Source organism: Ramlibacter sp., assembly GCF_041916345.1.
Lineage (GTDB): Bacteria > Pseudomonadota > Gammaproteobacteria > Burkholderiales > Burkholderiaceae_C > Ramlibacter.
The window spans coordinates 1-47,076 of record NZ_JAYRZR010000026.1 but is presented as its reverse complement, the minus strand read 5'-3'; the positions used below and the strand labels follow the sequence as shown (position 1 = coordinate 47,076).

The following is a 47,076-nucleotide window of genomic DNA, read 5'->3' as shown; positions in this document are numbered from 1 at the left end:
GGGCCCCCACCCCTCCCCCTCGTTTTGGCGCGGCCCCCCCCGGCCGGGGTGGGGTTGCGCTGCCGCTCCACCCCAGCCTACGAAAACCAGCCCTTACTTCCGCCGCTGGTCCACCACGCGCCGCGCCTTGCCCATGCTGCGCTCGATGCCGCCCTCGGGCCGCAATTCGATGCGCGCCGAGGTGCCGATATAGGCCTTGATCGCGTGGCCCAGGGCCGCGGCGGCCTCGCGCGCGGGGGCGCCGCCGGCCTCCACGCCGTGCGCCACCTCCACCGCCACCGTCAGCTCGTCGAGCGGGCCCTCGCGGGTGAGGATGCACTGGTAGTGCGGCGCCAGCGCCGGCTGCTTGAGGATCAGCTCCTCGATCTGCGTGGGGAACACGTTCACGCCGCGCACGATCATCATGTCGTCGCTGCGGCCGGTGATCTTCTCCATGCGGCGCATGGTGCGCGCCGTGCCCGGCAGCAGACGCGTGAGGTCTCGCGTGCGGTAGCGGATGATCGGCAGCGCCTCCTTGGTGAGGCTGGTGAACACCAGTTCGCCCAGCTCGCCGTCCGGCACCGGCTCGCCCGTCTCGGGGTTCACGATCTCGGGGTAGAAGTGGTCCTCCCAGATCGTGGGGCCGTCCTTGGTCTCCACGCACTCGTTGGCGACGCCCGGGCCCATCACCTCCGACAGGCCGTAGATGTCCACCGCCTGCATGTCCATGCGCTGCTCGATGGCCGCGCGCATGTCGTTCGTCCACGGCTCGGCGCCGAACACACCCAGACGCAGGCTGCTCTTGCGCGGGTCCATGCCCTGGCGCTCGAACTCGTCGGCGATGGCCAGCATGTAGCTGGGCGTGACCATGATGATGTCGGGCCGGAAGTCGGTGATCAGCTGCACCTGGCGCTCGGTCTGGCCGCCGCCGAAGGGCACCACGGTCAGGCCCAGGCGCTCGGCGCCGTAGTGCGCGCCCAGGCCGCCGGTGAAGAGGCCGTAGCCGTAGCTCACGTGCACCATGTCGCCGGGCCGCGCGCCGCTGGCGCGCAGGCTGCGCGCCATCACGTGCGCCCAGGTCTCGATGTCGTTGCGGGTGTAGCCCACCACGGTGGGCTTGCCCGTGGTGCCGCTGGAGGCGTGGATGCGCACGCACTGCTCGCGCGGCACCGCGAACAGGCCGAACGGGTAGTTGTCACGCAGGTCGGCCTTGCTGGTGAAGGGGAACTTGCGCAGGTCCGCCAGCGAGTGCAGGTCATCCGGATGCACGTTCGCCTGATGGAACTTGCGGCGGTACACGGGCGAGTTGGCGTACGCGTGCTGCAGCGTGGCCTTCAGCCGCTTGAACTGCAGCGCGCGCAGCTCGTCGATGCTCGCCTTCTCGATCGGCTCCAGCGGGAATGCGGCGGCGATGCTCATGAGGCCTCCGGCTCGACGATGTGACCCTGGATCTGCGCGCTCTTGCCGCGGAACATCGCGATCACCTCGCCCTTCTGGTTGGTGACCTTCATGTCGTAGATCCCGTGGCGGCCCTGCAGCACCTGCTCGACGCCCTCGCAGGTGAGCACGTCGCCCAGGTGCGCGGGCTTGAGGAACTCGATGCTGCAACCCGCCGCCACCGCCACCTTGTTGTGGCTGTTGCAGGCGAAGGCGAAGGTGGAGTCCGCCAGGGTGAAGATCAGGCCGCCGTGGCAGATCTTGTGGCCGTTCAGCATCGGCTCGCGCACGGTCATGCGCAGACGGGCGCGGCCGGGTTCGCAGGCCAGCAGCTCCATCTGCAGGAAGTCCTTGCTGGCAGCGTCGACGGCGAACATCGCCTCGCCGACGCGGCGGGCGAGATCAGGCGTGGTGGTCATCGACATCGCGCTCACTCCCCGGTGAACTGCGCGGGCCGCTTCTCGCGGAAGGCCATCACGCCCTCGATGTAGTCGTGGGTGCGACCCAGCGCGCTCTGCGTGTCGCGCTCGCGGTCCAGCTGCGCGTCGAGGTCGCAGGATGCGGCGGCGCGCAGCAGCTTGCGCGTGGCCACCAGGGCGGTGGTGGGCATCACCGCCAGCCGCTCGGCGACCGCCAGCGCAGCGGCCACGCAATCGGTGCCTTCGGGCGCCACGTCCCAGATCATCCCCCAGGCCTTGGCATCGGCGGCGCTCAGCTTGTCGCCCAGCATCGCACAGCCCATGGCGCGCGCCAGGCCGAGCTTGTGCACCAGGAACCAGGAGCCGCCCGCATCGGGCACCAGGCCGATCTTGCTGAAAGCCTGGATGAAGGAGGCGTTGTGGGCGGCCACGGCCAGATCGCACGTCATGGCGAGCGAGGCGCCGGCGCCGGCGGCCACGCCATTGACGGCGGCGATGGTGGGCACGCGCAGATCCATCAGGCGTCGCACCGTTGGGTTGAAGGCCTGCTCGATCACCGGGCCGGGGTCGGCGCGCTGCACCAGATCCGGCCCGGGCGCGAAGTCGAACTCCGCCAGGTCGGCGCCAGCGCAGAAGCCGCGGCCAGCGCCGGTGATGACGGCCGCGCGGATGGCCTTGTCGGCGGCGATGCGGTCCAGCGCGGCGCCCAGGTCACGGTGCATCTGGCGGGTGAAGCTGTTCAGGGCCTGCGGCCGGTTCAGCGTGATCAGCGCGACGGCGCCGCGCGCTTCGTACAGGACGGTGGGTTCACTCAAGGCTCTTCTCCGGAGAGGGCTGGCATTGACCGACCGAGCGGTCGGCGAATCAATCGGCGAATCTACCATCGCGCCCGGCACGGGGCGGTGCTTGTTTTCCCTTGGTTATAGTTGGCCGCGACACAAGGAGTCCCCATGGCCAGCTACGAATGCATCGAAGTCCGCGTGGAGGCGGGCAAGGTGGGCGTGATCACGCTCAACCGTCCCAAGCAGCTCAACGCGCTGAACGACCAGCTGATGAACGAACTCGGCGCGCAGCTGCGCGCCTTCGACGACGACGAGGCCATCGGCTGCATCATCGTCACCGGCAGCGAGAAGGCCTTCGCGGCCGGCGCCGACATCGCCGCGATGGCCAAGTACGGCTTCGCCGACGTGTATGGCCGCGACTTCATCACCCGCAACTGGGAGACCATCCGCAGCATCCGCAAGCCGGTGATCGCGGCGGTGGCCGGCTTCGCGCTGGGCGGCGGCTGCGAGCTGGCCATGATGTGCGACTTCATCATCGCCGCCGAGAACGCGAAGTTCGGCCAGCCCGAGATCAAGATCGGCATCATCCCCGGCGCCGGCGGCACGCAGCGCCTGCCGCGCGCGGTAGGCAAGTCCAAGGCCATGGACATGGTGCTCACCGCCCGCATGATGGAGGCCGCCGAGGCCGAGCGCGCCGGGCTGGTGAGCCGCGTGGTGCCGACCGACAAGCTGATGGGCGAGACGCTCGCGGTGGCGATCACCATCGCCGACATGCCGCGCCTGGCCGTCTATGCCGCCAAGGAATCGGTCAACCGCGCGTTCGAGAGCGGCCTGTCCGACGGCGTGATGTTCGAGCGCCGCATCTTCCACAGCCTGTACGCCACCGCCGACCAGAAGGAAGGCATGGACGCGTTCCTGAACAAGCGCAAGCCCGAGTTCCGGAATCAGTGACGGGCCGGTTGCCGGCGGGTCAGCGTCCGCCGGGCAGCCGCTGCACCTCATCGCGCAAGGCCTGCGCGACCGCCGGCGCGGCCTGCAGGCGCTGCACCTCGCCCGCGCCTGGCCGCCACAGCCAAGCATCGCCCGTCCACTCCAGCACGCCCAGCTGGGTGCTGCCTTGCATCAGCGTGAGCCGCACCGCGCCTTCGGTTGAGGGTTGGCGCGGCACGCTCGCGGCCGGACTCGCCAGCACCGCCTCCACCGCCGCCTGCAAAGCGGGCTGGGCGGCCCGGCTGAAGCGGCCCTCGCGACCTTCGACCGTGAGATCGGTCCAGCCGGCAGCGGGCCCTGGGCGCGCATCTCGCGGAGCGGCCAGGCGCGCGGCCGGCGCGGGCACCGCAACCGCCCCGGCGCCCTGCGCGGTCTTGGCTGCACGCTCGGCGGCCTGCGGCGCGGCCGGCGCGGCGCGGGCCTGGTCTTCGTTCCGGTCGGCGAGCGGAGCCGCCGGTGGCGGTGGCGCAGCGGCGGGCGCACGGGCCTCGGGTGGTGCTGGTGCTGGTGCTGGTGCTGGTGCTGGTGCTGGTGCTGGTGCTGGTGCTGGTGCTGGTGCGGCGGCTTCGGCTGCTGAGGGTGCCGCAGGTGCAGGCGACTGCGCTGGCACGGGCGCTGGCGCCGCGAGCCGTGTGGCAGGCGCAGCAGGTGCCTGCGCCACGGCGGCCCGTGGCGCAGACGGCTCGGCTGGCGCCGGCACGGTGGTCACCGTCGCCGGCACCACCGGCGGCGGCGACGCCTTGCGCAGCGGCGCGACCTCCGGGGCGCGGCCAGGTGGAATGGGGGTGTCGTGCAGCCCCGGCACCTCTTCGCGCTGCCACAGCACAGTGACCAGAGTGGCAAGGGCCACCGTGGCGAGCGCGGCGCTCCAGGGCACGCCGCCCCCGGAGGAAGGCCGCCACCGTCGCCACCACGGCACCCCGGCCGACTGCGCGGCGGCACGGATGGCCTCGCGCGTGCGGGGCAGCGGGCGCAGATCCGCGTCCGGCGCGGCATCCAGCGCGCGGCGCAGGCGCGCATCACGCAGCTCGGTCATCCCAGCCCCTGGATCGGCGCCAGGTAGGCGCCCATGCAGTCCCGAAGCTTGCGCAAGGCATAGCGCAGCCGGCTCTTGACGGTCTCGAACGGCAGGGCGAGGCGATGCGCCATGTCCTCCACGCTCGCGCCGTCTTCATGGTGCAGCAGGAAGGCAGCGCGCTGTGCATCGGGCAAGGCCTCCAGGCAGTGGAGCAGCTGCGCACCGGCTGCGCGCCAGAACGCTTCGTCCTCGCTGGACGGCGCGATGGCACCCACCTGGGCGGCCAGCCAGTCGAGCGGCGCGCCGTCATCCTCACCCGCCTCGTCCACCGGCACCACCTCGCGGCCCGACACACGCAGCCGATCCATCGCCGCGTTGTGCGCGATGGTGAAGGCCCAGGTGCGCCACGCCGCCCCCTGCGGGCGGAAGCTGGCGCGCGCGACCACGATGCGCAGCCAGACATCCTGGAACACCTCGTCGGCCTGCGCCGCGAGGGCTGCGCCCAGCAGGCGGCGGACGAAGCGGAACAGCCCGGCCTCATGGCGGGCATAGAGCACGTCGAAGGCGGCTGCGTCGCCGCCGGCATAGGCCTGCATCAGGTCCTCGTCGGCCAGTTCGTGCAGCGCGCGGGGCATGGGCGGATTGTCACATCACGTTGTACGGGCGAAAGCGCGGATCGGGGTTAGACACCAGTGCCCAGGCCAACCCCGCCACGGCCCCTGCCCCGTATCAACGGCATGTCCCACCTGATCCGGAGCGAGCGATGACCCCCCTGGCCCCTGCCCACCGTCCCCTTGAAACCAGGAACGGCCCGCGCCACCACGGCCGGCCCAGCCGCCCCCGCATGGTCGTGGCCCTGCTGGCGGCGCAGATGCTGCTGACGGCCTGCAGCGCCACGGCCCACACGCCACTGGACTGGCCCGAGCCGCAGCCGGAGCCGCCGCCCCTGCCCTGGCAGTCCTCGACGGGTCCCCAGATACGGGCCGTGCCGAACTTCCAGGCGCCGGCGGCCACCCACTGCGCGCGGCCGGTCACTCCGCGTGAGGTGCCGGGGATGACACAGGCCGCCCAGCAGCCGCCGTGGTCGCCGTGGCCGCGCCGGCATGAGGAACTGGCCAAGAGTGCCGCGGGACGCGATGCGAGCGACACCGCGACGACCGAGTCCCGCGTGGAAGCGCCCGCGGCCGTCGCATCCCCTGGCGTACGCGCGCTGGCGGTACCGGCGCCCGCTGCGGCCGCGCGCGCGCCTGCGGCACCAGCCCCTGCGCCAGCCCCCGCACCGGCACCGGCGGCGCGCCCCGCCGCGCAGTCGGCCCCACCCGCCGAGGCACTCTCGCGGTACGACGCTGCACCCTGGCAACGCCCGGCGCCCGCATCACTCCCCGTGACCGCCGGCGTGGTGGACGACAACGCCGACTTCAACGCCTACCTCGCCTTCCGTGACCGCCAGCAGGTGAAGCACCGCCCGCGTGACGTGCGCGAGCGCTACCTGCTGGAGGTGAAGGATGCACGGGGCCGCGGCGTGATCGACGCCGAGGTGGCCGTGCAGGCGCCCAGCGGCCACACCCTGTGGGCGCGTACCGACGGCGCCGGTCGCGCCTGGCTGCATCCCGATGCATTCGACCCCACGCGCGCGGCGCACTACCAGGTGAGCGCCCGCAAGGACGGCCGCATCACCACCGGCTGGCTGCGGCGCGGCCAGAAGAGCGCGGTGGAACTGCGGCTGGCCACCGCGCCGGCGCGAGCCCGCGCCCAGCTGGACCTGGTGTTCCTGATCGACGCCACGGGCTCCATGGCCGACGAGATCGACAAGCTCAAGGCCACGCTGCGCACCATCACCGCAGAGGTGGCGGCCCTGCCCAGCCAGCCGGACATCTGCCTGGGCCTGGTGGCCTACCGCGACCAGGGCGATGCCTTCCTTCTGCGCAGCCACGACTTCACGAACGACGTGCAGGGCTTCCTGCAGCAGGCGCTGGGCCAGCTGCGCGCGGCCGGCGGCGGCGATTACCCCGAGGCGATGAACGAGGCTCTGCACGAGACGGTGCACAAGCTGAACTGGCGCGGCAGCGGCACCACGCGCATGGTGATCCTGCTGGCCGACGCGCCGCCGCACCTGGACTACGGCGCGCCGCACTACGACGACGACATGCTGGCCGCGCTGGGCAAGGGCATCCAGGTGTTCGGCGTGGGCGCCAGCGGCCTGGACCGGCAGGGCGAGGTGATCCAGCGCCAGATCGCCCAGTTCACCGGCGGCAAGTTCGTCTTCCTCACCTATGCCGACGCGCGCCGCCCCGGTGCCGCGCCCGGGCGGGAGACGAGCCACGACGTGCAGAACTACTCCGTGGACACCCTGGACCGCCTGATCGTGCGCCTGGTCACCGAGGAGCTGGGCAAGCGCGGCAGCTAGTTGGCTATAATCGCGGGCTCAGGCGCTTTAGCTCAGCCGGTTAGAGCGACGGAATCATAATCCGCAGGTCCGGGGTTCGAATCCCTGAAGCGCCACCAGACACCGTCTTGAAGAAGCCCGCTGCCCTTGAGGTCGCGGGCTTTTTTCATGGGGCACTCGCGGGACAAGGCACGCGCACCGTGACCATCGTTGGGGAGCCGATCCTCGTAGGCTGGCGGTGACCGAAGGGAACCCCAGCGATGGCTGTCGCGCACTCACCGCTGGGGTTGCGCTGCGCTCCACCCCAGCCTACGAAAACGACGCGGGCGGCGTCGGCGCCCCATCCCCCCAGGCCGGGATCCGGAACGCCTGCACCAGGAAATCGATGAGCGCGCGCACCCGGGGCTGCAGGTGCCGGCGGCTGGGGTAGACCGCGTAGATGCCCAGCTCGAGTGATCGGTAGGCGGGCAACACCTCCACCAGGGCGCCCGAGCGCAGGTGGCTGCCCACCAGGAACGTGGGCTGCAGCACGATGCCCTGGTGCGCCAGCGCGGCGGCGCAGCAGGTGTCGCCGCTGTTGGTGCGCATGACCGGTGTCACCTTCACGCTCACCGGGCCTTCGGGGCCATCGAAGCTCCACGTATCGCCGCTGGCCAGCAGCGTGTAGCTGAACACGGCGTGCCGGGCGATGTCGCCCGGGTGGGCCGGCGTGCCGTGCCGGCGCAGGTAGTCAGGCGAGGCGCACAGCACCAGCCGCGTACGACCGATCTGGCGGCTGACCAGGCTGGAAGCCGGCAGCCGCGCGATGCGCACGGCCAGGTCGTAACCCTCGTCGACCAGGTCGACGATGCGGTCCGCCAGTGTCACTTCCAGCCGCACCTTGGGGTGCTGCTGCAGGAACGCCGGCCACAAGGCCGCCAGATGCAGCAGGCCGAAGCTGACCGGCACGTTCAGTCGCAGCAGGCCCACAGCCTCGTCGGCGCCGGCGGTCACCTCGGTCTCTGCCTCGGCCACGCCGGCCAGCAGTTCCTTGCAGCGGGCGTGGAAGACCTCGCCCTCGGCGGTGAGGGAGAGGCGGCGTGTCGTGCGATGCAGCAGCCGCACGCCCAGCCGCGCCTCCAGCTCGCCCACCAGCCGCGACACGGCCGTCTTGGAGACCTGCAGGGTGTCAGCGGCGCGCACGAAGCTGCCGGCATCCACCACGGCGGCAAAAGCCTGCATCTCGTCGAATCGGTTCATGCCTCATTGTCCTGATTTCAGGAACAAATAAACACCCGACCATCAATTTATCTTTCCATCCGGGACTTTTAAAGTCTCCCCATCGCAGCCGAGGTGCTGCATCACCCAGGAGATTCCCAATGAAAGTCACTGTCATCGGCGCCGGCAACATGGGCGCGGCCTTTGTCCAGCAACTCACGCGCGTCGGCCATCAGGTCCGCGTCACGGCGCGCGACGCTGCCAAGGCCGCCCAGGTCGCTGCCGCCAACCCGGGCGCCCAGGCGGTGCCCGCCGCAGGCGCCGCCCAAGGCGGCGATGTCGTCGTGCTGGCCACGGGTTATGGCGACGCCGTGTCCGCGTTGCAGGGCGCGGGCGTCACGGCCGGCCAGGTGGTGATCGACATCACCAACCCGCTGACCGCCGACTACATGGGCCTGACCATCGGCCATGCCACTTCGGCCGCGGAGGAGATTGCCAAGGCCGTGCCGGGTGCCGAGGTGGTCAAGGCTTTCAACACCATTTTCGCCCCGGTGCTGGCGGGCGGCGGTGACTTCGGCCAGGGGCACCAGGTGGAGGTGTTCGTCGCCAGCGACAGCGAGCGAGCGAAGCAGACCGCGCGGGCGCTGGCCGAAAGCATCGGCTTCGCGGTGGTCGACGCAGGCCCCCTGAAGAACGCGCGCTACCTGGAGCCGGTGGCCGGCCTGAACATCTACCTGGGCTATGGCGCCGGCCTGGGCACCGGCATTGCCCCGACCTGGATCCGCAAGGCCTGAACGGACACCCCATCGATTGGAGATCACCATGAACAACACCCTGACCCACCGCCTGCTTTCCACCACCGACGGCGCCAGCGCGCTGGCCCTGCGCGTGCCGGTAGGCCTGATCTTTGTCGCGCACGGCGCGCACAAGCTGTTCGGCTGGTTCGGCGGCTACGGCCTGGAAGGCACCGGGCAATTCTTCGGCTCGATCGGGCTGAGTCCCGGCTACGTGATGGCCCTCCTGGCGGGCGCGGCCGAGTTCTTTGGCGGCCTGGCGCTGGTATTCGGCCTGCTGGTTCGGCCCGCTGCCGCGGCACTGGCCTTCGCGATGCTGGTGGCCGTGTTCGCGGTGCACTGGAGCAAGGGCTTCTTTGCCGCCCAGGGGGGCTACGAGTACGCGCTGGCACTCTTCGCCGCATCGGTGTCGCTGCTGTTCAGCGGTGGCGGCCGCCTCTCAGCCGACGCCGCGCTGGCGGCGCGCGCCGACGGGGGCCAGTGATGGCCCGCCTGCCCAGCCTGTTCGTCTCGCACGGCGCGCCCACCTTCGCGCTCGACCCCGGGCGGGCCGGGCCGGCGCTTACCGCCCTGGGCCAGGCGCTGCCGCGACCCGAAGCGGTGCTGGTGGTGTCACCGCACTGGATGACACCAGGCCTGCGCGTGGGTCTCGCGGCGCAGCCGCAGACCGTGCACGACTTCGGCGGCTTCGATCCGGCGCTGTACCGCATCGAGTACCCGGCGCCTGGGCATCCCGCGCTGGCGCGCAAGACCCTGGAGACGCTCGCTGCCTTCGGGCCCGCGCTGCCGGATGACCATCGGGGTCTGGACCACGGTGCCTGGGTGCCCCTGCTGCACCTGTACCCGCAGGCCGACGTACCCGTGTACCAGGTGTCGCTGCCCGTGCGCCTGGACGGCGAACGGGCCTGGGCATTCGGCCAGGCACTGGCGCCACTGGCTGACGAGGGGGTGCTGATCCTCGGCTCCGGCAGCCTCACGCACAACCTGGGCGACTTCCGTGGCGGCCACGGCGCAGACCTCGCGTACGTCAACGTGTTCGCCGATTGGGTGCGTGAGGCCGTCGTTGCCGGCGATGGCGCACGCCTGCGGCGGACACTCGATGACGCACCCCATGCTGCGCGCGCGCACCCGACGCCAGAGCACTTCTGGCCCCTGCTGGTGGCCGCCGGCGCCGCGCAGCCCGGCCAGCCCTGGCGCGTGATCGATGGCGGCATCGCACACGGCATGCTGGCGATGGATGCCATCGTGTTCGGCCACGCCTGAGCAGGCGTCCGGCACGACGCACGCACTCAGGGCATCACGCCCATCTTGCCTTGCAGCTTCGCGAGCTTGCGGTCACCGGCGTTCAAGGCGGCCAGTTTCGCCACCTGCGCACGCGCCTCGTCCGCGCGGCCGGCGCGCCAGTACGCCAGCGCCAGGGCCTGGTGCAACTCGGCGAATCCGGTCGCCAGCGACTGCGCACGTTCCAGCGCGGCCACGGCCCCACGCGCGTCGCCTTGGTCCAGCGACCTCAGTCCCTCGGCCAGCCAGTGATAGGGATCGTTGTGGCGGCGCGCGGCGAGCCAGGCCGCCAGCTCGCCTGCCTCCTGCGCGCGGCCCTGCTCCAGCAGCAACCCGTGCAGGCTGCGCAGCGGCACCTCGGGCCAGTCTGACAGCGCGGCGGCGCGGCGCAGCAGTGACGCCGCGTCCGCCTGCAGGCCGGCCTGCCGATACAGCTGCGCCAGGTTGGCGTGGGCGCCGGCATAGGCGGGGTCGGCGCGGATCGCCGCCTTCAGGTTGGCGTAGGCCCTTGCGGCATCGCCCTGCGACAGGTGATGCACGCCGAGGTTGCTGTGGAAGCGCGCCAGCGCGGCGCGCGGGCCAATCACACGCCGCGCGGCCTGCGGACCGGAACCTGCCTCGAAGTCGATGGTCACATCCACCGGGTACAGCACGTGATCCACCTGGCTGCTGTGGGTGACCCTGACGCGCACATTCACGTGCCGCGCCACGAAGTCCAGCCGGCCCCGGCGGTCGAGCACGGGCGGCACCTCCACCTCCTGCAGCACCGCATCCAGGCCCAGCTCGCGCGCGGCCGCATGGGTGAGCAGCGCGAGCGACAGGCAGTCGCCGCGCCGCAGGCGCCACGTCTCCGCCGGCGCGGTCGACGGACCATCGGCATAGCGGAAGCCCTGCCGGTCCGCACCGAAGATGACTTCCAGCACGCGGTCGAGGCGCTTGCGCGCGCCCTGGGGAACCGGGCTTGCCAGCAGGCGTGCACGCAGGTCAGCCGGCAGGTCGAACAGGTCCGGCGGCGCTTCCGCCGGCGGCGCCCCGGCGAAGCGCGCGTCATGCCACGTCACCCCCGGCGGCGCTGTGATGGCCATGGGCGGCGGCGCGGTGGCGCAGGCCGCCAGCATCGCGGCCGCGGTGGCGAGCAGCGTCGTGCGCGCGAAGCGGGCGACAGGCCAGATCATCGGCGAAGCGGCCATGGGCGCCTCCTGCGGTGGGACAGGAGCCCATGCTAGGCCGGACGGCCGCCGATGCCTAGAGGGCGCCAGGCGAGGCGCGCGACGTTGGCCGCGGCACCCCCGCCGATACAATCCCGCCACTCCCACTCAGCCTCTGGCTCTACACCATGAACCGCTGGATCTCGCGGGCCCTGTGCGGCCTGGCGCTCTTCGCCTTCAGCACCCTCGGCCTGGCCCAGGGCATCGTGCGCGAAGCCCCGAAGGACGTGAAGCCGGCCGTCATCGCCGTCAGCGCCACGCCGCCGATCATCACGGTCGACGGCAAGGAAGACCGCTTCTCCCCTGGCGTGCGCATCCGTGACCTGAACAACATGCTGGTGCTCACCGGCAACCTGGCCGGCAAGACCGTCTACACCGTCTACAAGCGCGACGCCGCCGGCCTGGTGCATGAGGTGTGGCTGCTCACCGCCGAGGAGTACGCCAAGGTTGGCGGCATCAACACGGCCACGCCCGAAGGCCTGAAGAGCTTCCTGGATCTGCTGGCGCTGATCTGGAGCGCGCGCACGCTGGGTGTGAAATGAGCACGCCCGCCAGCGGCAAGCCCAAGGTCTACATCAAGACCTTCGGCTGCCAGATGAACGAGTACGACTCCGACAAGATGGCCGACGTGATGCGCGCGGCCGAGGGCTACGAGCCCACGCAGGACGTGGAGCAGGCCGACCTGATCCTCTTCAACACCTGCTCGGTGCGCGAGAAGGCGCAGGAGAAGGTGTTCTCCGATCTGGGCCGGGTGAAGCACCTCAAGAAGAAGGGCGTGCTGATCGGCGTGGGCGGCTGCGTGGCCAGCCAGGAGGGCGCGGCCATCATCGAGCGCGCACCGTACGTGGACGTGGTGTTCGGCCCGCAGACCCTGCACCGCCTGCCCGAGCTGCTGGCCGCGCGCCAGCGCCAGGCCGCGCCGCAGGTGGACATCAGCTTCCCCGAGATCGAGAAGTTCGACCACCTGCCGCCCGCGCGCGTGGAGGGCGCCAGCGCCTTCGTCTCCATCATGGAAGGCTGCTCCAAGTACTGCAGCTACTGCGTGGTGCCCTACACCCGCGGAGAGGAAGTCTCGCGCCCCTTCGACGACGTGCTGACCGAGATCGCCGGCCTGGCCGACCAGGGCGTGAAGGAAGTGACGCTGCTCGGCCAGAACGTGAACGCCTACCGCGGCAAGATGGGCGACACGAGCGAGATCGCCGATTTCGCGCTGCTGATCGAGTACGTGGCCGAGATCCCCGGCATCGAGCGCATCCGCTACACCACCAGCCACCCGAACGAGTTCACGCAGCGGCTGATCGATGTGTATGCCAAGGTGCCGCAGCTCGTGAGCCACCTGCACCTGCCGGTGCAGCACGGCAGCGACCGCATCCTGATGGCCATGAAGCGCGGCTACACCGCGATGGAATACAAGAGCACCATCCGCAAGCTGCGGGCGGTGCGGCCCGGCCTGTCGCTCTCCTCCGACTTCATTGTCGGCTTCCCCGGCGAGACGGAAGACGACTTCGCGAAGCTGATGAAGCTGATCGACGACGTGGGCTACGACGCCAGCTTCTCCTTCATCTTCAGCCCCCGCCCCGGCACGCCCGCGGCCAACCTGCCCGACGACACGCCACACGCGGTGAAGCTGCAGCGTTTGCAACAGGTGCAGTCGGCGCTGGAAGCCAACATCCGCCGCATCAGCGCCAGCCGCGTGGGCACGGTGCAGCGCATCCTGGTCGAAGGCCCCTCGCGCAAGGACAAGACCGAGCTGATGGGCCGTACCGAGTGCAACCGCATCGTCAACTTCGCCGGGCCGCAGCGCCTGGTGGGGCAGATGGTGGACGTGACGATCACCGAGGCGCTGCCGCATTCGCTGCGGGGGGCGGTGGTGGTGCGGGAAGAAGCGACGGCCTGAGCGGCCGTGCGAGCGCTGGGGCTGCGCCCCAGCCTGCGCCCCGTACTCGCTACCCGACCGCCCGCCACCCAACCAAGCCTCCTTTAACCCCGTCCGCCCCCCAGCGCCGTATCAGCGTCATCCCCACTCCCGGAGGTGACCCCCGATGCGACGATTCCTGCTCCCCTTCGCCACCGCGCTCGCGTTGGCAGCGCCCGGCGCCCAGGCGTTCTGCGGCTTCTACGCCGGCAAGGCTGACGCCAGCCTGTTCAACGAGGCCAGCCAGGTGGTGGTGGCGCGTGATGGCCAGCGCACCACGCTCTCCCTGCTCAATGACTACAAGGGCCCGCTGAACGAGTTCGCGCTGGTGGTGCCCACGCCCACGGTCATCCGCCAGGGGCAGGTGCGCATCGCGGAGAAGGCGACCTTCGAGCGGCTCGATGGCTACTCGGCGCCCCGGCTGGCGGAGTACCACGACAGCGATCCGTGCCGGCTCGACTGGCGCTGGGGCTGGCAGCCTCCCCCGCCCATGGCCGCCATGTCCCGCGCCGCGCCGGCGGCGGCCCGTCCACGATCCGCCCGTGACGAGGCCCTGGGCGTGCGCGTGGAGGCGCAGTACACGCTGGAGGAATACGACATCGTCAGCCTCTCGGCCGAGCAGTCCGACGGCCTGGAGACCTGGTTGCGCGAGAACGGCTACCGCATCCCGGCCGGCGCCAGCGCCGCCCTGCGCCCGTACATCCAGCAGGGCATGAAGTTCTTCGTGGCCAAGGTCAACCTGCAGGCCCAGGCGCAGACCGGCTACACCATGCTGCGGCCGCTGCAGTTCAGCTTCCAGAGCGAGAAGTTCATGCTGCCGATGCGGCTGGGCATGCTGAACGCGCCACCGGGGAAGCCGCAGGACCTGATCGTCTACCTGCTCACGCGCGAGGGCCGGGTGGAGTCATCCAACTACCGCACGGTGCCGCTGCCGGCCAACATGAACCTGCCCTCCTTCGTGAAGCCGCGCTTCGCGGAGTTCTACCGGGCGATGTTCGACGAGCAGGCGCGCCAGGCCGAGCACCGCGTGGTGTTCACCGAGTACTTCTGGGACATGGCTTGGTGCGACCCGTGCGCGGCCCAGCCGCTCACCGCCGAAGAGTTGCACAAGGCCGGTGCCACCTGGGCGGCAGGCGTGTCGCAGGCGCAGCCCGTGGTGCTGACGCGGCTGCACGTGCGCTACACGCCCGAGACGTTTCCGGAAGACCTGATGTTCACGCAGACGCGCGACCGGCAGAACTGGCAGGCCCGCTACGTCATCCAGAACCCGCACCAGGGCAGCGTGGCGCAGTGTGACGCGAAGCTGGCGCAGGCCGACTGCGAGGCGATGTGCAAGCCGCGCGTGGAGACCGTGCTGCGCTACCAGGGGTCACCCTGGGCACGCAACCAGCCCGACCTGCCCCGCAGCACGGACCCGCAGGTGCTGACCCGTGACTGCGCTGCGGCCTGCCAGGCGGCCAAGCGCGATGGCGTGGCCCGCGCCGCGCGCTACTACGAGCGCGACCTGCCCGCACGCATCGCCGCCGAGAAGCAGACCCTGGCCCGCCTCACCGGCTGGAGCCTGGCGCAGATCGATGCGATGCCCGACGCGCGGAAGTTCACCGAAGCAGCCGCGCGCGTGCAGGCGCCGTGGTGGCGCCGTCTGTTCGTGACGGAGACGCCATGAGTCCAGCGAGCACCGTCGTCACCTCTGCGGCCGGTCTCCGCCTGCCCGCGCTGGCGGGCCGGCTGGACGCCCGCTGGTTCCAGATCCTCTTCCTCGCGAGCTTCCTGTTGCTGGGCGCCGTGGCGCGCGACTTCGCGCTCACGCCGCTGCAGGTGCTGCTGACGTTTGCGGCGGCGCTCGGCACCCAGGCGGCCTGGCAGTGGGCGCTGCGGCTGCCCACGCGCGGCGGCTGGGCGGGCTACCTCAGTGCCATCGTGTCCTCGTTCGGCATCAGCATCCTGGTGCGCGCGGACTCGTGGTGGGTGCATCCCCTGCTTGCCGCGCTGGCGATGAGCAGCAAGTACGTGCTGCGCGCGGGACCCGAGGGCTGCCGGAGCCATGTCCTCAACCCCGCCAACCTCGCCGCGTTCGCCGCCTGGGCCTGGCTGCCGGGCGCCTGGCTCAGCCCGGGGCAGTGGGGATCGAGCAGCCTGGCGGCGCTGTGGTTCCTGGCGCTGGGCGGCCTGGTCACGCGGCGCATCGGCCGCTGGGATGTGAGCCTCGCGTTCCTGGGCGCCTGGGCCGCGCTGCTGGCGGGTCGGCTGGTCTGGCTCGGTTACGCGTGGGACCCTGGCGCGGCGATGTGGCTGCAGCAGATCGGCAATGGCGCGGTGCTGCTGTTCGCCTTCTTCATGATCTCCGACCCCATGACGACGCCGCAGGACCGCGCAGCGCGGATCGGCTATGCCATCGGCGTGGCCGTGGCGGCCTTCGTGTGGCAGTGGGTGCTGTACCGCCCGCACGGGCTGATCGTGGTGCTGTTCTGGGCCAGCTGGCTGGTGCCGCTGATCAACCGCTGGCGGCCGCGGGCGCGGTTCGCGTGGTGAGCCGCTAGAAGGGCATGCCCGGCATGCCGCCCTTGCCGCCCTTGCCCGCCAGCCGCTTCATCATCTTCATCATCCCGCCGCCCTTCATCTTCTTCATCATGGTCTGCATCTGCTCGAACTCGTTGAGCAGGCGGTTGACCTCCTGGACGTGCACGCCGGCGCCGGCAGCGATGCGGCGCTTGCGGGTGGCCTTGATCAGCTCGGGCTTGCGGCGCTCCAGCGGCGTCATGCTGCAGATGATGCCTTCCTTGCGGCGGATGTCGCGCTCGGCCTTCTGCATGTCCACCTGGCCGGCCTTGGCCTGCACCTGGGCGGGCATCTTCTCCATCAGCGTGGACAGGCCGCCCATCTGCTTCATCTGCTGGACCTGCGCCAGGAAGTCGTTCAGGTCGAAGCCGGCGCCGCTCTTGACCTTGGCGGCCAGCTTCTGCGCGGCCTCCACGTCCACCCCGGCCTGCACCTGCTCCACCAGGGCCACGATGTCGCCCATGCCCAGCACGCGGCCGGCGTGACGCTCGGCGTCGAAGACCTCCAGGCCGTCAATCTTCTCGGAGACGCCCGCGAACTTGATTGGCGCGCCGGTGATCTGCCGCACCGACAACGCCGCGCCGCCGCGTGAATCGCCATCCAGCTTGGTGAGCACGATGCCGGTGAGGGGCAGCGCCTCGGCGAAGGCCTTGGCCGTGTTCACCGCGTCCTGGCCCTGCATGGCGTCGACCACGAACAGCGTCTCCACCGGGTTCAATGCGGCATGCAGCTGCTTGATCTCGGCCATCAGCGCCTCGTCGATCGCCAGGCGGCCGGCGGTGTCCACCAGCAGCACGTCGAAGTACTGCTTCTTCGCGAAGTCGACCGCGGCGCGCGCGATGTCCACCGGCTTCTGGTCGGGCGTGCTCGGGAACCACTCGGCCCCGGCCTGCTTCGTGACGGTCTTGAGCTGTTCGATGGCGGCCGGCCGGTACACGTCGCCCGACACGGTCAGCACCTTCTTCTTGCGCTTCTCGATCAGGTGGCGGGCCAGCTTGGCGGTGGTGGTGGTCTTGCCCGCGCCCTGCAGGCCGGCCATGAGGATCACCGCCGGCGGCTGCGTGGCCAGGTTCAGGTCGGCCACGCCCTCGCCCATGGTGGCCACCAGCTCGCGGTGCACGATGCCCACCAGCGCCTGGCCGGGGTTCAGCGAGCCCACCACCTCCTGGCCGAGCGCCTTGGTCTTGACGCGGGCGATGAAGTCGCGCACCACGGGCAGCGCAACGTCGGCCTCCAGCAGGGCCATGCGCACCTCGCGCAGCATCTCCTGCACGTTGTCTTCGGTGATGCGCGCCTGGCCGCGCATCTGCTTGACCAGGCGTGACAGCTTGTCGGAAAGGGCGGAGGCCATGGGGTACCCGGGGGGAGGCGGAGGGATGCGAAGGGCGCAAGGCCAGTCGCGGTGGCGCGTAAACTGCGAGCCATGATTCTACCGAGTGCCTCCCCGGTCGGCCTGACCCTCTCGCTGGGCGCGGCGCTCGCCTACGCCGTGCCCGCGGCGGCGGCCGGCCGCCTGTCGGAGCGCGCCGCGCGCCATGCGCTGATGGCGGCCTGGGCGCTGCACGGACTGGCCCTGGCCTGGGGCGTCTGGGGCGACACGCCGCGCTTCGGCTTCGCCCCCGCGGTGTCGGTCACGGCGTGGCTGGTGCTCACCGTCTACGTGATCGAGCGGCAGATGTTCCCGCAGCTGCAGGCGCGCTGGGCGCTGGCGGGCCTGGGCGCCTTCGCGGTGGTGCTGGCGCTGGCCTTCCCGGGCACGCCCCTGGTGCCCTCCTCGCCGTGGCTGCCCCTGCACTGGGCGCTGGGCATCGCCTCCTACGGGCTGTTCGCCGCGGCGGTGGTGCATGCCTGGCTGCTCACCCGGGCCGAGCGCACCATGCGCATGGCCGCCGAGCCGCAGGCCGGCCTGCCGCTGCTCACGCTGGAACGCCTCACCTTCCGCTTCGCCACCGCCGGCTTCGTGCTGCTGTCGGCCACGCTGCTGGCCGGCATCTTCTTCTCCGAGGTGCTGTACGGGCGCGCCTGGCGCTGGGATCACAAGACGGTGTTCTCGGTGCTGGCCTGGGTGTCGTTCGCCTCGCTGCTGGCTGGCCGCGCCCGCTTCGGCCTGCGCGGGCGCCGCGCGGTGCGCGTGCTGTACGTCGGTTCGCTGCTGCTGCTGCTGGCCTACGTGGGCTCGCGCTTCGTGCTGGAGGTGATCCTGAGGCGCGGCACATGAAGTTCCTGGTGCTGTTGCTGGTGCTGGTGGTGGCCTGGCTGATCTGGCGCCACGGCCGCCTCACCCAGCGCAACGAGCAAGGCCGCCCGGGCGCGAAGGCCGCGCCCGGCGTTCCGCTGGAGATGGTGCGCTGCACGGTCTGCGGCGTGCACCTGCCGCGCGCCGACGCCACCGAGGGCACGGCAGGCCGCCTCTACTGCGGCGCCGACCACCGCCGCCAGGGCGAGGGCTAAGCAAGCCGCACGCCCGCGCCACCATGCCGACGCCGCCGACCGAGTCCGCCTGGCTGCAACAGGCCGCGCAGGGCGGCATGGTCGCCGCCGAATCGGCCTTCCACCGCCTGTGGCGCGGCTTCATGGTCGCGCGGGTGGGGACGGCGCTCGTGCTGCTGGTGCTGCTCTGGAGCATGCAGCTGCTGGGCCTGGCCCCGGCGATCGACTCCTGGCAGATCATCCTGTGCGCGGCCTACCTCGGCGCTTCGCTGGGCGTCGTGCTGGCGGGCCGGCCGGCGCGGCCGGGGCAGCACTTCGATCCGCAATGGGTGTTCACCATCGGCATCGACCTGCTGGCGTTCGCCACGCTGCACGTCACCCAGGCCGCCGGCCTGAACTTCTCGCCGCTGTTCGCCCTGCCGGTGCTCACGGCCTCGGTGCTGGGCTCGGCCCTGCTCGCGCTGGGCACGGCCGCGGGCGTGACGCTGCTGCTGCTGATCGACGCCTGGGTGCAGGCACTGCAGCTGCCAGAGGCGGCGCCGCGCTTCGTGCAGGCCGGCCTCACCGGCGGCGGCTTCTTCGTCGTGGCCCTGCTGGCCAACCAGCTGGCCGCGCGCCTGGCCCGCGAGGAGCAGCTCGCGCGGCGCAGCCGCCTGGCGGCCCGCACGCAGGCGCAGGTGAACGAGCTGGTGATCGAGACCCTGGCTGACGGCGTGGTGGTGCTCGCGCCCGACGCCGTGGTGCAGGCGGCCAACCCGGCGGCGCGCCAGCTGCTGGGCTGGGACGACACCGACGCGCCGGTGTCGCTCATGCTGGCCTCGCGGCCGGGGTGGCAGCCGCTGGTGGATCTGGCCGAGCGCACCTTCGCCGAGCAGGCCAGCCAGCAGGCCGAGCTCGCGCTGGAGATCGGCCCCGGCGAGCGGGTGCACCTGCGCGTGCGCACCCGTCTCACGCCGCCCCACGAACAGCAGTCCGAGGCGCTGTGCGTTATGTTCCTGCAGGACCTGCGCGAGGCCGAGGCGCGGCTGCGCACCGAGAAGCTGGCGGCCATGGGCCGCATGTCGGCGGCGGTGGCGCACGAGATCCGCAACCCGCTGGCCGCGATCGCGCAGGCCAACGCCCTGCTGGCGGAAGACCTGGCGCGCGCCGACCAGAAGCAGCTGAGCGACATGGTGGGCAAGAACACGCAGCGCCTGGCCCAGATCGTCGACGAGATCCTCAACATCGCCCGCGTGCAGCAGCAGCCGGCGGCGCCGGTGGCCCTGGAGCTCGACGCGGCCGTGCAGGCGAGCGCCGGCGAGTGGTCGCGCCACGCGCGGCCCGGTCCGCGGCTGCGCGTGCAGCCGGGCGCGCCGGGTCACTGGGCCCGCTTCGACCCCGAGCACCTGCGCCGCGTGCTGGTGAACCTGCTGGACAACGCGCTGCGCTACGCCAGCACCGGTGCCGGCGCGATCGTGGTCGCCACCGAATCGCACGGCGACGACCGCGCGCTGCGCGTGTGGAGCGACGGCCCGCCACTGGAGGCCACCGTGCAGCGCCACCTGTTCGAGCCTTTCTTTTCCTCGGAAAGCCGGTCCAGCGGCCTGGGCCTGTACATCTGCCGCGAGCTGTGCGAGCGCCATGGCGCCACCATCGCCTACGACCGCGCGCCCGCCCCCGATGGCAGCGGACGGCCCGGCAACCTCTTCACGGTGGTGCTGCGGCCCGCCGCGCCCGCGCCAACGGCCGCCGGCGCGGCCCGCGCGGTCGGCGGCTGATAATGGAGCCCGGCATGGCGACCCCCGCAGCAGCACCCGCCCACATCCTCGTCGTCGACGACGAGCCCGACCTGCGCACCCTGTACGAGCTGACGCTGCTGCGCGAGGGCTACCGCGTCGACGCCGCCGGCACACTGGCCGAGGCCGCGCAGCTGCTGGAGCAGCGCCGCTTCGATGCCGTGATCACCGACATGCGCCTGCCCGACGGCCTGGGCCTGGAGCTGCTGCAGCGCGTGGGCGCCGGCCAGCGGCCGGAGCGCTGCATCGTGATGACGGCGTACGGCTCCGCCGAGAACGCGGTCGAGGCGCTGAAGGCGGGCGCGTTCGACTACCTCACCAAGCCGGTGGACCTCAAGCAGTTCCGCACGGTCGTGGCGTCGGCCATCCAGGACACCGCGGTGGCGCGCCAGGCGCGACCCGCCGCCACGCACCGCCCGCCACCGGCTGCCAGCCCAGCGCCCGAGCGCGCCGGCGGGGCGGCCGCGCTGCAGCGCCTGGTGGGCGAGTCGGCGCCGATGATCCTGGTGAAGGAACGCATCGCCAAGGTGGCGCGCAGCATGGCACCGGTGCTGGTGCGCGGCGAGTCCGGCACCGGCAAGGAACTCGTGGCGCGCGCCGTGCACGCCTGCAGCCACCGCGCCGAGGGGCCCTTCGTCGCCGTGAACTGCAGCGCCATTCCCGAGACCCTGCTGGAGGCGGAATTCTTCGGCGCGAAGAAGGGCTCCTACACCGGCGCCACGGCGGATCGCGAGGGCTACTTCCAGGCCGCGCGCGGCGGCACCCTGTTCCTGGACGAGATCGGCGATCTGCCACTGCCCATGCAGTCGAAGCTGCTGCGCGCCATCCAGGAGCGGCAGGTGCGCTCGCTCGGCTCCACCCAGGAAGACGCGGTGGATGTGCGCATCGTGAGCGCCACCCACAAGGACCTGGCGGCCGACGTGGCCGCGGGCCGCTTCCGGCAGGACCTGTTCTACCGCCTGAACGTGATCGAGATCCTGGTGCCGCCGCTGCGCGAGCGCCGCGAGGACCTGCCGGCCCTGTGCAGCGCGCTGCTGGCGCGCATCGCGCACGAGACCGGCATGCCGGCCCCGCAGCTGTCGGCCCAGGTGGTGCAGCAGCTGCAGGCGCACCCGCTACCCGGCAACGTACGCGAGCTCGAGAACCTGCTGCACCGCGCGCTGGCCCTGTCCGACGGCAGCCAGCTGCAGGTCGACTTCGCGCCGTCCACCGTGGCCGGCCTGCTGCCGGAGCCGACGGGGGCGCAGGGCGTGGCAACCTCCGCCCCCGCGCCGATGCAGGAGGCCGTCCGCCCCGAGACGGCGTGCGTGCCGAGCGACCTGCAGGCCTACCTGGACCAGCAGGAGCGCGAGATCCTGGTGCGCGCGCTGCGCGAGACCCACTTCAACCGCACCGCGGCCGCGCAGCGCCTGGGCCTGTCGCTGCGGCAGATCCGCTACCGCATCGCCCGCCTGGGCATCGCCATGCCGGGCAGCGACGATGCCGACGAGCCCGCCGCGCAGTGAGCCGGCGGCGCCGGGCCTGTGGCGCGAGGGCTGGTACCGCCATGCGCACCGGCGCGAGTCGCCCAACTGCGGCCCCCGGCCGGCCGGCACCGCCATCGAGCTGATCGTGGTGCATTCCATCAGCTTGCCGCCCGGCGAGTACGGCGGCGATGCGGTGGAGCGCCTGTTCACCAACCGGCTCGACTGGGACGCCCACCCCTACTTCCAGGGCATCCGCGGCCTGCAGGTGTCCACGCACTTCTTCGTGCGGCGCGATGGCGCACTGTGGCAGTTCGTGAGCTGCGATGAGCGCGCCTGGCACGCCGGGGCCTCGCACTGGCGCGGCCGTGCCGGCTGCAACGACTTCTCGGTCGGCATCGAGCTGGAGGGCCTGGAGGGCGGGCCGTTCGAGGACGCCCAGTACGAGACACTGGCCGCGGTCTCGGCGGCGCTGGCCCAGCGCTATCCGATCGCCCAGGCGGTCGGCCACGAGCACGTGGCGCCCGGCCGCAAGCAGGACCCCGGCGCCGGCTTCGACTGGCCGCGCCTCGGTCGCAGCCTGGGCTGGCCAGCGGCGATGCTGCCGGCCGAAGGTGGCTGATCCGCAACGCGCGGCCGTCACCGATCCCCCTGCCTGGCAACAGTTTGTTTCGGCGGCGCGGGTCCGCGCGCGGCGGTCACAGGCTGGCCACCGGCTATCCACAGGGTTGCGCACCGCGGGACCGTGACAACCACTACATCTAGTGGCTTGAAATCACTCCGGGCGCTAGATATAGTGCCCCGGGCACGGCCGGGCGATTACACTTCGCGCCCGGACAGATCAACACAACAACCGCCGTCGAGGACACAACCCCCATGCAGACAGCCCTGAGCTCATCCTCCCTCGCCAACCCCGGCGCCTATGGCGCGCCCTCCGATGCCGACGCCCGCCCGGCGGCGGCCGGCGTGCTCACGCACTACCAGATCATCCGCCGCAACGGCTCGGTCGTGCCGTTCGCGCCCGAGAAGATCTCGGTGGCGATGATGAAGGCCTTCCTGGCGGTGCACGGCACGCAGGGCGCGGCCTCGGCCAGCGTGCGCGAGATGGTGGACCAGCTCACCCAGGCCGTGATCCGCGCGCTGGCGCGCTCGCGCCCGGGCGGCGGCACCTTCCACATCGAGGACGTGCAGGACGCCGTGGAACTCGGCCTCATGCGCGGCGGCCACCATGAGGTGGCGCGCGCCTACGTGCTGTACCGCGAGCGCCGCGCCCAGGAGCGCGCCCGCCAGGCCGAGGCACAGAAGCCCGCCGCGCCGCAGTTCCACGTGCTCGACCGCGGCCAGCGCGTCCCGCTGGATGTCGCCGGCCTGCAGGCGCTGATCGTCTCGGCCTGCGAAGGCCTGGGCGCCGACGTCAAGCCCGAGGGCATCGTCGCCGAGACCATGCGCAACCTGTACGACGGCGTGCCGCTGGACGAGGTGTACAAGGCCGCCATCCTGGCCGCCCGCACCCTGATCGAGAAGGACCCCGACTACACCTACGTCACCGCGCGCCTGCTGCTGCACACCATCTTCAAGGAGGTGCTGGGCCGTGAGGTCGCGCCGGCCGCGCGCGCCGAGGCCTATGCTGACAACTTCCCGCTGTTCGTGAAGCGCGGGGTCGAGGCCGAGCTGCTGAACCCCGAGTTGCTGCAGTACGACCTGGCCCGCCTGGGCGCCGCGCTCAAGCCCGAGCGGGACCTGAAGTTCGACTACCTGGGCCTGCAGACCCTGTACGACCGCTACTTCCTGCACGTGCGCAAGAGCCGCATCGAGCTGCCGCAGGCCTTCTTCATGCGCGTGGCCATGGGCCTGGCCCTGAACGAGATCGACCGCGAGGCGCGCGCGATCGAGTTCTACGAAGTGCTGTCCAGCTTCGACTTCATGTCGTCCACGCCCACGCTGTTCAACAGCGGCACGCTGCGCTCGCAGCTCTCCAGCTGCTACCTGACCACCGTGCCGGACGACCTGGACGGTATCTACGAATCCATCAAGGAGAACGCCCTGCTCTCCAAGTTCGCCGGTGGCCTGGGCAACGACTGGACCCGCGTGCGCGCGCTCGGCTCCCACATCAAGGGCACCAACGGCGAGTCGCAGGGCGTGGTACCGTTCCTGAAGGTGGTGAACGACACCGCCGTGGCCGTGAACCAGGGCGGCAAGCGCAAGGGCGCGGTCTGCACCTACCTGGAGAGCTGGCACCTCGACATCGAGGAGTTCCTGGAGCTGCGCAAGAACACCGGCGACGACCGCCGCCGCACGCACGACATGAACACGGCCAACTGGATCCCCGACCTGTTCATGCGCCGCGTGATGGAAAAGGGCGAGTGGACGCTGTTCTCCCCCTCTTCCGTGCCCGACCTGCACGACCTGTTCGGCGCCGACTTCGAGCGCGCCTACGTGGCCTATGAAGAGAAGGCGAAGCGCGGCGAGATCAAGCCCAGCAAGACGGTGCCCGCCACCGACCTGTGGCGCAAGATGCTCTCGATGCTGTTCGAGACCGGCCATCCCTGGATCACCTTCAAGGATGCCTGCAACGTGCGCTCGCCCCAGCAGCACGTGGGCGTGGTGCACTCGTCCAACCTGTGCACCGAGATCACGCTCAACACCTCCGACACCGAGACGGCGGTCTGCAACCTCGGCTCCGTCAACCTGCTGCAGCACCTCAAGGACGGCGGCATCGACCACGACAAGCTGAAGCGCACCATCGCCACCGCGATGCGCATGCTCGACAACGTGATCGACATCAACTACTACGCCGTCAAGAAGGCGCGGGACTCCAACCTGCGCCACCGGCCGGTGGGCCTGGGCCTGATGGGCTTCCAGGACGCCCTGTACGAGCTGCGCATCCCCTACGCCAGCGAGCAGGCGGTGGCCTTCGCCGACCAGTCGATGGAGGCGATCTGCTACCACGCCTACTGGGCCTCGACCGAGCTCGCCCGCGAGCGCGGCCGCTACTCCAGCTACAAGGGCTCCCTGTGGGACCGCGGCGTGCTGCCGCTGGACACGCTGGAGCTGCTGGCCCAGGCCCGCGGCGGCTACGTGGAGGTGGACCGCTCGGCCACGCTCGACTGGGAGGCCCTGCGCGCCAAGATCGCCGCCGACGGCATGCGCAACAGCAACTGCATCGCCATCGCGCCCACCGCCACCATCTCCAACATCATCGGGGTGGACGCCTCCATCGAGCCCTGCTTCGGCAACCTGTCGGTCAAGTCCAACCTGTCGGGCGAGTTCACCGTGATCAACCATTACCTGGTGCGCGACCTGAAGCGCCTGGGCCTGTGGGACGACGTGATGGTGATGGACCTGAAGCACTTCGACGGCTCGCTGCGCCCGATCGACCGCGTGCCGCAGGACGTGAAGGCGCTCTACGCCACCGCGTTCGAGGTCGAGCCGGTGTGGCTGGTGGAAGCCGCCGCGCGCCGCCAGAAGTGGATCGACCAGGCGCAGAGCCTGAACATCTACATGGCCGGCGCCTCCGGCAAGAAGCTCGACGAGACCTACAAGCTCGCCTGGCTGCGCGGCCTGAAGACCACCTACTACCTGCGCACCACCAGCGCGACGCAGGCCGAGAAGTCCACCGTGCAGTCGGGCCGCCTGAACGCGGTGTCGTCCGGCGGCGCCAGCGGCGGCATGAGCGCGATCGATGCCGCCGCGATGTCCGCGCGTGCGCAGATGGATGCGCAGGCACCGGCCACCGACATCAAGTTCTGCGCCATCGACGACCCCACGTGCGAGGCCTGCCAGTAGGTCCGCATGCAGCAGCGCATCGACAGGTCATCACGCGCACATGACTTGTCGATGCAATCGAGCAACACAACATGTCCGTGATGTGAATGAACACTTTTCATTCGACATGCGGGCTCCGATAATTCGAGCACTGGATCACCTATGCTGACCTGGGACGACGAAGTCACTCCCGCATCGTCAAATGCCTTCGGCAGCGGACCCCAAGCGGTTCGCGCGCCAGGACATTCACCCCTCGCCGCCACCCCCGCCCTCGCCGTGCACACGGTCAGCGCGACGCAGACGCAGCGCCGCACGCTCGACGACGTCGCGCTCGCGCCCGCTCAGCCGAGCGCGGGTCCCGCGCAGGCCCGCTCGGCAGTGGCCGCCTCGCAGCGCCGCGTGAGCGCCGCCGACAAGCGCATCATCAACGGCCAGACCGACGTCAACCAGCTCGTCCCCTTCAAGTACAAGTGGGCCTGGGAGAAGTACCTGGCCACCTGCGCCAACCACTGGATGCCGCAGGAAGTGAACATGAACCGCGACATCGCCCTCTGGAAGGACCCCAACGGTCTGACCGAGGACGAGCGCCGCATCATCAAGCGCAACCTCGGCTTCTTCGTCACCGCCGACTCGCTGGCCGCCAACAACATCGTGCTGGGCACCTACCGCCACATCACGGCGCCCGAGTGCCGCCAGTTCCTGCTGCGTCAGGCCTTCGAGGAAGCGATCCACACCCACGCCTACCAGTACATCGTGGAGTCGCTGGGCCTGGACGAGGCCGAGATCTTCAACGCCTACCACGAGGTCCAGTCCATCCGCGACAAGGACGAATTCCTGATCCCGTTCATCGACGCGATCATGGATCCGGCCTTCAAGACCGGCACGCCCGAGGCCGACCAGAAGCTCCTGAAGAGCCTGATCGTCTTCGCCTGCCTGATGGAAGGCCTGTTCTTCTACGTCGGCTTCACCCAGATCCTGGCGCTGGGCCGGCAGAACAAGATGACCGGCGCCGCCGAGCAGTACCAGTACATCCTGCGCGACGAGTCGATGCACTGCAACTTCGGCATCGACCTGATCAACCAGATCAAGCTGGAGAACCCCCACCTCTGGACGCCCGCGTTCAAGGCCGAGATCAAGGCCCTGTTCGAGAAGGCGGTGGAGCTGGAGTACCGCTATGCCGAGGACACCATGCCGCGTGGCGTGCTGGGCCTCAATGCCTCCATGTTCAAGGGCTACCTGCGCTACATCGCCAACCGGCGCGCCACGCAGATCGGCCTGGAAGCGCTGTTCCCCAACGAGGAGAACCCCTTCCCCTGGATGAGCGAGATGATCGACCTGAAGAAAGAGCGCAATTTCTTCGAGACCCGCGTGATCGAGTACCAGACGGGTGGCGCGCTTTCATGGGATTGAACGGCATACGGCAACTGCGATAGAGCTTGGATTCGCCCGCGCGGACCATCTGCCCGACAGAGGCAGGGGCCGCGGCGCCGGCCCGATGGGGTGCGGCGACGGGCCACGGTGTTCGTGAGGCTGGGCCCGGGCCCAACCCCACGGATCGCTTCTCGCGCACCAACCGCGTGAAGTGCTTTTGGTTGAACTGTGAGTCAACTTGAACAGGAGATAGAAATGGCAACTGCGAAGAAAGCGGCCGCGAAGAAGGCCCCGGCCAAGAAGGCCGCTGCGAAAAAGGCACCGGCGAAGAAGGCCGCGGCCAAGAAGCCGGCCGCCAAGAAGGCGGCACCGGCGAAGAAGGCCGCGCCCGCCAAGAAGGCGGCGGCGAAGAAGGCCCCGGCCAAGAAGGCGGCGGCGAAGAAGGCTGCGCCCGCCAAGAAGGCGGCACCGGCGAAGAAGGCCGCTGCGAAGAAGGCCCCGGCCAAGAAGGCGGCGGCGAAGAAGACCGCGGCGAAGAAGCCTGCGGCCAAGAAGCCCGCTGCGAAGAAGGCCGCCAAGAAGCCGGCGGCGAAGAAAGCTGCGAAAGCCCCTGCTGCGAAGCCGGCTGCGGCACCCGCCGCTGCACCGGCTGCGCCTGCGGCCCAGACCACGCTGAACCCGCAGGCCGCGTGGCCGTTCCCCACGGCTTCCAAGCCCTGATGCAGCGCGACCGGGTGGTGCCCAGGCACCGCCCGGTGACTCTGTCCTCCAAGCCGCGACCGATGGTCGCGGCTTTTTCTTGGGGACCGGCACGCGCCGGGTAGGCTTGAGGACCATGAACGAACGACTGTTGCACACCTGGCTGTTCGGCGCGGGCGCCGACACCGCCGTGCATGCCGCCATGGCCGCCAGCGGCGCCGACGTGCTGATCCAGGACCTGGAAGACTTCACCCCGCCCGCGCGTCGCGCCGAGGCCCGCGCGCTGGACGCCGCGCTGGCCGCGCGCGAGCGCGCGCTCGGCCTGCCGGTGGGACGCATCGGCATCCTGCCCGTGTGCGAGACGGCGCTGGGCGTGGTGAACCTGCGCGAGATCGCCGCGGCCAGCCCGCGCATCCGCTTCGCCCTGCTGGGTGCCGAAGACCTCGCGGCCGACCTGATGGCCGAGCGCAGCCGCGAGGCGGTGGAACTCGATCACGCGCGGCGCCGCTTCGTGCTGGAGTGCCGCGCCGCCGGCATCGAGCCGGTGGATGCGCCGTACACGTTCAGCGACGCCGAGGGCGCCGCGCTGGAGGCGCGCTATGCCCGCCGGCTCGGCTATCGCTGCAAGAGCCTGGTGCGGCCGGATCACGTGGCGGCCCTGGGCGGCGCGCTGGTGCCCGGCGACGAGGAGCGGGCGGCCGCGCGGCGGATGGTGCTGGCGTTCGAGGCCGCGCGCGAACGCGGGGAGGAGCGCGCGCTGGTCGACGGCCTGTGGGTGGAAGTGCCGACCTACCTGAACGCGAAGCGTCTGCTGGCCAGCAGCGGCTGACCCGGCGAGCGATCAGGCGGCCGCGGCAGCCGCCGGCGGCGTGCCGCCGCGCGGATGCCGCACGCCATTGAGCAGCACACCCACCCAGGTGTGGCGCACGAACAGCTTGTAGGTCAGCAGGCACAAGGCCGTGGTGGCCGTGATGTTGATCAGGATCTTCGCCCCGATCGGCAGCGGCTCGCCGTACAGCAGGCAGCCGAACAGCACCGTCAGCGGCAGGTGCACCAGGTACACCCAGTAGGCGCTGTCGGCCAGCCAGGCGCCCCAGGTCGTGCGCCGGTCCAGCACCTGCAGCGCGAGGCCGATCCAGGCGAAGCTCCAGAGCCAGGTGCACGCGTTGTAGGCGGCCGAGATCACCAGGTCGGGCGCCGCGCGGCGATCCGCCGCGCCCACGGCGAGAAAGGCGAACAGGCCGGCCCAGGCATAGCGCCGCCAGTGGCGCTGCCAGTGCGGCAGCAGCGTGGCGCGGTGATGCCAGGCCGCCAACCCGAAGCCGTAGAACAGGCCGTTGTGCAGCCACTCGTTCCAGGGCAGCCAGAACGTGCCCTTGGCCATGAGCAGGCCCTTGGGATAGGCCAGCCCCGCGATCACCAGCGGCACGGCCAGCACGGCGAAGCCCCACCACGCGCGGCCCAGGCGCGCCAGCCCGTCGCCCACGCGGGCCAGCAGCCGATGCAGCGCCGGCGGCGCCGCGGCGAGCAGCGCGGTCGCCCCGCTGAACCACGCCAGCATCCACAGGAACCACATGTGCATGGTGCTCGGTCCGCGCGGCACGCCGGCGGCCACGACGGATTCGTCCAGACCCCAGCGGCCCAGCACCATGCGATTGACGAAGGCCAGCCCCGCCAGCCCGGTGGCCACCCAGATGAAGGGCCAGAAGATCGCGAATGGCAGGGCCAGGCGCTGCAGGCGATGGCGCAGGAACGCACGCGCGCCCCGCCGCTCCAGCAGCATGGCCGCCAGAAAGCCGGCGATGATGAAGAAGACCGGCATGCGGTAGGCGTGGATGAAGCCCACCAGCGCGTCGGCCAGCGGGCTCAACCGATCATCGCGCCACGGAATCTGCGTCGGCATGACCACGTGATTCATCGTCACGTGAATCACGATGCCCAGCCACATCATGAGGGCGCGCAGGTTGTCGATGGCGTGGTAGCGCGTGTCGTGCAGGGCCATGGCCGTCTTTTCCCCGGCACGCGTCGCGCACCGGTCACGGTGACCTTAGCAGATGCGCTGCGGCGCCGCCAGGCAGACGGGCAGGCGACGCCGCGCGGCGGTCAGCCCGTGCTCAGCCCGACTTCTGCGCGTCGTGCTTGTTGTGGCGGATCTTGCGGCTGGCCTTGTTCTGCTGGTGCTGCAGGCGCGCACGCTCCTTGGCGGTCACCGTGCCGTCGGCCTTGGCGTGCGCCTCGCGCTGGGCGATGCGGTCCTGCCGCTTCTGCATGCGCGCGGCTTCCTTGGTGGTCAGCTGGCCGGAGGCCTGGCCCTGCTCGATGCGCTGCTGCTGGCGCGCCTGGCGCTTGTCGATGCCGGGCGTGGCTGCGGGGTCGGGGGTCTGCGCGCTCGCGGCACCGGCGACGGCCAGGAGGGTGGCGAGGATGAGGGCACGGGTGGACATGGTCAGGGCTCCTGTTGGTGAGGGACATGGCCTCGGCGGCCATGTCGCTACAACGCACAGCGCTTCTGCGCGGTTGTCCAGCGGCAGGTAAAGACTTGTGAACGGATCCCCCTCGTCGTCCCCGCGAAGGCGGGGACCCAGGAGGTGTCGGCTTGCAGGGATCTCCTGGATTCCCGCCTGCGCGGGCATGACGGGTTGAACGGGCGCTCAGCCGGGCGCGCCCGTCGCGAGGTTCATGCGACGGCGGAGGCGCAGGGCCTCCTCCGTGGCGCCGGCCTGCTCGGCACGCTGCGCCTGCGCGCCCAGCCAGGCGAGCACGGCGCGCCGCCAGCCCTGGGCCGATGCCGTGTCGGCCGCGACCTGCAGCGTGGCCGGGTCCGCACGGCCCGCGCGCAGCATGGCACCGGCCGCGATCAGGCGCGACATCGGGTCCGCGATGGCCTGGACGATCGGGCCAACGGGCGCACCCGGCGCCAGGGCGGCGAGCGGGCGATAGGCCACGGGCAGCAGGGCCGCCGCGGCCGCATCGAGGCGCGCACCCGCCAGGAAGTCGGCATACGCGCGCTCGGCCAGCGGCACATCGGCCCGCAGCGCGTCGAACCCGTTGCAAGACTGGAAATCCAGCGTGGCGACCTGCATCGCGCAACGCGTGAGCTCCGCACGCGCCACCGGCAGCGGGTCGGCCGTGGAAGAGACGTCGGCGCGCAGCCGGGTGAACTCGGACTGCGCCACCCGTGCCTGGCCCGACAGGTGGGCGCGCATGTAGCGCTCCTGCGCGCCGTCGGCGCTCACCACCCAGTCGGGCGTGCGCGGGGCGTTGCCGCACGCGGCGAGCGCCAGCGCGAGCACCACGACGAAGGTTGCCCGGCTCGCCGTGCGCTGGATCCCCGCCTGCGCGGGGATGACGGATCTGGAGGATGCAGGCTTCATGGCAACTGCACCTCGCGCTGCGTGGCGAACGGCCAGCGGCGGTTGATGTCGTCCAGCAGGCCCTGCACCTTGCGCAGGCTGGCCTCCACGTCGGCGCGCAGGGCATCCAGATCGGCGGTGCCGGTGCGCACGTTGGCGGCCACGCCCTGGGCCTCCTTCAGCAGTTCATCCACCCGCTGCAGGTTGCCGCGCGCATCGCCCAGCAGACCCTGGAACTGGCGCACCGTGGCGCGCGCCTCGTTGCTCAGGCCCTCGGGGCCAAAGACCTGGGCGTCGGCCCGCTGCACCAGGCGATCGGCGCTGCCCACCAGGCCGTCCACCCGCGCCAGTGCCGCGTTCGCACGCTCGATGGTCTGCACCAGCTTGCGCGCGTCCTCCTCGTTGCCGAACACGGCGTGCAGGGCGCCCTTGGGCCCCTGCAGCTTGTGCGCGAAGGCCTGCAGGTGCGCCAGCGTGCGTTGCAGGTCGGAGCCCGCGGCGGTGATCTGGTGCAGGTTGTCCATGAGGTCGCGCGCGGTGCCGATCACGCGCTGCAGTTCCTCGTTGGCGTCGCCGCGCAGCACGGGCCGCTCGGCGCCATCGGGCAGCGGCGGATCGGTGAGCACGCCGCTGTAGGCGCGCAGCTGCGCGCCGCCCACCAGACCGCGCACCAGCGTGAAAATGCTGGAGGTGCGCAGCCAGCGGGCGTCCTTGCGGTTCACGTCGATGGTGATGCGCACGTTGCCCTTGTCGCCCAGCGACACGTTGCGCACGGTGCCGATGGGAAAGCCGGAGAAGCTCAGGTCCTGCCCGGCGGAGACGCCCTCGGCGTTGTCGGTCACCAGCACCAGGGTCTGCTTGGGCTCGAAGTAGCCACGCGCATACAGCAGGTAGAGCGCGGAGCCCACCACAAGCGCCACGGTCAGGGCCAGCAGCAGCGCCGCCTTGATCTGCAGGTGCTGCACGGCGCCCAGGCGCGCGGCCGGCTCGGAGGGGCCGGCCACGCTGTCCAGCGGGCCGGGGGGATCGGGCGGCAGGTCGGGCGCGGCCATCAGATGTAGTTCCCCACCAGCGACACCGCCTCCAGCACCAGCAGCACGCCGAACATGCGCACCAGACCCTGCAGCGCCGCGCTCTCGCGCGTGCCGTCACCATCCAGGTCGTGCAGGCCCGATGCCATGGGGATCACCGACACGGCCAGCGCGGACAGCAGCGTCTTGAGCACGAAGATGAGCGTGAAGGCCGGGCTGAACACGCGGCCGAACATGTGCGTGAAGGCCTCCAGCCCGGCGCTGCTGAAGCCATAGACGGCGAAGTAGGCCAGCACACCCGCCACCACGCAGCTCAGCGAGGCGAGCGTGATGCACGCGAAGATGCCGGCCAGCATGCGCGGCAGCAATTCGACCGCGGCCGGGTCTTCGCCCGCCGCGCGCAGCGCGCGGAAGTGCCCGCCGCGTCGCATCTCCACCACCGCCGCCGCCCCCGGGATCGTGCAGCGCAAGGCCACGAACAGCGCCGCGGTGAGCGGGATCAGCTCGATCACCAGCACGCGGATCACCATCTCCAGCGCGTACTGCGACAGGCCGTAGCTCTGCGCCGTGACCACCACGATGCGGGTGAGGATCAGCGTGAACAGCGCCACCAGCACCGTGAACCAGCCAAGGATGGGCGCGGTATCCAGCACCACGTGGCGCGCCAGGTTCAGCCGCGCGCGCGGGCTGTAGCTGGCGGGCGAGAGCGCACGCACCAGCATGGCCGCGCCGAACAGCAGGATGCGCGCCCAGGCCGCCAGCCAGCGCAGCGGCGCCAGCCCGGCGCGGGCGACGGTGCGGGACAGCGCGACGACATGCGACATGGCGCCCATGGTAACGGCACGCCGCGCGGGCGCGCTGTGTCAGGCTGTTGCAACGGCCGGCTCGCTTGCGCGCAGCGGCAGGGCGCCGCTCACATGCAGCGCCTGTGTCACCTGCACCACCAGCCGGCGCGCGCCGGCGCCCGCAGCGGGCCACACCAGCTGAGCGACCCCCGCGATCTGCAGCTGCTCGCCCCGCGAGAAGTCGATCAGCAACAACCCGCAGCGCGGATGGAGTGCCAGGTTGCCGAAGGTGTTGAAGAAGCCGTTGCCCGGGTAGTCGTCCATCACCAGCGTGCGCCCCGCTTCGATGCGCAGGAAGCCGGGCGGCCCGCCCCGATGGGAGAGATCCACGCCATGGGCGGGATCCGTCGACTGCCCGGCAGCCGGGTGCGCGGTGGCGATGAAGCAGGTGTCGGCGCGCTCGACCAGCGCGCGCATCGCCTCGTCGAGCGTGTCCGCCCGGTTCACCCGCACCGCGTCAGTTGAAGCCAGCGGTTGATGCAGCCACTCGCGGCGCGTGATGTACTTCGGGCAGTTGCCGAAGGTCTGCCCCAGCGCCACGCCGAAGCCCTGCCCATCGCGCCACGCCACCTGCCCGTTGGCGCGGTTGCGCCGGGCGGTGTGCGGCTGGATGCCGAGCAGCCCGAGGGGCGCGCCGGGCACCAGCGCCGCCTGCAGCGGGTCGTGCGGCAACGGCAGGGCGCCGACGGTGAGCATGCGGTCGGTCGGCGCCTGCACGAAGCCGGGCGGACCGGCGACGACCGAGGCCCAGGGCTGGCCCTGCGCGTCCACGCTGCCGACCAGCAGCGCCGGCAGCAACGGATAGAAGTCGCGATGCTGCTGCGGCAAGTGGTCGCGCAGGATGAGCGGGCCCACCTCGGCCAGACGCCCGGCCGTGCCGGCCCGGGTCTGCAGCAGGCGTTCACCTTCATGCCAGCCGGCTTGCGAGGACGACGCGAGGCGGATGGGGGTAGCGGTGGCGGACATGAGGGCTCCTGAAGGGCCGCGCGGCGCGGCGGTGTGGATGGGCGGGCGCGCCCCGGTGGGCGGGCCGTGGGGTCGCATCTTGTTTGATCCTTCCTCCGGAATAAAGGGCCTGAAACGGATCGCACCACTCCACGGATCGCAGTAATATCCGCGCCATGGACCGCCTGCGCGCCATGCAAGTGTTCGTGGCCATCGCCGGGGCGGGCAGCCTCACCGCGGCCGCCCGCGCGCTGGAGAGTTCGCTGCCGGCGGTCGTGCGCACGCTGGCCGCCTATGAAGCCCATCTGGGCGTGCGCCTCTTCCATCGCACCACGCGCCGCGTGGCGCTCACCGACGAGGGCACCCGCCACCTGGAGCGAGTGCGCGAGGTGCTGGCCGCGCTCGACGAGGCGGAGGCCGCGCTGGGCAAGCAGGCCGCCGCGCCCGCGGGGCACTTGCGCATCACGGCGCCGGTGCTGTTCGGCCAGATGTACGTGGCGCCTGCGGTCACGCGCTTCGTGCAGCGGCATGCCGGCCTGCAGTGCACGCTGGTCCTGCTGGACCGCATCACCAACCTGCTGGAGGAAGGCCTGGACGCAGGCGTGCGCATCGGCCGGCTGGAGGACTCATCGCTGGTGGCCTGGCCGCTGGGCGAAGTGCGGCGCGTGGTGGTGGGCGCGCCCGGCTTCCTGCGGCGCCACGGCGTGCCCGCTCACCCGCGGGACCTGCGCGGCTTCGACTGCATCCGCGTGCTGGGCCACCGAACCGGCTGGGGCGACTTCCAGGAGGGCGGCCGCGCCTTCCAGGTGCCGGTGAGCGGCAGCCTGGCCTTCAACCATGTCTGGCCGGCGGTGCAGGCCTGCGCCGAGGGCGCGGGCCTGGGCATGTTCTTCTCCTACCAGGTGGAGCCGATGGTGGCGGACGGCCGCCTGCGCGTGGTGCTGGAAAGATTCGAACAGCCCGCGCGACCCATCCAGATCGTCGCCCCGAGCGCCCGGCTGCTGCCGGCGCGCACGCGGGCTTTCATCGACTTCATCCGGCAGGACATCACGCGCTTCCGCGCCCAACCGGCCTGACCCACCTGGAACCCGAGACATGGACTCCTTCGACTGCGACCTCTTCGTCATCGGCGGCGGCAGCGGCGGCGTGCGCGCCGCACGCATGGCGGCGCAGCGCGGCGCCCGCGTGGTGCTGGCCGAATCCGGTGCGCTGGGCGGCACCTGCGTCAACGTGGGCTGCATTCCCAAGAAGCTGTACAGCATCGCGGCGCACTTCCACCACGACTTCGCGGACGCCAAGGGCTTCGGCTGGGACGTGGCGGGCGCCACGCTGGACTGGGCGCGCCTGAAGCACAACCGCGCGCACGAGATCCGCCGGCTAAACGGCGTGTACGACCACCTGCTGCGCACCGCGGGCGTGGAGCTGCTGCATGGCCGCGCCCATGTGGCCGGCCCGAACGCCGTCACCATCGACATGGCCGGCGGCTCGCGCACCGTGACCGCCCGCCATGTGCTCGTTGCCACGGGCGGGCGGCCGGCCCTGCCCGACATTCCCGGGCGCGAGCACGTGCTGAGCAGCGATGACCTCTTCGACCTGGATCCGTTCCCGCGCCGCCTGCTGGTGGTGGGCGGCGGCTACATCGCCTGCGAGTTCGCGTCCATCTTCCAGGGCCTGGGCGCACAGGTGACGCTGGTGCATCGCGGCGAGGCGCTGCTGCGCGGCTTCGATGAGGACGTGCGGCATTTCCTGGCCGCGCAGCTGCGCGCGCACGGCGTGGACGTGGTCCTGGGCGCGTCGCCCCAGGCAGTGACCCGCTCGCCCGACGGCCTGGCGGTCGCCCTGTCCGATGGCACCGTGCGGGGCGCCGACGCGGTGCTGATGGCCACCGGCCGCGTGCCGAACAGTGCCGGCCTGGGCCTGACCGAGGCCGGCGTGCGGCTGCGCGCGGATGGCGCGGTGGAGGTGGATGCGCACTACCACAGCAGCGTGCCCTCGATCCTGGCGCTGGGGGATGTGACGGCCCGCCTGCAGCTCACGCCGGTGGCGCTGGCCGAGGCGATGGTGGTGGTGGACCAGCTGTTCGGCGCCGGTCAGCGAAGCATGGACTACGAGCTGGTGCCCACCGCCGTGTTCACGCATCCCGCCATCGGCACCGTGGGCCTGACCGAAGCGCAGGCGCGTGCGCGCTTCGGCCCGGTGCGCGTCTTCCGCACCGAGTTCCGGCCCCTGCGACAGACCCTGGCCAACGGCGCGGAGCGCACGCTGATGAAGCTGGTGGTGGACGCCGCCAGCGACCGCGTGGTGGGCCTGCACATGGTGGGTGCCGAAGCGGGCGAGATCGTGCAGGGCTTCGCCGTGGCCATGAAGGCCGGCGCGACCAAGGCACAGTTCGACGCCACCATCGGCATCCATCCCACGGCGGCCGAGGAGTTCGTGACCATGCGCGAGCCGGTCGCCGGGTGAGCGCGGCGCGCGGTGTCACGCGCTCCCCGCACAATACGGCCATGCCGCTCCAGCCCCCCTACATCGCGCCCACCTTCCACACCGAACCCGAGTCCGCGCTGGCCCAGGTGCAGGCGATCTACAGCCAGCAGGTGAACCACCTGCGCGAGGCGATGCAGCGCTTCGTGGCCGGTGAGCGCCTGCATGACCGCGTGCGCGGCTGCTACCCCTTCGTGCGCATCCAGACCGACAGCGTGGCACGCCAGGCGGCCCTGGAAAGCTCGGGCCTCGCCTTCGGCTTCGTCTCCAGCGCGGGCCTGTACCAGACCACGCTCACCCGGCCCGATCTGTACGCCCGCTACTACCTGGAGCAGTTCCGCCTGCTCACGCGCAACCACGGTATCGCGCTGGAGGTGGGCACCAGCAACGAGCCGATCCCGGTGCACTTCACCTTCGCCGAACACGACCACCTGGAGGGCTCGCTGCCGCTCGAGCGGCGCGCGCTGATGCGCGACCTGTTCGACCTGCCGGACCTGAACGCCATGGACGACGGCATCGCCAACGGCACCTGGGACCCGCCGCCCGGCGCGCCGCAGCCGCTGGCGCTGTTCACCGCGTCGCGGGTGGACTACTCCCTGCACCGCCTGCGCCACTACACCGGCAGCGCGCCGGACTGGACGCAGAACCACGTGCTGTTCACCAACTACCAGTTCTACATCGACGAGTTCGTGCGCCTGGGCCTGGCCGAGATGGCGCGGCCCGACAGCGAGTACACCGCGTTCGTCGAGCCGGGCAACGTGGTGACGCGCCGCGTGGGGCTGGCCGCCGAGCCAGCCGACGCATTGGGCGCGCCTCCGCCTCGGCTGCCGCAGATGCCCGCCTACCACCTGGTGCGGCCGGGGCATGCCGGCATCACCATGGTGAACATCGGCGTGGGGCCGTCGAACGCGAAGACCATCACCGACCACATCGCCGTGCTGCGCCCGCATGTGTGGCTGATGCTCGGCCACTGCGCCGGACTGCGCAACAGCCAGCAGCTGGGCGACTACGTGCTGGCCCATGCGTATGTGCGCGAAGACCACGTGCTGGACGAGGAGCTGCCGCTGTGGGTGCCCATCCCCGCGCTGGCGGAAGTGCAGCTCGCGCTGGAGCAGGCGGTGGCCGAAGTCACCGGCTTCCAGGGCGCCGACCTCAAGCGCGTGATGCGCACCGGCACCGTGGCGAGCACCGACAACCGCAACTGGGAGCTGCTGCCGCGCAACGAGCCGCAGCGCCGCTTCTCGCAGAGCCGCGCGGTGGCGCTCGACATGGAAAGCGCCACCATCGCCGCCAACGGCTTCCGCTTCCGCGTGCCCTACGGCACCCTGCTGTGCGTGAGCGACAAGCCGCTGCACGGCGAGATCAAGCTCCCCGGCATGGCCAACCAGTTCTACCGCGACCGCGTGGACCAGCACCTGCGCATCGGCATCCGCGCCATCGAGCTGCTGCAGGCGCAGGGCGTGGACCGGCTGCACAGCCGCAAGCTGCGCAGCTTCGACGAGGTGGCGTTTCAGTAAGCGGGCGGCCGGGCCGTCCGGCCCGCCCAGGTGGCGCTCAGGAGGATGGCTTGGACGGCTGCCCGGCCTGCAGCGGCGCATTGCCCGACAGGGGCGCGCTGCCCGAGAGCGGCGCACTGCCGGACAGCGGGGCGGAGCCGGTCTGCGGGCCGCCGGCGGTCGCCTTGCGCTTGCGCATGGGCCGGTAGGGCGTGGCGCGGCCCAGCAGCACCAGCACGATCAGGCCCGACACCATGCCGATGGCCACGGCATAGCCGGCCGCCACGAAATACTCCCCCAGCTTCTGGTTCAGCAGGTAGAGCGCAGTGAGGGTGGAGACCATCATGGTGATGGACGCCATGAAGAAACCGACGAAGTCGCCCAGCACGAGCTTCTGCTGGCACGACTTGCAGGCGGAGATGTCGCTGAAGAACAGCTTGGGCACGCTCAGCGAGTTGCGGCAGCGCGGGCAGCGATAGTCCATGGCGAGTCTCGGTGCTAAACCCCGCGTTATACCGGGGATTGCGGCAGTGCGGAAGAGAAAAAGGTCCGCTGCAAGGCGGGATCAGGTCCCCATGGCCTCGCCCATGCGCACCGGCCGGGCCGGGGCCCAGCCGGGCGTGAAGCGCAGGGTGCCGGCCGGGAACAGCAGCACCACGGTGGAGCCGAGCAGGAAGCGACCCATCTCGGCGCCACGCGCCAGCGTGAGCGGCCGATCGTCATAGCGCCACTCGCACGGCGCGCGGCGGCGCGGCGGGTTCACCACACCGTGCCAGGTGGTGGCCATGCTGCCGACGATGGTGGCGCCCACCAGCACCAGCACCATGGGGCCGTGCTCGCAGTCGAACTCGCACACCACGCGCTCGTTGCGCGCGAACAGGCCCGGCACGTGCTGCGCGGTGAGCGGATTCACCGAGTACAGCTCGCCCGGCACGTGGATCATGCGGCGCAGGCGGCCCGCGCAGGGCATGTGGATGCGGTGGTAGTCGCGCGGCGACAGGTACAGGGTGGCGAACTGGCCGTCCTGGAAGCGCGCGGCCAGCGCCTCGTCGCCGCCCACCAGGGCGCGCGTGGAATAGGCATGCCCCTTGGCCTGGAAGACCTGGTCGCCGGTGATGGGGCCGAACTGGCTGATGGCGCCGTCCACCGGGCAGATGAAGGGCGCGTCGGCCAGCGGCCGCGCGTCGGCGCGCAGCGCACGCGTGAAGAAGGCGTTGAAGCTCGCATAGGCTTCCGGCCGCGGATCGGCCGCCTCGGCCATGTTCACGCCGTAGCGGGCGATGAAGCGGCGAATGACGGCCTGCGTGAAGGCGCCGCCCTCCAGGCCGGCCAGCTGCCCCATGGCCTGCGTGAGCAGTGTCTTGGGCAGCAGGTGCTGCAGGGTGATGGCCAGGGGCTGCGTCAAGGCAATCGCTCGAAGGGTCGCGGGGGCGACCGATTCTAAGCGGGGCGAAGCCGCGGCCCGGCTTTGCCACAATCAGCACCATGTCCACCCTGCCGCTGCCCGACGACCTGCTGGCCGCCATGGCCAGGGGGGTGTCGGTGATCGTCGGCTCGCGCGACGCCAACGGGCGGCCCAGCGTCATGCGCGCCGTGGGCAGCGTGGTCCGCGAGGGCGGCGCGGCCATCACCGTCTTCCTGGCGCGTCGGCAGTCGGCCCGGCTGATCGCCGACCTCGAGGCCACCGGCCATGTGGCCGTGGTCTTCAGCCAGCCTTCGACCCACCGCACCCTGCAGCTCAAGGCCCGCACCGTGCAGCTGCGCCCGGCCACGGCCGATGACGAACCGGCGCTCGCGACTTACCTGGCGTCGATGGAAGTCGAGATCCAGGCGGTCGGCCTGACCAGCGCGATCGCGCGCGCCATGCTGTCGCACCAGCTCGCGGACCTGGTGGCGGTGAGCTTCACGCCCGAGGAAGCCTTCGACCAGACACCCGGCCCGCGCGCGGGCGCGCCGCTCGCCGCGGGCCCGGTGCCGCCACCGCCCGAGCCGCCGGCGAACACCCTGGCGCCGCCCGCCGGGGCGGGGCCGGTGCGGGCCGATCAACCGCTGGACCCGCCGCTCGGCGCCATCCGGGCCTGCTTCGAAGGCGCCATCCCGGCGGTCATGGCCACCTGCGGCGCCGACGGCGTGCCCAACGTGGCCTACATCTCGCAGGTGTCCTACGTGGACGAGCGCCACGTGGCGCTGTCGTTCCAGTTCTTCAACAAGACCCGGCGCAACATCCTGGCCCATCCGGTGGCGACCACGCTGATGGTGGATCCGCTGAGCGGACGCTTCCTGCGCCTGCACCTGCGCTACCTGCGCACCGAGACGCAGGGTCCGCTGTTCGAGAGCATGCGCGCGCAGCTGGCGGGCATTGCCTCGCACAGCGGCATGGAGGGCGTGTTCCGCCTGCTCGGCGCCGATGTCTACGCGGTGGAGGCGGTGGAGGCCGTGCCCAGTGAGCTGCTGCCGGCGCCGCCGCCACGCACCGGGCTGCTGGGGGCGGTGCGCGGCGCCGCCGAGCGCCTGGCACGCTGCACCAGCCTGGAGGAGGCGCTGGGCGCCACGCTGGCCGTGCTGCAGGAGGCGCTGCACATCCGCCATGCGATGGTGCTGATGCTCGACGCCGCTGGCGGCCGCCTGTACACGGTGGCCAGCTGCGGCTATCCGCGCTCGGGCGTCGGCTCGGAGCTGCGGGTGGGTCAGGGCGTGATCGGCGTGGCCGCGCGCGAGGCCACGCCGGTTCGCATCGGCCACGTGACCAACGCCGCGCTGTACAGCCAGGCGATCCGCACCAGCTTCGAGGCGCAGATCCCCGACATCGAGCCGGTGACCGAGATCCCCTACCCGGGCCTGGCGGAGCCGCACAGCCAGCTGGCCGTGCCGCTGCTGGCGGCGGGGCGCGTGCTGGGCGTGCTGTTCGTGGAGAGCGACGAGGACCTGCGCTTCTCGTTCGAGGACGAGGACGCACTGGTGGCGATCGCGGGCCACCTGGGCGCGGTGATCGACCTGACCCAGGCCGCCCACGAGGCGGCCGAAGCGGAGGCCCTGGCCGCGCCCGGCCAGCCGGCAGCGGCCGAAGGCGCGGCGCTGCAGGTGCGGCACTACGCGGCCAACGACAGCATCTTCATCGGCGACACCTATCTCATCAAGGGTGTCGCCGGCGCCATCCTGTGGAAGCTGCTGCGTGACCACGAGGCGAGCGGCCGCACCGAGTTCAGCAACCGCGAGCTGCGGCTGGACGCGGCGCTGAAGCTGCCCGACGTGAGCGACAACCTCGAGGCGCGCCTGCTGCTGCTGCAGCGCCGGCTGGACGAGCACGGCGCGGGCATCGCCATCGAGCGCACCGGGCGCGGGCGCTTCCGCCTGGTGCTGGCGCGGCCGGTGGTGCTGCAGGCCACCTGAGGCAGCCGTCGCTCAGGCCGTGGCCAGGCCCGGCACGACGGGCAGCGCCAGCGCCGCGGCGAGCTTGGCCCACTCGCGCTGGTCCAGGTGCGGCTGCACCGTGTCGAGGATGGCCTGGAAGGCGGGCGCCGGCGCCTTGCCGCGCATGTCCTGCAGCATCATCGCGCGCTCCTGCGGGTTCATGAACGGCACCAGCCAGCGGGCGATGGCCATCATCTCCTGCGGCGGGATGGAACCGACCAGCGCGTCGTGGATGGCGAGCAGTTCCTCGTCGCCGTAGTGCGCCCAGAGCGCGGCGTTGTGCACCGTCTCCTCGTAGTGCATGTGCTCCAGGTTCTCGGCCATGAAGAGCGCCAGCGCGTGGTACAGGCGCTGCGTCTCGTGCGCGCGGTCGGCCGGGAGCGCGGCGCGCAGGCGCACCACCTGGCGGGCGAGCTGCTCGATGGCGGCCTCGTGCCCGGCGTGGTCACCGGCGACGCGGGTGGTGGTGCCGGGTGCGCGCGCCTCGATGGCGGTGTGCAGGAAGTCGTTCTCGTGCTGCAGGTGGCTGCGGCAGGCCTCCAGCAGCTCCAGCACGCGCTGGCTCACCTGGGTGAGTTCCAGCGCGTCGTCGCTGTCCATGCGGCCGACCGCCAGCAGGGTGTCGGCCATGACGGCGCGCATGGCCTTGTGGATGCCGGCGTACATGTCGAAGCGCGGGCCGGCGGCGGCGACCTGCTGCAGTTCCAGGGTGCTGATTTGCATGATGTTCTTCCGTGTGTGAGGGGTTGGACGACGGCGCGATGCCGTGGGAAGAACTGTAGGAACGCGCGCGCCGCCGCGTTCTGAAGAAAAGCTTAAGCAGACCCTACGCGGACCTTAAGCAGCGCCCAGCGTGAAGTGGGTCACGTGCATTCGTCACGCCCCCTGGCGCGCGGCGGCGCGGATCAGGTCCGAGGCCTTCTCCGCGATCATGATCACCGGCGCGTTGGTGTTGCCGCCCACGATGCGCGGCATGACGGAAGCGTCGACCACGCGCAGGCCCTGCACGCCGTGCACGCGCAACTCGGCATCGACCACGTCCTTCGGTCCCGGGCCCATGCGGCAGCTGCCCACCGGGTGGTAGATCGTGTCCGCGTGCGAGCGGATGAAGGCCTCGATCTGCTGGTCGGACTGCGCCTGCGCCGAGGCGGCCAGCTCGCGCCCGCCGTACTGCGCCAGCGCCGGCTGCTGCAGGATGGCCCGCATCAATCGGAAGCCGCGCACCATGCGCCGCAGGTCATCGGCCTCGGCCAGGAAGGCAGGGTCGATCGCCGGTGCCTGCAGCGCATCGGTCGATTGCAGGCGCACGCTGCCGCGGCTGGCCGGCCGCAGCAGGCACACGTGGCACGAGTAGCCGTGGCCGAAGACCGTCTTGCGGCCGTGGTCCACCAGCTTGCCGATGACGAAGTGCAGCTGCAGATCGGGGATCGGCTCGGCCGGGTCGCTGCGGATGAAGCCGCCGGCCTCGGCGAAGTTGGTGGTGAGCATGCCGCTGCGCTGGCGACGCCACTCGAGCACGCCGCGCCAGGCGTTCAGCAGGCCGCGGCCGGAGAGGCCGAACAGGTCGGTGAGTTGCGGCGCGTCGACCACCTGCACCACGTCCACATGGTCGTGCAGATGCTCGCCCACGCCGGGCAGGTCGTGCACGACCGGCACGCCGTGCGACTGCAGATGCGCTCCGGGGCCGATGCCGGAGAGCATCAGCAGCTGGGGCGACTGCAGCGCGCCGGCGGCGAGCAGCACCTCACGCGTGGCGCGCAGCTGGTGGGTGCCGCTTGCATCGCGGTACTCGATGCCGGTGGCGCGGCGGCCTTCCATCAGCACCCGGGTGGCGTGCGCGCCGGTGATCACTCGCAGGTTGGGCCGCTGGCGCGCCGGGGCGAGGTAGGCCTTGGCGGCACTGAAGCGCTCGCCGTTGCGATGCGTGACCTGGTAGGCGCCCACCCCCTCCTGCTCGGCGCCGTTGAAATCGGGGTTGACCGGGTAGCCGGCCTGGCGACCCGCCTCCACGAAGACCGGGGTGAAGCGGTTCGGGCTGCGCAGGTCCATCACGTTCAGCGGGCCGCCGGTGCCGTGCCAGTCGTCGGCGCCGCGCTCGTTGTGCTCGGCGCGCTTGAAGTAGGGCAGCACGTCAGCCCAGGCCCAGCCGGGGTTGCCCTGCTCGGCCCAGTGGTCGTAGTCGGCCTGGTGGCCGCGTGCGTAGATCATCGCGTTGACCGAGCTGGACCCGCCCAGCACCTTGCCACGCGGCTGGTAGCCCCGGCGTCCGCCCAGCCCGGACTGGGGCACCGTCTGGAAGGCCCAGTTGGCCTGACCGTTCTTGGCCAGCAGCGCGAGGCCGGCCGGGCAATGGATCAGCACGCTGGTGTCCGGCGGGCCGGCTTCCAGCAGCACGACGCGCGTGGCGGCGTCCTCGCTCAGCCGCGCCGCGAGCACACAGCCCGCTGAACCGGCGCCCACGATCACGTAGTCCGCCTCGGCGGTCGGAAGGTCTGCCATCGTCGTCTCCTGAATGGAATGCGGCGGCGGGTGCGGCCCGCCGTCCGGGAGGAAGTCTAAAGTAGGCCAGGCGGTAACATGGCGGCCTGTGAAGGAAGGATGACGGGATGACGACGCCGGTGGCTGGCTCCGGTCAGCCGGAGACGCAGGGCCTGAGCCTGCGTTCGAGTTGGGAACTGCAGAAGCTGCCTGCGGAGCGAGCCCCGGCCGCGCCCGCGCCGGCCGCTTCGGCGCCCGCCGTGGCGGCGGAGCCCGTGGCCGGCCCGGCCCCGGCCGCGGCGCCTACCGAGCCCCCCGCTGCCGCGGCCCCCGCCCCCACGCCGCCGCCGGCACCAGCGCCGCCATCGGCGCCCATGACCCAGGCTGCCGCCGCCCTGCAGCGGCCCGTGGGCGACCCGCCCATCAGCGTGGGCGCCAGCGCGCTCACCTGGGTCGTCGGTGCGGGCGCGTTGCTGGCCTCCGTGGGCTGGGTGATGGAGCGCCGGCGCCGCCGCCTGATGGAGATGGAGAAGGACTCCATCATGTGGGCGGACCGCCAGCACAACGCCTCCATCATCACCAGCGTCGGCGACCTCGACAAGCTGCTGCCCGACGGGCCCGATCCGGCCGAGGCCGCGCGCGCGATCTACGTCACCGCTATCGGCGAGACCAACTCGCGGCGCGAGGCCACGCTGATCGACCTGCACCAGCTGCGCGGCAAGCTCAAGCGCCGGCGTGAGCGCGGCGACAACGTGGCCGCGCTGCTGCTGCTGCAGCAGCACCTGGTGGACTTCCGCTACACCAGCCCCTGGGTGTTCCTGGAACTACTGGAGCTGTACCGCCTGCAGGACCGGCAGGTGGAATGGGAGATGGCGCGCGACGCCTTCCGCAAGCGCTTCGGCCAGAACGCGCCCCAGTGGAGCGCGCCCTCCACCGAGCACATGGAGCTGGTCGACGACAAGCAGCTCGCCACCGAGCTGGCACGCGACTGGCCTTACCGCGAGGCGCGCATGTTCATCCTGCGCTGGATGCTGGGCGAGCCCGAGATGCGATTGAAGGCTTCCGGCCCGCCGCTGCTGGGCCTGGGTGTCTACCGCGACCTGATGCTGCTGGATTCGATCCTGGACGACGTGGTGGTGGTGCGCACGCAGCCTGCGGACTCGCTGCTGTAGCGGCACGGCGCTGTCGCCGGGTCGACGCCCCGGACGGACCTGTCCGCCGTAGCATGACGGCATGGACACGACCGCATTCCCCCCCGAAGGCACCATCACCACCGAGCGCCAGGCCGACCTGCTGCTGATCGGCATCGGCCGCCCGGCCAAGCGCAACGGCTTCACGCCGCGCATGTTCCGCGAGCTGGGCGAGGCCTACACGCTGCTGGACGACGACCCCGCGCTGCGCGTGGGCGTGCTGTTCGGCCATGGCGGCCACTTCACCGCCGGGCTGGACCTGCCCACCATCGCACCCTTCATGCAGCGCGGCGAGAAGCTGGTGAAGCCCGGCGACGTCGAGCCGACCGACCTGGGCACGCCCGGCTACCGGCGGCGCACCAAGCCGATGGTGGTGGCGGTCAGCGGCATCACCTACACGCTGGGCATCGAGCTGATGCTGGCCGCCGACATCGTGGTGGCCGCCGACGACTGCCGCTTCTCGCAGCTGGAGGTCAAGCGCGGCATCATGGCCACTGGCGGTGCCACGCTGCGCATGGCCGAGCGCGCCGGCCTGGGCAACGCCCTGCTGCACCTGCTGACCGGCGACGAGTTCGGCGCAGCGGAGGCCCTGCGCCTGAACTTCGTGCAGAAGGTGGTGCCCGCCGGCACCGAGCGCGACGAGGCCGTGCGCATCGCCCGCCAGATCGCCGACCAGGCGCCCCTGGCCGTGGTGGCCACGCGCCAGAGCGCGCTGAAAGCGGTGGAAGAAGGCCCGATGGCCGCGATGCAGGACTTCATCGAGGTGCAACAGCGCCTCTCGCGCAGCGAGGACGCGGCGGAAGGCGTGCGGTCGTTCGTGGAGCGGAGGGCGGCGCGGTTCCAGGGGCGGTAGGGAATGGCTGCTGGCGCAAGGACGCGCGCACCATCAAGGGGCAGCCTGAGGGGCCGAGGCGAGGTTCTTCTCTCCTTACCACTCGAGCCACCACGCCGCGGATCACCATCACTCTCTGCCCTTGAACGAGAGCAGTGCAGCCTTCATGGCATTTGCCGCTCCCGCATCCTTCTCATCGCTCAGAGCCTCAACAAGATCCCCCTCCATGGTCCGCAGCCCGAGCCGTTGAGTCCAATCTGCTGCCTTGCGACGAACTCGAGCGCTCTTGTCGCGGATGGCACGTCCTATCACCACGCCTACGACATTAGGATCATGTTTTGCGGTTAGGCACAGCAGAGCGTTGTGTCGGATACTTGCTCGATTGGATTGAGACAGCTCGATGATCAGATTCAAAGCGCGTGCATCACCTTCTGCGACTTCACCGAGAAACTCTGCACATGTCTCATACACCGAGGCCTTTTCGTCAGAAACGCCACTCGCGAGCTTTGCAAGCTTCGGCATAGGTAACTTTCTCGACGTGGCCAGCGCGTCAAACGCATTCAGAAGAGGGGCTTCAAGCTCCGCTCGATATGGCTTGACGTATCTCCGAACATGATCGCCAATGTAGGCTCGGTCGTATTCCATTGTGCAATTTGGATTCTGTGAGCGGGCTAGTCAAGCTCGCGCTTCGGAAGCGGTGTACCGTTCAAGATATACAAGCCCTCAATGGTGGTCAGATTCGGGTCGGCGGATTGCGCGCGGTATAAATCGGCGATGCCGCCAGTCAATGACAACATGTTGAGCAGGCCAAGTGCTCGAACCGTGAATTTGCCTTGCTTTGCACTATCCACCGTAACTGTCTCACATGTACAGTCAATTCCAAGAGATTTGAGCGACTTCATCATCGCGCTCATCTTTGAATTCATCTGCTCAACAGTTTGCGAGGAGGAAGGAACTTCGTACAAGCGCATTTTTCCGTTCGGATACACAAGCACCACATCTGGCCTTAGCTTTCCAGCCGAAACGTCGCCGGTAATCGCGGCAAGGGATCTGTTGTAGTGGATCTCCGACACCTTTTTGCAGATGGTTGCCGCGTCGCCGATCGTCATACTTGCGATGTCGTGGCCCAGTGTTCGGGTCACTTGTGGCTTTCCAAATACCTCTATCGGGTTGAGTCCAAACGGGTCAGAGATCGATGCTGAGTTTTGTTCTGCGTATACGTATCGGTTGATGCCCCCCGCCAACCCAATCGGATCCGCCTGCGTATACCTCCCCACCCGCGGGTCATAGTTGCGGAAGTAGTTGTACACCACCCCGCCCGCATCCTCCGCATACTGCCCCGGGAATCGCAGGTTCAGCTCGGTCGGATTCGTCGCCTTCAGCAGCACCGGCTGGTTCGTGATTGCCGCATTCGGGTTCGGCGTGGCCTTCAGCACGCCCGTGGGCTTGTTGTTGCCGAAGCCGCTGTAGGGCCACTGCCACACCACCTCGTTCTGCTCGTTCTTCATCACCCGCGGCGTGCCCAGGTGGTCCGGGTGGATGCTGA

General features: G+C 70.8%; 44 protein-coding genes and 1 tRNA gene. 25 read left to right on the top strand and 20 right to left on the bottom strand.

Translation table 11 applies throughout. The annotated features are described in order from the left end of the window. Positions 1–93 precede the first annotated feature (93 nt). Genes paaK through ACE3T5_RS09370 form a run of 3 tightly spaced genes read right to left on the bottom strand, consistent with a single transcriptional unit; the run spans position 94 to position 2,650 of the window. Positions 94–1,398, bottom strand: a complete 1,305-nt coding sequence (gene paaK / locus ACE3T5_RS09380; RefSeq protein ID WP_374666828.1) for a phenylacetate--CoA ligase PaaK — start codon at positions 1,396–1,398, stop codon at positions 94–96. Further along, the gene (gene paaI / locus ACE3T5_RS09375) at positions 1,395–1,835 is read right to left on the bottom strand and encodes a hydroxyphenylacetyl-CoA thioesterase PaaI (RefSeq protein WP_374666830.1); all 441 of its coding nucleotides are present in this window, start codon (positions 1,833–1,835) and stop codon (positions 1,395–1,397) included. The genes paaK and paaI overlap by 4 nt, the downstream gene beginning before the upstream one ends. A gap of 11 nt (positions 1,836–1,846) precedes the next feature. Further along, positions 1,847–2,650 carry an enoyl-CoA hydratase-related protein gene (locus tag ACE3T5_RS09370; protein WP_374666826.1) on the bottom strand — a complete coding sequence of 268 codons (804 nt, stop codon included), beginning with the start codon at positions 2,648–2,650 and terminating at the stop codon, positions 1,847–1,849. Between the two features lie 135 nt (positions 2,651–2,785). Between ACE3T5_RS09370 and ACE3T5_RS09365 the strand changes: the two genes are divergently transcribed. After that, complete coding sequence (locus tag ACE3T5_RS09365; RefSeq protein WP_374666824.1) at positions 2,786–3,568, top strand: enoyl-CoA hydratase; 783 nt, start codon at positions 2,786–2,788, stop codon at positions 3,566–3,568. A 19-nt stretch (positions 3,569–3,587) separates the two neighbouring features. Here ACE3T5_RS09365 and ACE3T5_RS09360 read toward each other — a convergent pair whose 3' ends face one another. Then, positions 3,588–4,643, bottom strand: coding sequence for a hypothetical protein (locus ACE3T5_RS09360; protein WP_374666822.1), 1,056 nt, complete (start codon positions 4,641–4,643; stop codon positions 3,588–3,590). Continuing rightward, positions 4,640–5,260 carry a sigma-70 family RNA polymerase sigma factor gene (locus ACE3T5_RS09355; protein WP_374666820.1) on the bottom strand — a complete coding sequence of 207 codons (621 nt, stop codon included), beginning with the start codon at positions 5,258–5,260 and terminating at the stop codon, positions 4,640–4,642. Before ACE3T5_RS09355 ends, ACE3T5_RS09360 begins: the two co-directional genes overlap by 4 nt. A 128-nt stretch (positions 5,261–5,388) precedes the next feature. On the opposite strand from ACE3T5_RS09355, the gene ACE3T5_RS09350 reads away from it, so the two are divergent. Then, positions 5,389–7,032, top strand: a complete 1,644-nt coding sequence (locus tag ACE3T5_RS09350; RefSeq protein ID WP_374666818.1) for a VWA domain-containing protein — start codon at positions 5,389–5,391, stop codon at positions 7,030–7,032. Between the two features lie 21 nt (positions 7,033–7,053). Next, positions 7,054–7,130, top strand: a tRNA-Met gene (locus ACE3T5_RS09345). Between the two features lie 190 nt (positions 7,131–7,320). Here the strand turns inward: ACE3T5_RS09345 and ACE3T5_RS09340 are convergent. Further along, positions 7,321–8,250, bottom strand: a complete 930-nt coding sequence (locus ACE3T5_RS09340) for a LysR family transcriptional regulator (RefSeq protein WP_374666816.1) — start codon at positions 8,248–8,250, stop codon at positions 7,321–7,323. Positions 8,251–8,369: 119 nt separating this feature from the next. On the opposite strand from ACE3T5_RS09340, the gene ACE3T5_RS09335 reads away from it, so the two are divergent. From ACE3T5_RS09335 to ACE3T5_RS09325, 3 genes are read left to right on the top strand one after another with little or no spacing between them, the layout of a single operon-like run. Further along, entirely contained in the window at positions 8,370–9,002 is a 633-nt protein-coding gene (locus tag ACE3T5_RS09335; RefSeq protein WP_374666814.1) for an NADPH-dependent F420 reductase, read from the top strand. A gap of 28 nt (positions 9,003–9,030) precedes the next feature. Beyond that, the gene (locus ACE3T5_RS09330) at positions 9,031–9,486 is read left to right on the top strand and encodes a DoxX family protein (protein ID WP_374666812.1); all 456 of its coding nucleotides are present in this window, start codon (positions 9,031–9,033) and stop codon (positions 9,484–9,486) included. After that, entirely contained in the window at positions 9,486–10,265 is a 780-nt protein-coding gene (locus ACE3T5_RS09325; RefSeq protein ID WP_374666810.1) for a dioxygenase, read from the top strand. Before ACE3T5_RS09330 ends, ACE3T5_RS09325 begins: the two co-directional genes overlap by 1 nt. 26 nt (positions 10,266–10,291) lie before the next feature. Here the strand turns inward: ACE3T5_RS09325 and ACE3T5_RS09320 are convergent, their stop codons facing one another. After that, positions 10,292–11,473 carry a tetratricopeptide repeat protein gene (locus ACE3T5_RS09320; protein ID WP_374666808.1) on the bottom strand — a complete coding sequence of 394 codons (1,182 nt, stop codon included), beginning with the start codon at positions 11,471–11,473 and terminating at the stop codon, positions 10,292–10,294. Between the two features lie 146 nt (positions 11,474–11,619). Here ACE3T5_RS09320 and ACE3T5_RS09315 point away from each other — a divergent pair, with 146 nt between their 5' ends. From ACE3T5_RS09315 to ACE3T5_RS09300, 4 genes are all read left to right on the top strand, one after another. Then, the gene (locus ACE3T5_RS09315) at positions 11,620–12,033 is read left to right on the top strand and encodes a hypothetical protein (protein WP_374666805.1); all 414 of its coding nucleotides are present in this window, start codon (positions 11,620–11,622) and stop codon (positions 12,031–12,033) included. Next, on the top strand, positions 12,030–13,388 hold the full coding sequence (gene miaB / locus ACE3T5_RS09310; RefSeq protein WP_374666803.1) for a tRNA (N6-isopentenyl adenosine(37)-C2)-methylthiotransferase MiaB: 1,359 nt from the start codon (positions 12,030–12,032) through the stop codon (positions 13,386–13,388). The genes ACE3T5_RS09315 and miaB overlap by 4 nt, the downstream gene beginning before the upstream one ends. Positions 13,389–13,533: 145 nt before the next feature. Then, positions 13,534–15,072 (top strand): DUF2330 domain-containing protein, encoded by a 1,539-nt coding sequence (locus ACE3T5_RS09305; RefSeq protein WP_374666801.1) that lies wholly within the window; start codon positions 13,534–13,536, stop codon positions 15,070–15,072. Further along, on the top strand, positions 15,069–15,938 hold the full coding sequence (locus ACE3T5_RS09300; protein WP_374666799.1) for an RnfABCDGE type electron transport complex subunit D: 870 nt from the start codon (positions 15,069–15,071) through the stop codon (positions 15,936–15,938). The genes ACE3T5_RS09305 and ACE3T5_RS09300 overlap by 4 nt, the downstream gene beginning before the upstream one ends. A 4-nt stretch (positions 15,939–15,942) precedes the next feature. Here ACE3T5_RS09300 and ffh read toward each other — a convergent pair whose 3' ends face one another. Next, positions 15,943–17,316, bottom strand: coding sequence for a signal recognition particle protein (gene ffh, locus ACE3T5_RS09295; RefSeq protein ID WP_374666797.1), 1,374 nt, complete (start codon positions 17,314–17,316; stop codon positions 15,943–15,945). Positions 17,317–17,388: 72 nt separating this feature from the next. On the opposite strand from ffh, the gene ACE3T5_RS09290 reads away from it, so the two are divergent. From ACE3T5_RS09290 to ACE3T5_RS09250, 9 genes are all read left to right on the top strand, one after another. Next, positions 17,389–18,183, top strand: coding sequence for an inner membrane protein YpjD (locus ACE3T5_RS09290; RefSeq protein WP_374666795.1), 795 nt, complete (start codon positions 17,389–17,391; stop codon positions 18,181–18,183). After that, positions 18,180–18,416, top strand: a complete 237-nt coding sequence (locus ACE3T5_RS09285) for a PP0621 family protein (protein ID WP_374666793.1) — start codon at positions 18,180–18,182, stop codon at positions 18,414–18,416. The genes ACE3T5_RS09290 and ACE3T5_RS09285 overlap by 4 nt, the downstream gene beginning before the upstream one ends. Positions 18,417–18,439: 23 nt before the next feature. After that, positions 18,440–20,152, top strand: a complete 1,713-nt coding sequence (locus tag ACE3T5_RS09280) for a PAS domain-containing sensor histidine kinase (RefSeq protein WP_374666791.1) — start codon at positions 18,440–18,442, stop codon at positions 20,150–20,152. Between the two features lie 14 nt (positions 20,153–20,166). Next, entirely contained in the window at positions 20,167–21,675 is a 1,509-nt protein-coding gene (locus tag ACE3T5_RS09275; protein WP_374666789.1) for a sigma-54-dependent transcriptional regulator, read from the top strand. After that, complete coding sequence (ampD, locus tag ACE3T5_RS09270; RefSeq protein ID WP_374666787.1) at positions 21,650–22,255, top strand: 1,6-anhydro-N-acetylmuramyl-L-alanine amidase AmpD; 606 nt, start codon at positions 21,650–21,652, stop codon at positions 22,253–22,255. The genes ACE3T5_RS09275 and ampD overlap by 26 nt, the downstream gene beginning before the upstream one ends. 254 nt (positions 22,256–22,509) lie before the next feature. Continuing rightward, positions 22,510–25,419 carry a ribonucleoside-diphosphate reductase subunit alpha gene (locus tag ACE3T5_RS09265; RefSeq protein WP_374666785.1) on the top strand — a complete coding sequence of 970 codons (2,910 nt, stop codon included), beginning with the start codon at positions 22,510–22,512 and terminating at the stop codon, positions 25,417–25,419. A 141-nt stretch (positions 25,420–25,560) separates the two neighbouring features. Then, positions 25,561–26,808 (top strand): ribonucleotide-diphosphate reductase subunit beta, encoded by a 1,248-nt coding sequence (locus ACE3T5_RS09260; RefSeq protein WP_374666783.1) that lies wholly within the window; start codon positions 25,561–25,563, stop codon positions 26,806–26,808. Positions 26,809–27,024: 216 nt separating this feature from the next. Beyond that, on the top strand, positions 27,025–27,489 hold the full coding sequence (locus tag ACE3T5_RS09255; protein WP_374666781.1) for a histone H1-like DNA-binding protein: 465 nt from the start codon (positions 27,025–27,027) through the stop codon (positions 27,487–27,489). Between the two features lie 115 nt (positions 27,490–27,604). Beyond that, entirely contained in the window at positions 27,605–28,297 is a 693-nt protein-coding gene (locus ACE3T5_RS09250; protein ID WP_374666779.1) for a CoA ester lyase, read from the top strand. A 12-nt stretch (positions 28,298–28,309) separates the two neighbouring features. Here the strand turns inward: ACE3T5_RS09250 and ACE3T5_RS09245 are convergent, their stop codons facing one another. The 6 genes from ACE3T5_RS09245 to ACE3T5_RS09220 all read right to left on the bottom strand — a co-directional run bounded on the left by ACE3T5_RS09245 (position 28,310) and on the right by ACE3T5_RS09220 (position 33,663). Beyond that, positions 28,310–29,470, bottom strand: a complete 1,161-nt coding sequence (locus ACE3T5_RS09245; protein ID WP_374666777.1) for an acyltransferase family protein — start codon at positions 29,468–29,470, stop codon at positions 28,310–28,312. A gap of 112 nt (positions 29,471–29,582) precedes the next feature. After that, positions 29,583–29,912, bottom strand: a complete 330-nt coding sequence (locus ACE3T5_RS09240) for a hypothetical protein (protein ID WP_374666775.1) — start codon at positions 29,910–29,912, stop codon at positions 29,583–29,585. Between the two features lie 207 nt (positions 29,913–30,119). Further along, positions 30,120–30,842 carry a hypothetical protein gene (locus tag ACE3T5_RS09235; protein ID WP_374666773.1) on the bottom strand — a complete coding sequence of 241 codons (723 nt, stop codon included), beginning with the start codon at positions 30,840–30,842 and terminating at the stop codon, positions 30,120–30,122. Beyond that, a complete protein-coding gene (locus ACE3T5_RS09230; protein WP_374666771.1) occupies positions 30,839–31,873 on the bottom strand; it encodes an MlaD family protein in 1,035 nt (344 codons plus the stop codon). The genes ACE3T5_RS09235 and ACE3T5_RS09230 overlap by 4 nt, the downstream gene beginning before the upstream one ends. Beyond that, on the bottom strand, positions 31,873–32,676 hold the full coding sequence (locus ACE3T5_RS09225; RefSeq protein ID WP_374666769.1) for an MlaE family ABC transporter permease: 804 nt from the start codon (positions 32,674–32,676) through the stop codon (positions 31,873–31,875). Before ACE3T5_RS09225 ends, ACE3T5_RS09230 begins: the two co-directional genes overlap by 1 nt. Positions 32,677–32,715: 39 nt before the next feature. Beyond that, positions 32,716–33,663, bottom strand: coding sequence for a pyridoxamine 5'-phosphate oxidase family protein (locus ACE3T5_RS09220; RefSeq protein WP_374666767.1), 948 nt, complete (start codon positions 33,661–33,663; stop codon positions 32,716–32,718). Between the two features lie 155 nt (positions 33,664–33,818). Between ACE3T5_RS09220 and ACE3T5_RS09215 the strand changes: the two genes are divergently transcribed. The 3 genes from ACE3T5_RS09215 to ACE3T5_RS09205 are packed head-to-tail and all read left to right on the top strand — an operon-like array spanning position 33,819 to position 37,640. After that, entirely contained in the window at positions 33,819–34,718 is a 900-nt protein-coding gene (locus ACE3T5_RS09215) for a LysR family transcriptional regulator (protein ID WP_374666764.1), read from the top strand. Positions 34,719–34,737: 19 nt separating this feature from the next. Next, positions 34,738–36,105, top strand: a complete 1,368-nt coding sequence (gorA, locus tag ACE3T5_RS09210) for a glutathione-disulfide reductase (protein WP_374666762.1) — start codon at positions 34,738–34,740, stop codon at positions 36,103–36,105. A gap of 41 nt (positions 36,106–36,146) precedes the next feature. After that, the gene (locus ACE3T5_RS09205) at positions 36,147–37,640 is read left to right on the top strand and encodes an AMP nucleosidase (protein WP_374666760.1); all 1,494 of its coding nucleotides are present in this window, start codon (positions 36,147–36,149) and stop codon (positions 37,638–37,640) included. A gap of 37 nt (positions 37,641–37,677) precedes the next feature. Here ACE3T5_RS09205 and ACE3T5_RS09200 read toward each other — a convergent pair whose 3' ends face one another. Continuing rightward, positions 37,678–38,103, bottom strand: a complete 426-nt coding sequence (locus tag ACE3T5_RS09200; protein WP_374666759.1) for a hypothetical protein — start codon at positions 38,101–38,103, stop codon at positions 37,678–37,680. Positions 38,104–38,184: 81 nt separating this feature from the next. Next, a complete protein-coding gene (asd, locus tag ACE3T5_RS09195) occupies positions 38,185–39,024 on the bottom strand; it encodes an archaetidylserine decarboxylase (protein ID WP_374666757.1) in 840 nt (279 codons plus the stop codon). Positions 39,025–39,104: 80 nt separating this feature from the next. Between asd and ACE3T5_RS09190 the strand changes: the two genes are divergently transcribed. Next, positions 39,105–41,009: a GAF domain-containing protein gene (locus ACE3T5_RS09190; RefSeq protein ID WP_374666755.1), complete on the top strand. Its 1,905-nt coding sequence runs from the start codon at positions 39,105–39,107 to the stop codon at positions 41,007–41,009. A gap of 12 nt (positions 41,010–41,021) precedes the next feature. Here ACE3T5_RS09190 and ACE3T5_RS09185 read toward each other — a convergent pair whose 3' ends face one another. Then, entirely contained in the window at positions 41,022–41,753 is a 732-nt protein-coding gene (locus ACE3T5_RS09185; protein ID WP_374666753.1) for a hemerythrin domain-containing protein, read from the bottom strand. Between the two features lie 153 nt (positions 41,754–41,906). Beyond that, positions 41,907–43,529 (bottom strand): GMC family oxidoreductase, encoded by a 1,623-nt coding sequence (locus ACE3T5_RS09180; RefSeq protein ID WP_374666749.1) that lies wholly within the window; start codon positions 43,527–43,529, stop codon positions 41,907–41,909. A gap of 107 nt (positions 43,530–43,636) precedes the next feature. On the opposite strand from ACE3T5_RS09180, the gene ACE3T5_RS09175 reads away from it, so the two are divergent. Both ACE3T5_RS09175 and ACE3T5_RS09170 read left to right on the top strand, forming a co-directional pair. Beyond that, positions 43,637–44,680 (top strand): hypothetical protein, encoded by a 1,044-nt coding sequence (locus ACE3T5_RS09175; RefSeq protein WP_374666747.1) that lies wholly within the window; start codon positions 43,637–43,639, stop codon positions 44,678–44,680. A 61-nt stretch (positions 44,681–44,741) separates the two neighbouring features. Continuing rightward, entirely contained in the window at positions 44,742–45,551 is an 810-nt protein-coding gene (locus tag ACE3T5_RS09170) for a crotonase/enoyl-CoA hydratase family protein (protein WP_374666745.1), read from the top strand. A 108-nt stretch (positions 45,552–45,659) separates the two neighbouring features. Here ACE3T5_RS09170 and ACE3T5_RS09165 read toward each other — a convergent pair whose 3' ends face one another. Beyond that, the gene (locus tag ACE3T5_RS09165) at positions 45,660–46,175 is read right to left on the bottom strand and encodes a HEAT repeat domain-containing protein (RefSeq protein ID WP_374666743.1); all 516 of its coding nucleotides are present in this window, start codon (positions 46,173–46,175) and stop codon (positions 45,660–45,662) included. Between the two features lie 26 nt (positions 46,176–46,201). Further along, a partial coding sequence (locus tag ACE3T5_RS09160; RefSeq protein WP_374666741.1) for an RHS repeat domain-containing protein occupies positions 46,202–47,076 on the bottom strand: 875 nt, incomplete at its 5' end.

Excerpts from the sequence above, each read along its gene's own strand:
- miaB (WP_374666803.1), top strand. The coding sequence starts at position 12,030 with ATGAGCACGCCCGCCAGCGGCAAGCCCAAGGTCTACATCAAGACCTTC.
- ffh (WP_374666797.1), bottom strand. The coding sequence starts at position 17,316 with ATGGCCTCCGCCCTTTCCGACAAGCTGTCACGCCTGGTCAAGCAGATG.
- ACE3T5_RS09325 (WP_374666810.1), top strand. The coding sequence starts at position 9,486 with ATGGCCCGCCTGCCCAGCCTGTTCGTCTCGCACGGCGCGCCCACCTTC.
- ACE3T5_RS09220 (WP_374666767.1), bottom strand. The coding sequence starts at position 33,663 with ATGTCCGCCACCGCTACCCCCATCCGCCTCGCGTCGTCCTCGCAAGCC.
- ACE3T5_RS09230 (WP_374666771.1), bottom strand. The coding sequence starts at position 31,873 with ATGGCCGCGCCCGACCTGCCGCCCGATCCCCCCGGCCCGCTGGACAGC.
- ACE3T5_RS09245 (WP_374666777.1), bottom strand. The coding sequence starts at position 29,470 with ATGGCCCTGCACGACACGCGCTACCACGCCATCGACAACCTGCGCGCC.
- ACE3T5_RS09225 (WP_374666769.1), bottom strand. The coding sequence starts at position 32,676 with ATGTCGCATGTCGTCGCGCTGTCCCGCACCGTCGCCCGCGCCGGGCTG.
- paaI (WP_374666830.1), bottom strand. The coding sequence starts at position 1,835 with ATGACCACCACGCCTGATCTCGCCCGCCGCGTCGGCGAGGCGATGTTC.
- ACE3T5_RS09320 (WP_374666808.1), bottom strand. The coding sequence starts at position 11,473 with ATGGCCGCTTCGCCGATGATCTGGCCTGTCGCCCGCTTCGCGCGCACG.
- ACE3T5_RS09205 (WP_374666760.1), top strand. The coding sequence starts at position 36,147 with ATGCCGCTCCAGCCCCCCTACATCGCGCCCACCTTCCACACCGAACCC.
- ACE3T5_RS09165 (WP_374666743.1), bottom strand. The coding sequence starts at position 46,175 with ATGGAATACGACCGAGCCTACATTGGCGATCATGTTCGGAGATACGTC.
- ACE3T5_RS09315 (WP_374666805.1), top strand. The coding sequence starts at position 11,620 with ATGAACCGCTGGATCTCGCGGGCCCTGTGCGGCCTGGCGCTCTTCGCC.
- ACE3T5_RS09190 (WP_374666755.1), top strand. The coding sequence starts at position 39,105 with ATGTCCACCCTGCCGCTGCCCGACGACCTGCTGGCCGCCATGGCCAGG.
- ACE3T5_RS09260 (WP_374666783.1), top strand. The coding sequence starts at position 25,561 with ATGCTGACCTGGGACGACGAAGTCACTCCCGCATCGTCAAATGCCTTC.
- ACE3T5_RS09350 (WP_374666818.1), top strand. The coding sequence starts at position 5,389 with ATGACCCCCCTGGCCCCTGCCCACCGTCCCCTTGAAACCAGGAACGGC.
- ACE3T5_RS09265 (WP_374666785.1), top strand. The coding sequence starts at position 22,510 with ATGCAGACAGCCCTGAGCTCATCCTCCCTCGCCAACCCCGGCGCCTAT.
- ACE3T5_RS09285 (WP_374666793.1), top strand. The coding sequence starts at position 18,180 with ATGAAGTTCCTGGTGCTGTTGCTGGTGCTGGTGGTGGCCTGGCTGATC.
- ACE3T5_RS09200 (WP_374666759.1), bottom strand. The coding sequence starts at position 38,103 with ATGGACTATCGCTGCCCGCGCTGCCGCAACTCGCTGAGCGTGCCCAAG.
- ACE3T5_RS09365 (WP_374666824.1), top strand. The coding sequence starts at position 2,786 with ATGGCCAGCTACGAATGCATCGAAGTCCGCGTGGAGGCGGGCAAGGTG.
- ACE3T5_RS09185 (WP_374666753.1), bottom strand. The coding sequence starts at position 41,753 with ATGCAAATCAGCACCCTGGAACTGCAGCAGGTCGCCGCCGCCGGCCCG.
- ACE3T5_RS09340 (WP_374666816.1), bottom strand. The coding sequence starts at position 8,250 with ATGAACCGATTCGACGAGATGCAGGCTTTTGCCGCCGTGGTGGATGCC.
- ACE3T5_RS09235 (WP_374666773.1), bottom strand. The coding sequence starts at position 30,842 with ATGAAGCCTGCATCCTCCAGATCCGTCATCCCCGCGCAGGCGGGGATC.
- gorA (WP_374666762.1), top strand. The coding sequence starts at position 34,738 with ATGGACTCCTTCGACTGCGACCTCTTCGTCATCGGCGGCGGCAGCGGC.
- ACE3T5_RS09355 (WP_374666820.1), bottom strand. The coding sequence starts at position 5,260 with ATGCCCCGCGCGCTGCACGAACTGGCCGACGAGGACCTGATGCAGGCC.
- paaK (WP_374666828.1), bottom strand. The coding sequence starts at position 1,398 with ATGAGCATCGCCGCCGCATTCCCGCTGGAGCCGATCGAGAAGGCGAGC.
- ACE3T5_RS09290 (WP_374666795.1), top strand. The coding sequence starts at position 17,389 with ATGATTCTACCGAGTGCCTCCCCGGTCGGCCTGACCCTCTCGCTGGGC.
- ampD (WP_374666787.1), top strand. The coding sequence starts at position 21,650 with ATGCCGACGAGCCCGCCGCGCAGTGAGCCGGCGGCGCCGGGCCTGTGG.
- ACE3T5_RS09335 (WP_374666814.1), top strand. The coding sequence starts at position 8,370 with ATGAAAGTCACTGTCATCGGCGCCGGCAACATGGGCGCGGCCTTTGTC.
- ACE3T5_RS09250 (WP_374666779.1), top strand. The coding sequence starts at position 27,605 with ATGAACGAACGACTGTTGCACACCTGGCTGTTCGGCGCGGGCGCCGAC.
- ACE3T5_RS09330 (WP_374666812.1), top strand. The coding sequence starts at position 9,031 with ATGAACAACACCCTGACCCACCGCCTGCTTTCCACCACCGACGGCGCC.
- ACE3T5_RS09240 (WP_374666775.1), bottom strand. The coding sequence starts at position 29,912 with ATGTCCACCCGTGCCCTCATCCTCGCCACCCTCCTGGCCGTCGCCGGT.
- ACE3T5_RS09170 (WP_374666745.1), top strand. The coding sequence starts at position 44,742 with ATGGACACGACCGCATTCCCCCCCGAAGGCACCATCACCACCGAGCGC.
- ACE3T5_RS09300 (WP_374666799.1), top strand. The coding sequence starts at position 15,069 with ATGAGTCCAGCGAGCACCGTCGTCACCTCTGCGGCCGGTCTCCGCCTG.
- ACE3T5_RS09275 (WP_374666789.1), top strand. The coding sequence starts at position 20,167 with ATGGCGACCCCCGCAGCAGCACCCGCCCACATCCTCGTCGTCGACGAC.
- ACE3T5_RS09305 (WP_374666801.1), top strand. The coding sequence starts at position 13,534 with ATGCGACGATTCCTGCTCCCCTTCGCCACCGCGCTCGCGTTGGCAGCG.
- ACE3T5_RS09175 (WP_374666747.1), top strand. The coding sequence starts at position 43,637 with ATGACGACGCCGGTGGCTGGCTCCGGTCAGCCGGAGACGCAGGGCCTG.
- ACE3T5_RS09215 (WP_374666764.1), top strand. The coding sequence starts at position 33,819 with ATGGACCGCCTGCGCGCCATGCAAGTGTTCGTGGCCATCGCCGGGGCG.
- ACE3T5_RS09180 (WP_374666749.1), bottom strand. The coding sequence starts at position 43,529 with ATGGCAGACCTTCCGACCGCCGAGGCGGACTACGTGATCGTGGGCGCC.
- ACE3T5_RS09360 (WP_374666822.1), bottom strand. The coding sequence starts at position 4,643 with ATGACCGAGCTGCGTGATGCGCGCCTGCGCCGCGCGCTGGATGCCGCG.
- ACE3T5_RS09280 (WP_374666791.1), top strand. The coding sequence starts at position 18,440 with ATGCCGACGCCGCCGACCGAGTCCGCCTGGCTGCAACAGGCCGCGCAG.
- ACE3T5_RS09255 (WP_374666781.1), top strand. The coding sequence starts at position 27,025 with ATGGCAACTGCGAAGAAAGCGGCCGCGAAGAAGGCCCCGGCCAAGAAG.